The organism is Sinomonas sp. ASV322 (genome assembly GCF_030908245.1).
GTDB lineage: Bacteria > Actinomycetota > Actinomycetes > Actinomycetales > Micrococcaceae > Sinomonas.
Window position 1 is genome coordinate 56,490 of sequence record NZ_JAVFJJ010000007.1, and the last position, 54,870, is coordinate 111,359.

Annotated in this window: 60 protein-coding genes, 1 tRNA gene and 1 other RNA gene (2 of these 62 running past the window's edge); 37 read left to right on the forward strand and 25 right to left on the reverse strand. The window is 69.0% G+C overall.

Annotated elements, in window-relative coordinates; all coding sequences use genetic code 11:
* The 7 genes from RBS12_RS11295 to RBS12_RS11325 form a co-directional block, all read left to right on the forward strand.
* On the forward strand, positions 1 to 122 hold the end of the coding sequence (locus RBS12_RS11295; protein WP_307966206.1) for a sugar ABC transporter permease. Its footprint begins 781 nt before the window's first position; only the last 122 of its 903 coding nucleotides appear in the window; its start codon lies off the left edge, out of view; the stop codon is at positions 120 to 122.
* Positions 122 to 1,024, forward strand: coding sequence for a carbohydrate ABC transporter permease (locus tag RBS12_RS11300; RefSeq protein ID WP_307966207.1), 903 nt, complete (start codon positions 122 to 124; stop codon positions 1,022 to 1,024). Before RBS12_RS11295 ends, RBS12_RS11300 begins: the two co-directional genes overlap by 1 nt.
* A gap of 39 nt (positions 1,025 to 1,063) precedes the next feature.
* Positions 1,064 to 2,263 (forward strand): Gfo/Idh/MocA family oxidoreductase, encoded by a 1,200-nt coding sequence (locus tag RBS12_RS11305; RefSeq protein ID WP_307966360.1) that lies wholly within the window; start codon positions 1,064 to 1,066, stop codon positions 2,261 to 2,263.
* Positions 2,263 to 3,267 carry a sugar phosphate isomerase/epimerase family protein gene (locus RBS12_RS11310; RefSeq protein WP_307966208.1) on the forward strand — a complete coding sequence of 335 codons (1,005 nt, stop codon included), beginning with the start codon at positions 2,263 to 2,265 and terminating at the stop codon, positions 3,265 to 3,267. The genes RBS12_RS11305 and RBS12_RS11310 overlap by 1 nt, the downstream gene beginning before the upstream one ends.
* Before the next feature lie 139 nt (positions 3,268 to 3,406).
* On the forward strand, positions 3,407 to 4,105 hold the full coding sequence (locus RBS12_RS11315; protein ID WP_307966209.1) for a ThuA domain-containing protein: 699 nt from the start codon (positions 3,407 to 3,409) through the stop codon (positions 4,103 to 4,105).
* A complete protein-coding gene (locus tag RBS12_RS11320) occupies positions 4,090 to 5,268 on the forward strand; it encodes a Gfo/Idh/MocA family oxidoreductase (RefSeq protein ID WP_307966210.1) in 1,179 nt (392 codons plus the stop codon). The genes RBS12_RS11315 and RBS12_RS11320 overlap by 16 nt, the downstream gene beginning before the upstream one ends.
* Entirely contained in the window at positions 5,265 to 6,182 is a 918-nt protein-coding gene (locus RBS12_RS11325; protein ID WP_307966211.1) for an aldose 1-epimerase family protein, read from the forward strand. Before RBS12_RS11320 ends, RBS12_RS11325 begins: the two co-directional genes overlap by 4 nt.
* A 174-nt stretch (positions 6,183 to 6,356) precedes the next feature.
* Here RBS12_RS11325 and RBS12_RS11330 read toward each other — a convergent pair whose 3' ends face one another.
* Entirely contained in the window at positions 6,357 to 7,571 is a 1,215-nt protein-coding gene (locus RBS12_RS11330) for an ROK family transcriptional regulator (protein WP_307966212.1), read from the reverse strand.
* Between the two features lie 115 nt (positions 7,572 to 7,686).
* Here RBS12_RS11330 and xylA point away from each other — a divergent pair, with 115 nt between their 5' ends.
* From xylA to RBS12_RS11360, 6 genes are all read left to right on the forward strand, one after another.
* On the forward strand, positions 7,687 to 8,874 hold the full coding sequence (xylA, locus tag RBS12_RS11335; RefSeq protein WP_307966213.1) for a xylose isomerase: 1,188 nt from the start codon (positions 7,687 to 7,689) through the stop codon (positions 8,872 to 8,874).
* 48 nt (positions 8,875 to 8,922) lie between these two features.
* The gene (xylB, locus tag RBS12_RS11340; protein WP_307966214.1) at positions 8,923 to 10,356 is read left to right on the forward strand and encodes a xylulokinase; all 1,434 of its coding nucleotides are present in this window, start codon (positions 8,923 to 8,925) and stop codon (positions 10,354 to 10,356) included.
* Positions 10,353 to 11,606 (forward strand): D-arabinono-1,4-lactone oxidase, encoded by a 1,254-nt coding sequence (locus RBS12_RS11345; protein ID WP_307966215.1) that lies wholly within the window; start codon positions 10,353 to 10,355, stop codon positions 11,604 to 11,606. Before xylB ends, RBS12_RS11345 begins: the two co-directional genes overlap by 4 nt.
* Before the next feature lie 162 nt (positions 11,607 to 11,768).
* Positions 11,769 to 13,055, forward strand: coding sequence for an adenylosuccinate synthase (locus RBS12_RS11350; RefSeq protein WP_307966216.1), 1,287 nt, complete (start codon positions 11,769 to 11,771; stop codon positions 13,053 to 13,055).
* Between the two features lie 210 nt (positions 13,056 to 13,265).
* Positions 13,266 to 13,847 (forward strand): sigma-70 family RNA polymerase sigma factor, encoded by a 582-nt coding sequence (locus RBS12_RS11355; RefSeq protein ID WP_307966217.1) that lies wholly within the window; start codon positions 13,266 to 13,268, stop codon positions 13,845 to 13,847.
* Positions 13,844 to 14,683, forward strand: coding sequence for a hypothetical protein (locus RBS12_RS11360; protein WP_307966218.1), 840 nt, complete (start codon positions 13,844 to 13,846; stop codon positions 14,681 to 14,683). Before RBS12_RS11355 ends, RBS12_RS11360 begins: the two co-directional genes overlap by 4 nt.
* On the opposite strand, the gene RBS12_RS11365 is transcribed toward RBS12_RS11360, so the two are convergent.
* Entirely contained in the window at positions 14,680 to 15,444 is a 765-nt protein-coding gene (locus RBS12_RS11365; protein ID WP_307966219.1) for an FCD domain-containing protein, read from the reverse strand. The genes RBS12_RS11360 and RBS12_RS11365 overlap by 4 nt on opposite strands.
* A gap of 200 nt (positions 15,445 to 15,644) precedes the next feature.
* On the opposite strand from RBS12_RS11365, the gene RBS12_RS11370 reads away from it, so the two are divergent.
* From RBS12_RS11370 to RBS12_RS11380, 3 genes are all read left to right on the forward strand, one after another.
* Positions 15,645 to 17,054, forward strand: coding sequence for an MFS transporter (locus RBS12_RS11370; protein WP_307966220.1), 1,410 nt, complete (start codon positions 15,645 to 15,647; stop codon positions 17,052 to 17,054).
* 127 nt (positions 17,055 to 17,181) lie between these two features.
* Positions 17,182 to 17,613, forward strand: a complete 432-nt coding sequence (locus RBS12_RS11375; RefSeq protein WP_307966221.1) for a CoA-binding protein — start codon at positions 17,182 to 17,184, stop codon at positions 17,611 to 17,613.
* A 75-nt stretch (positions 17,614 to 17,688) separates the two neighbouring features.
* Positions 17,689 to 18,492 (forward strand): polysaccharide deacetylase family protein, encoded by an 804-nt coding sequence (locus tag RBS12_RS11380; protein ID WP_307966222.1) that lies wholly within the window; start codon positions 17,689 to 17,691, stop codon positions 18,490 to 18,492.
* 216 nt (positions 18,493 to 18,708) lie between these two features.
* Here RBS12_RS11380 and RBS12_RS11385 read toward each other — a convergent pair whose 3' ends face one another.
* On the reverse strand, positions 18,709 to 19,545 hold the full coding sequence (locus RBS12_RS11385) for an alpha/beta hydrolase-fold protein (RefSeq protein ID WP_307966223.1): 837 nt from the start codon (positions 19,543 to 19,545) through the stop codon (positions 18,709 to 18,711).
* A 168-nt stretch (positions 19,546 to 19,713) separates the two neighbouring features.
* Between RBS12_RS11385 and RBS12_RS11390 the strand changes: the two genes are divergently transcribed.
* Both RBS12_RS11390 and RBS12_RS11395 read left to right on the forward strand, forming a co-directional pair.
* A complete protein-coding gene (locus RBS12_RS11390; protein ID WP_307966224.1) occupies positions 19,714 to 20,094 on the forward strand; it encodes a metalloregulator ArsR/SmtB family transcription factor in 381 nt (126 codons plus the stop codon).
* 323 nt (positions 20,095 to 20,417) lie between these two features.
* Positions 20,418 to 21,317 (forward strand): cation diffusion facilitator family transporter, encoded by a 900-nt coding sequence (locus RBS12_RS11395; protein ID WP_373886515.1) that lies wholly within the window; start codon positions 20,418 to 20,420, stop codon positions 21,315 to 21,317.
* 3 nt (positions 21,318 to 21,320) lie between these two features.
* On the opposite strand, the gene mgrA is transcribed toward RBS12_RS11395, so the two are convergent.
* Positions 21,321 to 22,352 carry an L-glyceraldehyde 3-phosphate reductase gene (gene mgrA / locus RBS12_RS11400; protein WP_307966226.1) on the reverse strand — a complete coding sequence of 344 codons (1,032 nt, stop codon included), beginning with the start codon at positions 22,350 to 22,352 and terminating at the stop codon, positions 21,321 to 21,323.
* Positions 22,353 to 22,452: 100 nt separating this feature from the next.
* On the opposite strand from mgrA, the gene RBS12_RS11405 reads away from it, so the two are divergent.
* Entirely contained in the window at positions 22,453 to 22,851 is a 399-nt protein-coding gene (locus tag RBS12_RS11405; protein WP_307966227.1) for an MmcQ/YjbR family DNA-binding protein, read from the forward strand.
* Positions 22,848 to 23,471 (forward strand): hypothetical protein, encoded by a 624-nt coding sequence (locus tag RBS12_RS11410; protein WP_307966228.1) that lies wholly within the window; start codon positions 22,848 to 22,850, stop codon positions 23,469 to 23,471. Before RBS12_RS11405 ends, RBS12_RS11410 begins: the two co-directional genes overlap by 4 nt.
* Positions 23,472 to 23,483: 12 nt before the next feature.
* Here the strand turns inward: RBS12_RS11410 and RBS12_RS11415 are convergent, their stop codons facing one another.
* The gene (locus RBS12_RS11415; RefSeq protein WP_307966229.1) at positions 23,484 to 24,473 is read right to left on the reverse strand and encodes a helix-turn-helix domain-containing protein; all 990 of its coding nucleotides are present in this window, start codon (positions 24,471 to 24,473) and stop codon (positions 23,484 to 23,486) included.
* 93 nt (positions 24,474 to 24,566) lie between these two features.
* Here RBS12_RS11415 and RBS12_RS11420 point away from each other — a divergent pair, with 93 nt between their 5' ends.
* From RBS12_RS11420 to RBS12_RS11430, 3 genes are read left to right on the forward strand one after another with little or no spacing between them, the layout of a single operon-like run.
* The gene (locus tag RBS12_RS11420; protein ID WP_307966230.1) at positions 24,567 to 24,824 is read left to right on the forward strand and encodes a hypothetical protein; all 258 of its coding nucleotides are present in this window, start codon (positions 24,567 to 24,569) and stop codon (positions 24,822 to 24,824) included.
* A gap of 59 nt (positions 24,825 to 24,883) precedes the next feature.
* Positions 24,884 to 25,798, forward strand: coding sequence for an oxygenase MpaB family protein (locus tag RBS12_RS11425; protein ID WP_307966231.1), 915 nt, complete (start codon positions 24,884 to 24,886; stop codon positions 25,796 to 25,798).
* Between the two features lie 29 nt (positions 25,799 to 25,827).
* Positions 25,828 to 26,121: a DUF503 domain-containing protein gene (locus RBS12_RS11430; RefSeq protein WP_307966232.1), complete on the forward strand. Its 294-nt coding sequence runs from the start codon at positions 25,828 to 25,830 to the stop codon at positions 26,119 to 26,121.
* Positions 26,122 to 26,429: 308 nt separating this feature from the next.
* On the opposite strand, the gene RBS12_RS11435 is transcribed toward RBS12_RS11430, so the two are convergent.
* Positions 26,430 to 26,624, reverse strand: coding sequence for a hypothetical protein (locus RBS12_RS11435; protein ID WP_307966233.1), 195 nt, complete (start codon positions 26,622 to 26,624; stop codon positions 26,430 to 26,432).
* Positions 26,625 to 26,675: 51 nt separating this feature from the next.
* Between RBS12_RS11435 and RBS12_RS11440 the strand changes: the two genes are divergently transcribed.
* Positions 26,676 to 27,206, forward strand: coding sequence for a hypothetical protein (locus RBS12_RS11440; protein WP_307966234.1), 531 nt, complete (start codon positions 26,676 to 26,678; stop codon positions 27,204 to 27,206).
* A gap of 63 nt (positions 27,207 to 27,269) precedes the next feature.
* On the opposite strand, the gene purL is transcribed toward RBS12_RS11440, so the two are convergent.
* From purL to purS, 3 genes are read right to left on the reverse strand one after another with little or no spacing between them, the layout of a single operon-like run.
* Positions 27,270 to 29,579, reverse strand: coding sequence for a phosphoribosylformylglycinamidine synthase subunit PurL (gene purL, locus RBS12_RS11445; protein WP_307966235.1), 2,310 nt, complete (start codon positions 29,577 to 29,579; stop codon positions 27,270 to 27,272).
* Between the two features lie 8 nt (positions 29,580 to 29,587).
* Positions 29,588 to 30,361 carry a phosphoribosylformylglycinamidine synthase subunit PurQ gene (purQ, locus tag RBS12_RS11450; RefSeq protein WP_307966236.1) on the reverse strand — a complete coding sequence of 258 codons (774 nt, stop codon included), beginning with the start codon at positions 30,359 to 30,361 and terminating at the stop codon, positions 29,588 to 29,590.
* 2 nt (positions 30,362 to 30,363) lie between these two features.
* Positions 30,364 to 30,630: a phosphoribosylformylglycinamidine synthase subunit PurS gene (gene purS, locus RBS12_RS11455; protein ID WP_307966237.1), complete on the reverse strand. Its 267-nt coding sequence runs from the start codon at positions 30,628 to 30,630 to the stop codon at positions 30,364 to 30,366.
* Between the two features lie 137 nt (positions 30,631 to 30,767).
* Here purS and RBS12_RS11460 point away from each other — a divergent pair, with 137 nt between their 5' ends.
* Positions 30,768 to 31,151, forward strand: a complete 384-nt coding sequence (locus RBS12_RS11460) for a YchJ family protein (RefSeq protein ID WP_307966238.1) — start codon at positions 30,768 to 30,770, stop codon at positions 31,149 to 31,151.
* 19 nt (positions 31,152 to 31,170) lie between these two features.
* Here the strand turns inward: RBS12_RS11460 and RBS12_RS11465 are convergent, their stop codons facing one another.
* The 3 genes from RBS12_RS11465 to RBS12_RS11475 form a co-directional block, all read right to left on the reverse strand.
* Positions 31,171 to 32,121: a 3-methyladenine DNA glycosylase gene (locus RBS12_RS11465; RefSeq protein ID WP_307966239.1), complete on the reverse strand. Its 951-nt coding sequence runs from the start codon at positions 32,119 to 32,121 to the stop codon at positions 31,171 to 31,173.
* A 17-nt stretch (positions 32,122 to 32,138) separates the two neighbouring features.
* Complete coding sequence (locus RBS12_RS11470) at positions 32,139 to 32,681, reverse strand: serine protease inhibitor (protein ID WP_307966240.1); 543 nt, start codon at positions 32,679 to 32,681, stop codon at positions 32,139 to 32,141.
* Positions 32,682 to 32,887: 206 nt separating this feature from the next.
* Positions 32,888 to 33,388 (reverse strand): MarR family transcriptional regulator, encoded by a 501-nt coding sequence (locus RBS12_RS11475; RefSeq protein WP_307966241.1) that lies wholly within the window; start codon positions 33,386 to 33,388, stop codon positions 32,888 to 32,890.
* A 67-nt stretch (positions 33,389 to 33,455) separates the two neighbouring features.
* On the opposite strand from RBS12_RS11475, the gene RBS12_RS11480 reads away from it, so the two are divergent.
* A complete protein-coding gene (locus RBS12_RS11480) occupies positions 33,456 to 33,680 on the forward strand; it encodes a hypothetical protein (protein WP_307966242.1) in 225 nt (74 codons plus the stop codon).
* Between the two features lie 126 nt (positions 33,681 to 33,806).
* Positions 33,807 to 34,094, forward strand: a complete 288-nt coding sequence (locus RBS12_RS20235) for a hypothetical protein (RefSeq protein WP_373886510.1) — start codon at positions 33,807 to 33,809, stop codon at positions 34,092 to 34,094.
* A gap of 28 nt (positions 34,095 to 34,122) precedes the next feature.
* Here the strand turns inward: RBS12_RS20235 and RBS12_RS11490 are convergent, their stop codons facing one another.
* Positions 34,123 to 35,436 (reverse strand): aspartate kinase, encoded by a 1,314-nt coding sequence (locus RBS12_RS11490; protein WP_307966243.1) that lies wholly within the window; start codon positions 35,434 to 35,436, stop codon positions 34,123 to 34,125.
* A gap of 151 nt (positions 35,437 to 35,587) precedes the next feature.
* Here RBS12_RS11490 and RBS12_RS11495 point away from each other — a divergent pair, with 151 nt between their 5' ends.
* Positions 35,588 to 36,511, forward strand: coding sequence for an ABC transporter ATP-binding protein (locus RBS12_RS11495; RefSeq protein ID WP_307966244.1), 924 nt, complete (start codon positions 35,588 to 35,590; stop codon positions 36,509 to 36,511).
* A gap of 5 nt (positions 36,512 to 36,516) precedes the next feature.
* The gene (locus tag RBS12_RS11500) at positions 36,517 to 37,773 is read left to right on the forward strand and encodes an ABC transporter permease (RefSeq protein ID WP_307966245.1); all 1,257 of its coding nucleotides are present in this window, start codon (positions 36,517 to 36,519) and stop codon (positions 37,771 to 37,773) included.
* Positions 37,774 to 37,815: 42 nt separating this feature from the next.
* Here RBS12_RS11500 and RBS12_RS11505 read toward each other — a convergent pair whose 3' ends face one another.
* The 8 genes from RBS12_RS11505 to RBS12_RS11540 all read right to left on the reverse strand — a co-directional run bounded on the left by RBS12_RS11505 (position 37,816) and on the right by RBS12_RS11540 (position 45,496).
* A complete protein-coding gene (locus RBS12_RS11505) occupies positions 37,816 to 38,841 on the reverse strand; it encodes a 2-oxoglutarate and iron-dependent oxygenase domain-containing protein (RefSeq protein WP_307966246.1) in 1,026 nt (341 codons plus the stop codon).
* A gap of 90 nt (positions 38,842 to 38,931) precedes the next feature.
* Entirely contained in the window at positions 38,932 to 39,084 is a 153-nt protein-coding gene (locus tag RBS12_RS11510) for a hypothetical protein (RefSeq protein ID WP_307966247.1), read from the reverse strand.
* A gap of 48 nt (positions 39,085 to 39,132) precedes the next feature.
* The gene (locus tag RBS12_RS11515; protein WP_307966248.1) at positions 39,133 to 39,549 is read right to left on the reverse strand and encodes a hypothetical protein; all 417 of its coding nucleotides are present in this window, start codon (positions 39,547 to 39,549) and stop codon (positions 39,133 to 39,135) included.
* Positions 39,550 to 39,570: 21 nt separating this feature from the next.
* Positions 39,571 to 40,605 carry a hypothetical protein gene (locus RBS12_RS11520; RefSeq protein ID WP_307966249.1) on the reverse strand — a complete coding sequence of 345 codons (1,035 nt, stop codon included), beginning with the start codon at positions 40,603 to 40,605 and terminating at the stop codon, positions 39,571 to 39,573.
* Positions 40,606 to 40,889: 284 nt separating this feature from the next.
* Positions 40,890 to 41,489 (reverse strand): recombination mediator RecR, encoded by a 600-nt coding sequence (gene recR, locus RBS12_RS11525; protein WP_307966250.1) that lies wholly within the window; start codon positions 41,487 to 41,489, stop codon positions 40,890 to 40,892.
* A gap of 47 nt (positions 41,490 to 41,536) precedes the next feature.
* Complete coding sequence (locus RBS12_RS11530; protein WP_307966251.1) at positions 41,537 to 44,533, reverse strand: DNA polymerase III subunit gamma and tau; 2,997 nt, start codon at positions 44,531 to 44,533, stop codon at positions 41,537 to 41,539.
* 53 nt (positions 44,534 to 44,586) lie between these two features.
* Positions 44,587 to 44,683: signal recognition particle sRNA small type (gene ffs / locus RBS12_RS11535), an RNA gene on the reverse strand.
* A gap of 108 nt (positions 44,684 to 44,791) precedes the next feature.
* Positions 44,792 to 45,496: a hypothetical protein gene (locus RBS12_RS11540; protein WP_307966252.1), complete on the reverse strand. Its 705-nt coding sequence runs from the start codon at positions 45,494 to 45,496 to the stop codon at positions 44,792 to 44,794.
* Positions 45,497 to 45,675: 179 nt separating this feature from the next.
* Here RBS12_RS11540 and RBS12_RS11545 point away from each other — a divergent pair, with 179 nt between their 5' ends.
* From RBS12_RS11545 to RBS12_RS11555, 3 genes are all read left to right on the forward strand, one after another.
* Positions 45,676 to 46,374, forward strand: a complete 699-nt coding sequence (locus tag RBS12_RS11545; protein WP_307966253.1) for a response regulator transcription factor — start codon at positions 45,676 to 45,678, stop codon at positions 46,372 to 46,374.
* A complete protein-coding gene (locus RBS12_RS11550; protein WP_307966254.1) occupies positions 46,371 to 47,813 on the forward strand; it encodes a HAMP domain-containing sensor histidine kinase in 1,443 nt (480 codons plus the stop codon). The genes RBS12_RS11545 and RBS12_RS11550 overlap by 4 nt, the downstream gene beginning before the upstream one ends.
* A 228-nt stretch (positions 47,814 to 48,041) precedes the next feature.
* Positions 48,042 to 48,126 (forward strand) — tRNA-Ser (locus RBS12_RS11555).
* Between the two features lie 134 nt (positions 48,127 to 48,260).
* On the opposite strand, the gene RBS12_RS11560 is transcribed toward RBS12_RS11555, so the two are convergent.
* Both RBS12_RS11560 and RBS12_RS11565 read right to left on the reverse strand, forming a co-directional pair.
* On the reverse strand, positions 48,261 to 48,698 hold the full coding sequence (locus RBS12_RS11560) for a hypothetical protein (RefSeq protein ID WP_307966255.1): 438 nt from the start codon (positions 48,696 to 48,698) through the stop codon (positions 48,261 to 48,263).
* 50 nt (positions 48,699 to 48,748) lie between these two features.
* Positions 48,749 to 49,387 (reverse strand): hypothetical protein, encoded by a 639-nt coding sequence (locus RBS12_RS11565; protein WP_307966256.1) that lies wholly within the window; start codon positions 49,385 to 49,387, stop codon positions 48,749 to 48,751.
* Between the two features lie 823 nt (positions 49,388 to 50,210).
* Between RBS12_RS11565 and RBS12_RS11570 the strand changes: the two genes are divergently transcribed.
* Both RBS12_RS11570 and RBS12_RS11575 read left to right on the forward strand, forming a co-directional pair.
* Positions 50,211 to 51,260, forward strand: a complete 1,050-nt coding sequence (locus RBS12_RS11570) for a M23 family metallopeptidase (protein ID WP_307966257.1) — start codon at positions 50,211 to 50,213, stop codon at positions 51,258 to 51,260.
* Positions 51,261 to 51,282: 22 nt separating this feature from the next.
* Positions 51,283 to 51,792: a glutathione peroxidase gene (locus RBS12_RS11575; RefSeq protein ID WP_307966258.1), complete on the forward strand. Its 510-nt coding sequence runs from the start codon at positions 51,283 to 51,285 to the stop codon at positions 51,790 to 51,792.
* Between the two features lie 15 nt (positions 51,793 to 51,807).
* Here the strand turns inward: RBS12_RS11575 and RBS12_RS11580 are convergent, their stop codons facing one another.
* Positions 51,808 to 52,380 (reverse strand): TetR/AcrR family transcriptional regulator, encoded by a 573-nt coding sequence (locus RBS12_RS11580; RefSeq protein WP_307966259.1) that lies wholly within the window; start codon positions 52,378 to 52,380, stop codon positions 51,808 to 51,810.
* Positions 52,381 to 52,442: 62 nt separating this feature from the next.
* Between RBS12_RS11580 and RBS12_RS11585 the strand changes: the two genes are divergently transcribed.
* On the forward strand, positions 52,443 to 52,937 hold the full coding sequence (locus tag RBS12_RS11585; protein WP_307966260.1) for a DUF4188 domain-containing protein: 495 nt from the start codon (positions 52,443 to 52,445) through the stop codon (positions 52,935 to 52,937).
* Between the two features lie 67 nt (positions 52,938 to 53,004).
* Here the strand turns inward: RBS12_RS11585 and RBS12_RS11590 are convergent, their stop codons facing one another.
* Entirely contained in the window at positions 53,005 to 53,907 is a 903-nt protein-coding gene (locus tag RBS12_RS11590) for a hypothetical protein (RefSeq protein WP_307966261.1), read from the reverse strand.
* Positions 53,908 to 54,011: 104 nt separating this feature from the next.
* On the opposite strand from RBS12_RS11590, the gene RBS12_RS11595 reads away from it, so the two are divergent.
* Together RBS12_RS11595 and RBS12_RS11600 are read left to right on the forward strand one after the other, a co-directional pair.
* Positions 54,012 to 54,311, forward strand: a complete 300-nt coding sequence (locus RBS12_RS11595) for a type II toxin-antitoxin system VapB family antitoxin (RefSeq protein WP_307966262.1) — start codon at positions 54,012 to 54,014, stop codon at positions 54,309 to 54,311.
* A gap of 14 nt (positions 54,312 to 54,325) precedes the next feature.
* A protein-coding gene (locus tag RBS12_RS11600; RefSeq protein ID WP_307966263.1) for a LytR C-terminal domain-containing protein crosses the window boundary here: on the forward strand, positions 54,326 to 54,870 show its 5' portion. 97 nt of this gene lie beyond the right edge of the window; the window shows 545 of its 642 coding nt (coding positions 1-545); it begins with the start codon at positions 54,326 to 54,328; its stop codon lies beyond the right edge, outside the window.

Genomic DNA, 54,870 nt, shown 5'->3' on the forward strand with positions numbered 1-54,870 from the left:
ACGACATGGGTGCCGCGAGCGCGCTCGGCGTGATCCTCGTCGTCATCGGCCTCGCCCTGGCCCTGCTCCTGCAGCGCCTCGGCGGCAAGAACCGCTCGGCAAGCCAACTGGAAGGTGCCTGATGGCTTCCACGACGCAAGCCCCCGCGACCCCGGCAGCGACCACGCGCCGTCGTCCGCAGGCCAGCCCCCGGTCGGTGACGCGCGGCAGGGCACGGCCGAACTTCCTCGGCGGGCTCGGCGGCTGGATCTGGCTCGCCGTGATCATCCTGCCGATCTACTACGTGGTGATCACGAGCCTCAAGAATCAAGCGGGTTTCTTCACGTCGAACCCGCTTGCCCCGCCCACCGAGCCGACGTTCGCGAACTACCAGCTCGTGCTCGAGAGCGACTTCGTGCGGTACTTCGCGAACAGTCTCATCGTCACGGTCGGGAGCGTCCTGCCGACGCTGCTCGTCTCCTTCATGGCGGCGTACGCGATCGTGCGCGGCAAGGGCTGGTTCCTCAACTCGACCAACAAGCTCTTCCTCCTCGGCCTCGCGATCCCGCTGCACGCGACGATCATCCCGATCTACTGGATGATCACACGGGCCCACATGTACGACACCCTGCTCGCCCTCATCCTCCCCTCGATCGCGTTCGCGATCCCCATCTCCGTTCTCATCCTGAGCAACTTCCTCCGCGACGTGCCAAACGAGCTGTTCGAGTCGATGCGCCTGGACGGGGCGAGCGACTGGGCCATGATGTGGCGCCTCGCGCTGCCTTTGGTCCGCCCGGCCGTCGTGACCGTGGGCATCTACAACGCGCTCAATGTCTGGAACGGCTTCCTCTTCCCGCTCATCCTCACGCAGAGCCCGGACACGCGCGTCCTGCCGCTCTCCCTGTGGACGTTCCAGGGCGAGTTCAGCGTCAACGTGCCCGCGATCCTCGCCTCAGTGGTCCTCGCGACCTTCCCGTTGCTCGTCGTGTACGTCGTGGCCCGGCGCCAGCTCGTGAGTGGCCTGACCGCGGGCTTCAGCAAGTGATTCTCCGGAAAGGACAGACCGATGACTGAGAGGAATTCCATCACCGACACGAAGCCCCTGCGCGTCGGCATGGTGGGGTACGCGTTCATGGGCGCCGCCCACTCGCACGCGTGGCGCACCGCGCCGCGCTTCTTCGACCTCCCGCTCGCACCGCGCCTCACAGCAGTTGCCGGCCGGGACCCCGAGCGCGTCGCCGCGGCCGCGGCGAAGCTGGGCTGGGAGTCCGCCGAGACGGACTGGCGGCGCCTGATCGAGCGGGACGACATCGATCTCATCGACATCTGCACGCCGGGCAACACGCACGCGGAGATCGCGATCGCCGCGCTCGAGGCGGGCAAGCACGTGCTGTGCGAGAAGCCCCTCGCCAATTCTGTCGAGGAGGCCGAGCGGATGACGGCGGTCGCGGACTCCGCGGCGGCCCGGGGCGTCTTTTCGATGTGCGGATTCTCCTATCGGCGCACCCCGGCGCTCTCGCTCGCGAAGCGGCTCGTGGAGGCGGGCGAGCTCGGGGAGATCCGGCACGTCCGCGCGCAGTACCTCCAGGACTGGCTCACGGACGAGAACGCGCCGCTGACGTGGCGGCTCGACAAGTCCAAGTCCGGCTCGGGCTCGCTCGGGGACATCGGCGCGCACATCATCGACGCCGCCCAGTGGGTCACCGGGCAGGACATTGCGGGGGTCTCGGCGCTGCTCGAGACGTTCGTGAAGGAGCGGCCGATTGCCGGGGACTTCGTGGGGCTCGGCGGGCGTGGTGGCGCCGATGCGCCGAAGGGGCCGGTGACGGTCGACGACGCCGCGATCTTCTCCGCGCGGTTCGACGGCGGCGCTGGATCAGCGGGCGCCATCGGCGTGTTCGAGGCGACGAGGTTCGCCCTCGGACGGAAGAACGCGATGCGGCTCGAGGTCAACGGCACGAAGGGTTCGCTCGCGTTCGACTTCGAGGACATGAACTCGCTATGGGTGTACGACGCCGCGCAGGAGCCCAACGCGGGCTTCCGCCGGATCCAGGTCACCGAGCCCTCGCACCCCTACACCGGGCATTGGTGGCCGGTGGGCCACGGCCTCGGGTACGAGCACGCGTTCACACACCAGGTCGTGGACCTCGTCGAGGCGATCGCCGCGGGGAAGCAGCCCGCGCCGTCGTTCGCTGACGCGCTCCAGGTGCAGCGCGTCCTCGAAGCCGTCGAGGCGAGCGCCGCGGACGAGAGCCGTTGGACCAAAGTCGGAGGGAGACTCTGATGGGCCGGCCGATCACGCTGTTCACCGGCCAGTGGGCCGACCTGCCGTTCGAGGAAGTCGCGCGGCTCGCGGGGGAGTGGGGCTTCGACGGGCTTGAGATCGCGTGCTGGGGCGACCACCTCGACCCCGTCCGGGCCGCCGACGACGACGCGTATGTCCGCGACCGGCTCGACGTCCTCGAGCGGAACGGGCTGCAGGTGTTCGCGATCGCGAACCACCTCACCGGCCAGGCCGTGTGCGACGACCCGATCGACGTCCGGCACCGTGGGATCCTCTCGGCGGAGGTATGGGGCGACGGCGACCCCGAGGGCGTGCGTCAGCGGGCCGCCGAGGCCATGAAGGCGACCGCTCGGGCAGCCGCCCGGCTGGGCGTCCGGACCGTCACGGGGTTCACGGGGTCCTCGATCTGGAAGGCGGTCGCGATGTTCCCGCCCGTGCCGGAGGGCATGATCGAGGCCGGGTACCAGGACTTCGCGGACCGGTGGAACCCGATCCTGGACGCCTTCGACGAGGTCGGGGTGCGGTTCGCTTTGGAAGTCCACCCGTCCGAGATCGCGTACGACTACTGGACCGCGAAGCGCGCGCTCGAGGCGATCGGGCACCGGGAGTCGTTCGGGCTCAACTTCGACCCCTCGCACTTCATCTGGCAGGACCTCGACCCCGTCATGTTCCTGCAGGACTTCGCCGAGAAGATCTTCCACGTCCACGTCAAGGAGTCCGTGCGCCAGCTCGACGGTCGTAACGGCCGCCTCGGCTCGCACCTCGCGTGGGCGGATCCGAGGCGTGGCTGGGACTTCGTGACCGCCGGGCACGGGCACGTGCGGTGGGAGCCGATCTTCCGCACGCTCAACGCGATCGGCTACGACGGGCCCACGAGCGTCGAGTGGGAGGACGCCGGCATGGACCGGCTCGTCGGGGCCCCGCAGGCGCTGGCCCTTGTCAGGCAGCTCGCCAAGATCTCGCCCCCGGCCGCCGCGTTCGACGCCGCCTTCAGCAGCAGGTGACGGGACGCCGCCGCGGCGAGCGCCGCCGTCGTACGCGCCTCCCACGCCCGCCCCAGGGTGCGCCGTCACTTCCGCGGGGGTGAGCACCCCGCCGAAGTGACGGCGCAACCGGAGTTTCGCAACCAACCAAAGGACACCAGTGACAACCACCAAGAACGCGCTCGTGGTGCGCGGGGGCTGGGACGGGCATCAGCCCATCCAGGCCACGGACCTGTTCATCCCTTACCTCAAGGCGAACGGCTATGAGGTGCGGGTCGAGGAATCGCCCAAGATCTACGCGGACGCCGAATACATGGCCGGGGTGGACCTCGTGATGCAGTGCATGACGATGTCCACGATCGAGAGGGACGAGTTCGAGGGGCTCCGCGCCGCCGTCGAGAACGGGACCGGGCTCGCGGGCTGGCACGGCGGGATCGCCGACTCGTACCGCAACACCTCGGACTACCTTCACCTCATCGGCGGGCAGTTCGCGTGCCACCCGGGCAAGCATCCCGACGAGCGCACGGGCGAGCAGTCGGACAACTACGTTCCCTACACCGTCACCATGCTCCCCGCTGCGGCCGAGCACCCGATTACCGAGGGTCTCGGGGACTTCGACCTCGTGACCGAGCAGTACTGGGTCCTCGCCGACGACTACATCGACGTCCTCGCGACCACGACCCAGAAGGTCCGCGAGTGGGACCCGTGGCACCGCGAGGTCACGTCGCCCGCGATTTGGACCCGAGAGTGGGGCGCCGGGCGGATCTTTGTCTGCACCCCGGGCCACCGGGTCGAGGTCCTTGAGGACCCCAACGTTCGCACGATCATTGAGAGGGGCCTGCTGTGGGCAAGCCGGTAGGTGCAGGGAATTCGATAGCTGTCGGCATTGTGGGCTGCGGGAAGATCGTGGGCCAATACCTCGAGAGCTTCCGCCGCCTCGAGGACGTGCGGCTCGTCGCCGTCGCGGACCTCGACGCGGCGCGCGCGCAGGCGGTCGCGGACGAGTGGAACGCTTCCGTTTCGGTCGGGGCGGACGACGGCGGCGTGCGTGCCGTGAGCGTCGACGAACTACTTGCGGCGCCCGACGTCGATCTTGTCCTCAACCTGACCATCCCGGCCGCGCACGCAGAGATCGCGCTCGCGGCGATCGCCGCCGGCAAGGCGGTCTACGGCGAAAAGCCGCTCGCGGCCACGACCGCCGAAGCCAGGCAGGTGCTCGATGCGGCGCGGGAGGCGGGCGTCGTCGTCGGCTGCGCGCCGGACACCGTGCTCGGCACCGGGATCCAGACCGCGCGCAAAGCGATCGACGACGGCCTCATCGGCGCGCCCGTCGCGGCGACGGCCACGATGGTCACGCCGGGGCACGAGCGCTGGCACCCGAACCCGGACTTCTACTACGTCCCCGGCGGCGGGCCTTTGCTGGACATGGGGCCGTACTACGTCACGGCGTTGGTGACGCTCCTCGGGCCTGTTGTGTCGGTGATCGGGGCGGCGAGCCACACGCGCTCGGAGCGCGTGATCGGCTCCGGGCCGCGGGCCGGCGAGCACATTCCTGTGACGACGGACACGCACGTCACGGGGGTGCTCGTGCACGAGTCGGGGGCGCTCTCGACGCTCGTGATGAGCTTCGATTCCGTCGCGACGCACTCGGCGAACATCGAGGTGCACGGCTCGCTCGGCACGCTCGCCGTGCCGGACCCCAACGTTTTCGACGGCGACACTCGCCTGTTCCGTCTCGGAGGCGAGGAGTGGGAGACGCTGCCGGTTTCGGCCGGGTACGTCGGTTCGGGCCGCGGCTACGGCATCGCGGATCTCGCCCGCACTGCGCAGGGGGAGGAGCTACGGGCCAGCGGTGCGCTCGCGTTCCATGTGCTCGAGGTCATGGAGTCGCTGCTCGACTCGGCGCACAGCGGCGTGTCAGTGGCCGTCGCGAGCCGTGCCGAGCGGCCGGGCGCAGTCCCGCTCACCGATCTCGCGCGGGCCGATCTCGCCGCGGCGGGCCCGGGACAGCTTGGCGCGTGAGCGTCACGATCCGGGCGGGCGCGTACACCGCAGTCGTGGCCCACAGGGGCGGCGCGCTCGCCTCGCTCCAGTACGAGGGGCGCGATCTGGTCCTCCCGTTCGACCCCGGCAGTCCGGTTCCTGACTACCGGGGGATCGTCGCGGCCCCGTGGCCGAACCGGCTCGCCAACGGGCGCTACACGGCCGGCGGCCAGAAGCTGGCCGTGCCGGTCAACGAGCCCGAGCGCGGCTGTGCGCTCCACGGACTCGTATTCGGCGAGGACTGGAGGCTCACGGCGCACGACGGCGCATCCGCCACTTTCGCGCTTGAGCTCGCCGCGAGTGAGGGCTACCCGTTCGAGCTGCGGCTCGAGGTCCAGTACAGGCTGCGTGCGGGGGCGCCCGGCGATCCTGGGGGCCTCGACTGGTCCGTGAGGGCCGTCAACGCGGGCGACGGGCGAGCGCCGTACGGGGTGTGCCCGCACCCGTATCTCGTCGCCGGGCCCTCGCCGCTCGACACGTGGACCCTCGAGGTGCCCGCCGAACGGTTCCTCGAGGTAACGTCCGACCGCCTCCTGCCGCGGCGCACCCGGAGCGTCGCGGGGCACGAGTTCGACTTCACGAGCCCGCGACCGATCGGCGCCACCGCGATCGACCACGCGTTCACGGGCATCGGGTTCGACGATCTCGGCACCGCGCGCGTGGCGATTCGCGACCCGTCCGGAACCGGCGTTGCGATGTCCTGGGACACCGGCTGCCCGTGGGTCCAGATCCACACGGCGGACCGGGAGCCGCCCGGCCCCACGCGCGAGGGTCTCGCCGTCGAGCCCATGACGTGCCCGCCCAACGCGTTCGCGAGCGGGACGGATCTCGTGTGGCTCGAGCCCGGTAGAACGCACGCCGCTCGCTGGACGATTGCCGCGCTGGGAGCGTGACTCTTCGGGCTCGTCCTCGCCTCCCTGGCGATCTGCTTCCCACCACGGGTCGCGGCGGCGCCCAGAGACGGGTTCGTTCCGCCACAACTGAGAGCCGTTTAGCGCGAAAATGAGGGGTTCATCGCCTTGAGTTGTGGCGTAACGACCCGTGCCGCCTCTTACTCGGCCCGCGGGTCAGGGGAGGAGTTCGTACGGGGCCGCGAGGGCGCGGAGCAGCGCCCCGCCGGCCGCCCCGCGGAGGGCCGCCGTCGTGCCGAGCTCCGAGAACGCGACTCTGTCCGCGGGAACGAGTCCGGGAGCGAAGCCGTCGAGACTGCTGAGCAGGGCGGGCCTGATCCACGTGCCGAGGGCCGCGAAATGCCCTCCGAGGACGACCGCCGAGAGATCCACGAGGCGCCCGGCGGAGACGACGGCGATCCCGAGATAGTGGCCCGCGCGTTCAACGGCGCTCATCGCCTGGGCATCACCGGCGCCAAGGGCCGCCTGAAGCGCGGACATGCGCGCTGCCGTCGTGCTTCCGCCGTCGGTGATGCCCGCGGCGGCGAGGATCGCCTCCTGTCCGGCGACGGTCTCGAGGCACCCTCGGCCGCCGCACGAGCATCGCCTGCCGCCCGGTTCGACGACGACGTGCCCCACCTCGCCCGCGTAACCCTGCGGTCCGGCGAACAGCTCCGATCCGATCACGAGCCCGCCACCCACGCCGACCTCGCCCGAGATGAAGAGGTAGTCCCTCAAGGAGGCCCCATGCCCGTACCAGAGTTCCGCGAGGGCGGCGCTGTTGGCTTCGTTCGAGAGGACGACGCCGAACGGCGCGTCGGGTATGAGCCCTCCGAGCGCGGTAGACAGGTCCGCGTCACGCCAGCCGAGGTTCGGCGCCGTGAGGACGGTTCCCCGTGCGGGGTTCACGAGGCCCGGGACGGCGAGGCCGCCGCCGAGGAGCGTCACGCCGGCGGTCTGGGCCGCCTCGACGCAGCGACGCGCGAGCGCGGAGAGCTCGCCGAGGACGTCTTCGGCGTCGCGGCCGCGGTTCTCTGCGTCGGCGACTTCGTGGAAGCGGAGGGTCCCGTGCAAGTCCACGACTCCGACGGCGAGATAGTCCACGTTGATCTCCGCGCCGAGCGCTCCCCGCCGGGCATCGAGGGCCAGCCCGACCCCTGGTCGGCCGCGCTCGCCGTCGCGCGTGACGCCGAGCTCTTCGACGAGACCGGTTTCGAGGAGCTCGGCCACGAGGCTCGACACCGAGGCTTTCGTGAGGCCGGTCGCGGCGGCGATGTCGGCGCGCGTCGCGCGCGTGTCCGGCCCGATGTTCCCCAGGACGAGCGCGAGATTCTGTCGTCGGACATCGCCGACTCGACCGGGGGTCGTGCTAGCCGCTCCGTGCTCGCGCACGCTGGCACCTCCTGCTCTGTGGCTGGCCATTGACCAAGTTCACCACGACCCATATAGTTCAGAACACATACTAATTCCCGTTCCCCTCGGAACCTAGCCCAAAGAGGTGCTGACCATGGCTCTTACGCCGACTCCTGACCACAAGTTCACTTTCGGCCTCTGGACCGTCGGCTGGACCGGCAACGACCCGTTCGGCGTCCCGACCCGCGCGGCGCTCGACCCCATCGAGGCCGTGCACAAGCTCGCGGAGCTCGGCGCGTACGGCATCACGTTCCACGACAACGATCTCGTCCCGTTCGGCGTGTCCGCCGACGAGCGCGAGCTCATCCTCAAGCGTTTCCGCGCCGCGCTCGAGGAGACCGGCCTCAAGGTCCCCATGGTCACGACCAACCTCTTCAGCCACCCGGTCTTCAAGGACGGTGGCTTCACGTCCAACGACCGCTCCGTGCGCCGCTTCGCGCTCGCGAAGGTGCTCCGCAACATCGACCTCGCTGCGGAGCTCGGCGCCGAGACGTTCGTCATGTGGGGCGGCCGCGAGGGGTCGGAGTACGACGGCTCGAAGGACCTCGCCGCCGCGCTCGACCGCTACCGCGAGGGCGTCGACACCGCCGCCGCCTACATCAAGGAGAAGGGCTACGGGCTGCGCATCGCGCTCGAGCCCAAGCCGAACGAGCCGCGCGGCGACATCCTCCTGCCGACCGTGGGCCACGGCCTCGCGTTCATCGCCCAGCTCGAGCACGGCGACATCGTGGGCCTCAACCCCGAGACGGGCCACGAGCAGATGGCCGGCCTGAACTTCACTCACGGCATCGCGCAGGCGCTCTGGGCGGGCAAGCTCTTCCACATCGACCTCAACGGCCAGCGCGGCATCAAGTATGACCAGGACCTCGTGTTCGGCCACGGCGACCTCACGAGCGCGTTCTTCACGGTCGATCTGCTCGAGAACGGCTTCCCGGGCGGCGGCCCCCGCTACGACGGCCCGCGCCACTTCGACTACAAGCCCTCGCGCACCGACGGGTACGACGGCGTGTGGGCGTCCGCGGCCGCGAACATGTCCATGTACCTGCTCCTCAAGGAGCGCGCGGCATCCTTCCGGGCCGACGCGGAGGTCCAGGAGGCCCTGCGCACCTCGGGCGTGTACGAGCTTTCCGAGTCCACACTCGCGCCCGGGGAGACGACGGCGGACCTGCTCGCCGACGCGTCCGCGTTCGAGGCGTTCGACGCCGACGCGGCCGGAGAGCGCTCCTACGCGTTCATCCGCCTCAACCAGCTGGCCATCGAGCACCTGCTCGGCGCCCGCTGACCCGCCGAACGCACGGGGATCGAAGCACACTGGGATGAGGGAATCCGTATGCCGCTCGTAGCCGGAGTCGACAGCTCCACGCAGTCCTGCAAGGTCGTGATCCGCGACGCCGAGACCGGCGCGTTCGTCCGCTCGGGCTCGGCGCGCCACCCCGAGGGCACCGAGGTGCATCCCGACGCGTGGTGGGACGCGCTCGAGGCCGCCATCGCGGCAGCGGGCGGGATTGACGACGTCGCCGCGATCTCGGTGGGCGGCCAGCAGCACGGCATGGTGTGCCTCGACGAGGACGGCGCCGTGGTGCGGCCCGCGCTCCTGTGGAACGACACACGCTCGGCGGGCGCCGCCGTCGCCCTCATCAAAGAAGCGGGCGACGGCGACGCTGCCGCCGGCGCGCGCTGGTGGGCCGAGGCGACCGGGACGGTCCCGGTCGCCTCGATCACCGCGACCAAGCTGCGCTGGCTTGCCGAGAACGAGCCAGAGAACGCCGCGCGGACCGCGGCCGTGTGCCTCCCGCACGACTGGCTCTCATGGCGGCTCGCGGGCCACGGCCACAGCGGACTCGGGGCAGCATTTGATTCCTTGGGGACGGACCGCTCGGACGCATCGGGCACGGGGTACTGGTCGCCGTCGTCGGGCGAATACCTCCCCTCGGTCCTCGAGCGCACGCTCGGGCATGTGCCGGTTCTGCCTCGGGTGCTCGGTCCGCTGGAAGCTGCGGGCCGGACTCCCGCGGGCGCCCTCATCGGCCCCGGCGCTGGCGACAACGCCGGCGCCGCCCTGGGTGTCGGCGCCTCGGTGGGCGACGTCGTCGTCTCGATCGGCACCTCGGGGACGGTGTTCGCGGTAGCCGGCCGGCCGACGTCGGACGCCTCGGGACTCGTGGCGGGCTTCGCCGACGCGACCGGACACTATCTCCCGCTCGCGTGCACGCTCAACGCATCGCGCGTGCTCGACGCGACGGCCGCCCTCCTCGGGGTGTCGCTGCCCGGGCTCACGGAGCTCGCGCTCTCGGCGCCGGTCGGGGCCGAGGGGCTCACGCTCGTGCCGTATTTCGAGGGCGAGCGGACACCGAACCTCCCGGACGCGACCGGCTCCCTGCACGGCCTCACGCTGCGTAATTACACGCGCGCGAACCTCGCGCGCGCAGCGGTCGAGGGCATCGTGTGCTCGCTCGCGGACGGCCTCGCAGCGATGACCGCGCAGGGCGTCGCGGCCGAGCGGATCATCCTCGTGGGCGGCGGGGCGCGCTCCGCCGCGGTCCAGCAGGCCGCGGCCGCGATCTTCGGGCTGCCCGTGCTCGTCCCCGAGCCGGGGGAGTACGTGGCCGACGGCGCCGCGCGCCAGGCGGCGGGAGTCCTCCTCGGGCAGTTCCCCGAGTGGAAGAATGCGGGGGCAGCCACCGTCAGCGCCCCCCCGGCGCCGGGCGTGCTTGAGCGCTACCGAGTGGCCGCGTCCATCTCTTTTTCGAAGGAACGTGCATGAAGAACTGGGCAGGGAATCTCGAGTACGCCGCGTCGTCGGTGGCGAGCCCGGAGTCCGTCGAGCAGCTTGCGGAGCTCGTGGCTGGTGCCGGGCGGGTGAAAGCACTGGGCTCGCGGCACTGCTTCAACGACGTTGCGGATACGGACGGCGTGCAGGTCGTGCTGGACGGGCTGCCGCGGAGTGTCGAGGTGGACTCAGCCCGGCGGGTGGCGCGTGTGGCCGGCGGGCTCACCTACGGCGAACTCGGCCGCGCGCTCGAGGACCAGGGCTGGGCGCTGCACAATCTGGCCTCGCTTCCGCACATCTCCGTTGCCGGGGCGGTGCAGACGGGGACCCATGGCTCGGGGATTTCGAGCCCCGCACTGGCCTCGGCCGTGAAGGCCGTCGAGCTGGTGCGCGCGTCCGGCGAGGTCGAACGGCTCGAGGAGGGCGACGGCGACGAGTTCCTCGGGAGCGTCGTGGGCCTCGGCGCGCTCGGGATCGTGACGGCGTTCGAGCTCGCGATCGAGCCGACGTATCAGGTGCGGCAGCAGGTGTTCGAGGGGCTTCCGTGGGAGACGGTGCTCGCGGACTACGACGCCGTCGCCGGGGATGGGTACAGCGTCTCGCTCTTCACTGACTACGCCGGGGACGCCGTTCCTCAGGCGTGGCGGAAGGTGCGCGTCGACGCGGAGGCCGGCCCCGCGCCGTCGTCGTTCTTCGGTGCCGTGCCCGCGACGCAACCCCGGCACCCGCTGCCGGACATGGACGCCCTGAACTGCACCCAGCAGCTCGACGTACCGGGGCCATGGCTCGACAGGCTGCCGCATTTCCGGCGCGAGTTCACGCCCAGTGCGGGGGACGAGCTTCAGACCGAGTATCTGCTCCCGCGGGCTCAGGCGCCTGGGGCTCTGCAAGCCGTGCGCGGGCTCGCCGCGAGGCTCACGCGGCTCCTGTTCGTGTCGGAGATCCGGACGGTCGCTGCCGACGAGTTCTGGCTCAGCCCGTCGTACCGGCAAGACAGCGTCGCGCTGCACTTCACGTGGCGGCCGCTGCAGGCCGAGGTGGAAGCGTTCCTGCCGGAGCTCGAGGCCGCGCTGGCACCGTTTGGCGCGCGGCCGCACTGGGGGAAGCTGTTCGCGGTTCCGACTGCCGAGCTCGCCCGGCTGTACCCGCGCTTCGAGGACTTCCGCGAGCTCGTCACGAAGCGCGACCCGGAGGGCAAGTTCGGCAACGCGTACCTTGAGCGCGTGCTGGGCCCCATTCGGTAGACTTGGGTCGCAAGAGCCCCGGCACTCTTGCCGTGCAGCTGTCCGATTCCCGGAGAATCCGTCTGGGATCCGATACACGGAGGCGGCCGCGCGAGAGAGGCGGGGCTTTCCCATGTAAGCCGTCGGCCAGCCGGGCCGAAGGCGGTATCCCGGGGAGGAACCATGCCCGCAATCGTGATCGTCGGAGCCCAGTGGGGCGATGAGGGCAAAGGCAAGGCGACGGATCTGCTCGGCGGCCGCGTGGACTACGTGGTCAAGCCGAACGGCGGCAACAACGCCGGGCACACCGTCGTCGTCGGTGGTCAGAAGTACGAGCTCAAGCTCCTTCCCGCAGGCATTCTGAGCCCCAACGCGATCCCGATCATCGGCAATGGCTGCGTCGTGAATCTCGAGGCGCTCTTCGACGAGATCGACGGGCTTGAGGCCCGCGGCGGCGATACGTCGCGCCTCCGCGTCTCCGCGAACGCCCATCTCGTGGCCCCGTACCACCAGACGCTCGACAAGGTCACGGAGCGCTTCCTCGGCAAGCGCGCGATCGGCACGACGGGCCGCGGCATCGGGCCCGCCTACATGGACAAGGTCGCGCGCCTCGGCATCCGCGTCCAGGACGTCTTCGACGAGTCGATCCTGCGGCAGAAGGTCGAGGGCTCGCTGCGCCAGAAGAACGAGCTCCTCATCAAGGTCTACAACCGCCGCGCCGTGAGCGTCGACGAGACCGTGAACTACTTCCTGAGCTTCGCGGACCGCCTGCGGCCTCTCGTCATCGACTCGACGTACGAGCTGAACAGGGCGCTCGACGACGGCAAGGTCGTCCTCATGGAGGGCGGCCAGGCGACGTTCCTCGACGTCGACCACGGCACGTACCCGTTTGTGACGTCGTCGAACCCGACGGCGGGCGGCGCCTCCGTGGGCTCCGGCATCGGCCCGACGCGCATCGCGCGGTCGATCGGCATCATCAAGGCCTACACGACCCGCGTCGGCGCGGGCCCGTTCCCGACCGAGCTCTTCGACGAGATGGGCGAGTACCTCCAGAAGACCGGCGGCGAGTTCGGCGTCAACACGGGCCGCCCGCGCCGCTGCGGCTGGTACGACTCGGTCCTCGCGCGCCACGCCTCGCGCGTCAACGGCTTCACGGACTACTTCCTGACGAAGCTCGACGTCCTCACCGGGATCGAGAAGATCCCCGTCTGCGTCGCGTACGACGTCGACGGCGTACGGCACGACGAGATGCCCATGACGCAGACCGAGTTCCACCACGCGAAGCCGATCCTCGAGTACTTCGACGGCTGGACCGAGGACATCACGGGCGCCAAGACACTCGACGAGCTGCCCGCCAACGCCCGGGACTACGTCCTCGCCCTCGAGAAGCTCTCGGGGACCCGATTCTCGGCGATCGGCGTGGGCCCGGACCGCGATCAGACCATCGTGGTCCGCGACCTCATCGACTGATCAGAGGACCGCGAAAACGCGCGGACCATAAAGAGTTCAAAAAACTTACGCCACCGCGTAACCTTCCGAGGCCCTCACGCGATGACATGAGTGGAAGCCGGGCTGGAATCTGTCCCCCATCATGTTCCAGCCCGGCTTCGTCTATGTCCTACGAAAAGTGAGCCCACCTGACGCGACGCGCGCGGGAAGTGCCCTTAGACTGGGACAGCTATGGGGAGGACTCGACGGAGCGGGGGAGACGTGCGCGAAGCGCTCACGGATGAAGACCTCGTGGCGGGAGCGCATCCGGAGTCCGAGCTGTTCGCCCGCATCTACAGCACCCTCGCGCCGGCCGTCCTCGGATACTTCAACGCTCGCGGGGTCGAGGATCCGGAGGCCCTCATGCAGGATGTCTTCTTGAGCGTCCTCCCGCGCGTCGGCGGGATCACCGGCGGTGTTGCCGGGCTCCGCACCTTCGTCTTCTCCGTCGCCCACGCGCGAGCCGTCGACTACTACCGACGGATCGAACGGCGCCCGCGCAGCGTGGACTACGACCCGCTTCTCGATACGCGCGCGGTTCCGTCCGCCGAGTCCGAGGCTCTCGTACGCAACGGTCAGACGGACGCGCACCTTCTGATCGAGGCGCTCAAGCCCGAGCAGCGCGACGTCCTCATGCTCCGCATCGTGGGCGAGCTGAGCGTCGACGACGTCGCAACCGTCCTCGGCAAGACGCCCGGCGCAGTCAAACAGCTTCAGCGGCGGGGCCTCAAGGCCTTGCGCGAATTGGTCTCGGAAGGGGTGATGGCACCATGAGCAGTGAATCGACGCGGGATGCGGTCGCAGGCCTTCTGGCTGAGGCCGGGATGGCGCACGACGTCGCATTGGGCCGTGCGCTGGAATCCCTCCGTGGGCTGTGCCCGCCCGAGGCGCCCGCGCCGACCGGCCTCCTCGCCGAGCTCCTTGCCGCGGGTCAAGGCGACGCGCCCCGGGCTGTCGCCCCCACCCGTGCCGCGAACCGCGCGGCGGACGAAGCGTTCGTCAAGCTCACCGGCTCAGCGGACGCCGTCGTCGTGCGCTTCGCCCCTCGCAAGCGGCACCGCGGTGCGATGATCAGCGCCGTCGTCGTAGCCGGCGTCGGGCTGAGCGCGTCGGGCGTCGCTGCGGGAGGCGGCGTCGACTACCTGCCGGGGGTTCCACGGGCTGAGTCCCATTCGACCAGCGCGCCCGAGGCGCCCGCGGCCGAGCCGCAGCCGGCAGGCGACGGGACCCAAGCGGCGGGCGGGAACCCAGCTGGCGGGCCAGCAGTCGTGGAGCCTGTAGCCGTGGTCGCTCCCGCGACCCAGCCGCCGGCGGCCGCGCTGAGCCGCGACGCCCAGTCTCCGGCGCGAGGCCGCGGCGCTCACCGGGCCGGGCGCGAGGAGCCGCGCGCGTCCGAGCACCGGGAGAGTGGGCCTGATTCGGTCGTCTTGGCGCCCGCGGAGGTGCAGGCACAGGAGCCGGCAGCGCTCGCGGCAAGCGTCGAGGACGTCGTCGACCAGGCGCTCCCGCAGCTGAGGCTTGCGAGCATCACGGCCGCCGTCGTACGCCCCGCTGGCGGGCGGCACGCGGAGACGATGACGCTCGCCAAAGCCGGCGGCAAGCACCGTTAGGCCGGACGCCCCTCCGCGGGAACCTCGAAGGACGCGAAGACCTCGCTGACCTCGGACATCGTCCGCGTCATGATGGCGCGCATCGCAGTGTGGGCCTCGTCGGGGCTCGACCGCTGGATCGCCGACGCGACGTCCATGTGCAGCTGGAGGGCGTCCGGGTGGGGCCGTGAGGGCATGAGTCCGAGATGCGTGCGCCCTGAGAGGACTTCGGCGACGAGCGGATGCAGCGCCGCGAACATCTCGTTGCCGGACGCCGCGAGGATGAAGCGGTGGAACTCGATGTCCACCCGGAGAAATCGTTCGGCGTCCGTGTCCTGGCCCGCGGCCCAGAGCTCGCCGGCGAGCACGAGCAGCTCCGCGGTCTGATCGGCCGCGGCGCGGATGGCTGCGAGGCGTGCCGCCTCGGGCTCGACGGCGTTGCGCAGCTCGGTGAGGGCTCGGAGCTGGCCGAACCGCTCGGACGAGGCGAGCCGCCATCGGATCACCTGGGGGTCGTAGACGTTCCATTCGCTCGCGGGGAGGATTTGGATGCCGAGCCGCCGGCGCGGTGCGACGAGCCCCATCGAAGCGAGCACCCGCACGGCCTCGCGCACAACCGAGCGGGAGACGGCGTAGCGCTCCTCGAGCTCCTCGATCTGGACAACGCTGCCGGCGCGCAGTGTCCCCTCGGCGATGGCCGATCCGACTCCCTCGAGCAGCTTGCCGTGGAGGCCCGTCGGGTGGGGGGTGCCCGTCGCTGTGTGCGGGCCTGCGTGCGCCATGACGGCTCCTTGGGATCGGCGGCGATCGGGGTCTTTACATCATAGCTGTTGCACTCGTTGCCATTTTAGGTATGATCTAAACCGCATCTTGGGGAATCAGAACAGATGTAAACCACCCATCCAGGAGTGACTATGGCGTCAACTCACACCGCCTCGCTGGCAGGTGCCGCGTACGCCGGCTCTCAGCGAGAAAGGCCATGATGGATCAGGCGACTATCCGCCGGTTGTCCGACGAAGCGACCGACGTCCTGCTGAACAAGAACGGAACAGCGTCCAGCCGCCGCGGCGGCTGGATGATGATCGCGACCATCCTCATCGAGGCGTGGGACCTGTATGCCCTCTCCTTCGTGCTCGTGTTCATCAAGGCCGAGTACAAGCCGACCGATTTCGAGCTCGGGTTCCTGACCGCCGGCGTTCAGGGCGGCGCCCTGCTCGGGGCGATCCTGGGCGGCTACATCGCCGACCGGCTGGGACGCAAGCGGGTCTTCGTCCTGACGATGGTCCTGTTCATCGTGCTCGCGATCGCCCAGGGCTTCTCGCACAGCGTGTGGGACCTGATCATCATGCGCGTCCTCATCGGCATCCCGCTCGGCTCGGACATCTCCAACGGCTACGCGTACATCATGGAGTCGATGTCCAAGGGCGCCCGGGAGAGGATGGGCTCGCGCTGGCAGGGCATGTTCGGCATCGGCGAGGTCATCTCGATCGTCGTCATCACGATCATGTACGTCACCGGCATGGATCACGCGATCCTGTGGCGCGTGGCGCTGGTGATCGGGGCGCTTCCGGCCGTGTTCCTGCTCCTGGCCCGCCTCGACCTGCCCGAGACCCCGCTCTACCTCATCCAGCGCGGGAGGTTCGTCAAGGCCAAGGAAGTCTCGCTCAAGCTCTTCAACGAGCCTCTGGACATGCTCCCGAACCAGGACGTGCACATCGACAAGCCCAAGGTCGGAGACTTCCTCAAGGTCATCTGGGCCGACCCGACCAAGCGCAGGGCCTCGATCTTCGCCTGGATCTCCAACGCGTGCCAGGGTGCCGAGTTCACCGCGTTCGGCTTCTACCTCCCGGTCATCCTGATCACCGCCGGGGTCGGCGTCGCGTCGAACGCGAACCTCACCGGAACCAACATCGTCACCGCGGCGATCTACGTCCTGGCGACCATCTCGGGCTTCCTGGCCCCGGCCATGATCGCCAAGACCGGGCACCGGGGTGTCGCGATGTGGGGCTACGGCCTCGCGTTCCTCGGGCTCATCGCGGGCGCGTTCGCGCTCGGGAACAACATCCAGTGGCTCATCGTCCTGGCCGCGGCCGTGCTCATGTGGGGCCACTACTGGGACGCCTCAAACGGCATGACGATCGCCTCGATGGTCGCCCCGGCCCGGTTCAAGGCCACCGCCTCCGGCTTCGGCTACATCTTCGTCAAGGGAGCCTCGTTCTTCGGCGCGTTCGTCTTCCCGATCATGACCAAGTCGTGGGGCCCGGTCGGCGCGACCCTCGCGGTCTCCGTCCTGTCCCTCATCGGCTTCCTCTCGGCCAAGTTCATCCTCCCCGAGGTGTACGGCTACGTCGAGCAGGAAGCGGCTCCCGAGCCCTCCAAGCTCAGCGCCTGACCCAGCGCTCGCGGCGCCGGTTCCTTCCACGCGGGATGGTCCCTGTCAGGGGCCGTTTCCTCAGGGCGGAACCGGCGCCGCGGCGTTTCCCGCGGCTCCGAGCGCCGCGCGGCGTAGAGTGGGGGATATGGGACACGTCAACGATCCCGAGGTCATCGAACGGCTCATGGAGACGCCGGGCCGGTGGGCCGTCGTCGGGCTGAGCCAGAATCAGTGGAGGTCTGCGTACTCGGTCGCGGAGTTCATCCGAGACGAGCTCGGGCAGCAGATCATCCCCGTCAATCCGAGAGGCGAGGACGTCCATGGCGAGAGGGGCTACGCGCGCCTCGCCGACATCCCCGCGGAGCTTCACCCGATCGACGTCGTCGACTGCTTCGTCAACTCGCAGCGGGTCGGCGACGTCATCGATCAGGCGATCGCCGTGGGCGCGAAAGCCGTGTGGCTCCAGCTCGGGGTGATCGACGAGGAGGCGGCCGAACGCGCCAAAGCGGCCGGCCTCGACGTCGTCATGAATGCGTGCCCAGCGCAGGAAAACTGGCGGCGCGCCCGCAGCCGCTGAACGTGACTTGTTCTCCGCGCGTTAATGTGCTGGGCCTACGATTGATCTGATCCCCCCGCCGTCGCAAGGTGCTCCATGTCAGAACCCGTTCGCCCGCTTCCCACGCGCCGCGCCGCGTTGGGACTGATTGGCGCCGCAGCCGTCACCGGAGGCCTCGCGTCGTGCGCCGCGCCCGACTCGCGAGCGCCGAAGACAGAGGCGCCGACGACGGCGGAGTCCAGCGCCCACGTGCCCACCACCCCGGCCCCGGTTGCGCCGACCTTCGAACGGGACTACACGCTTCCGCCGATCGATGGCGGGCTCGTGCCGGTCATCACGCGCGTCACGACCAAGAATCCGATCGTCTTCCTCACGATCGACGACGGCGTCACGAAGAAGCCCGAGGCAATCGAACTCCTGAGGAAGTACAACTACCCGGTGTCCATGTTCCTCACGAAGAACTTCGTTCAGGAGGACCCCGAGTACTTCAGGCAGCTCATGCGGACTGGCGACTTCGTGGAGAACCACACCGTGAGCCACGACGTGCGCATGTCGACGAAGCCCTACGCGTACCAGTTCGCCGAGATCAAGGGCATGCAGGACTTCGCCCAGACGACCTTCGGCCGGCGTCCCACGCTCTTTCGCCCGCCCGGCGGCGCCTACTCCCCAACCATGCGGAAGGCCTGTGCCGATGCCGGTATCCGGGCGATCATCCATTGGGAGACCAAGTCGAATGCCGGCCACATGGACTACCAATACGGGAACTCGCTGCGGGCTGGGGACATTGTGCTCATGCATTTCCGCCCCGAGTTCGCCGCGGACCTGGAGGCGTTCCGCGCCGCGCAACTGGCGGCGGGGCTCACGGTTGTGAACCTCGAGCGCTTTCTCGGGGTCGAGTAGCGGACTACCCCCGCCCCGAACTCGGCACCCCGAACCCGGCCCCGGCGCCCGCGCACCTGACCGACCCCCGGGCTCCGCACCCGCGTTCCTATCCAGTTGATCTTTCCCAATCAGTCCTGGCCGCGGCGAGTCGCGGCCCGGCGCGCACTCGGGCCTCGAAGAAGTGGGCTGGAGCGCGGGACGGTCTCGTCCTGGCTCCCCGTCCCGGCAGAGCCGTTAGCTCCAGAGCCACCGCAGCGCGTCGGGGAGCAGCGTCCCGGCGTGGTTGGGGCTGTGGCCACCGTCGCCGAGGACGAGCCGAAAGTCGTAACCGGCCTCGGCGAGCGCGGCGGCGACGCGGAGGTTGTTGGCGAGCCAGTTTCCCTCGGGCTCGTTCCAGCGGAGGTCCCGATGGCCGGCCTGCAGAAAGACACGAAGGGGCTTGGCAGGGGTACTCGGGATCAGCTCGGGGTAAGGGTTGCCTCCCGGCATCTGCGAGAAGCTCGAGAGGAATCCGAGGACGCGGCGGAATTTGTCGGGCCGCAGCCATGCGGCCGTGAACGCGCAGTTGCCACCGCTGCTCCCACCGCAGATTCCCCACCCGTCGGCGTCGTCGGAGATCGCGTACCGAGCGGTGACCTGCGGGACGATTTCGGTCAGCAGGAATGTCACGTAGCGGTCGTCGAACGCGTCGTACTCCATGTTTCGGTTCTTCGGTTCCGATGCCCCGGCGTAGACCCCGGGGTCTACGAAGAGCCCAATCGTCATGGGGACCTCGCCCCGATGGACGAGGTTGTCCGTAACGATCCCCGCCCGTACCTCGCCCTCGGGGTCGAGATACCACCACCCGTCCTGGTACACCATGAGGGAAGCCGGCTCGGACGGGTGGTAGCCTGCGGGCACGTGGATCCAGAACTTCCTTGACGTGCCAGGGTAGACCGTGCTCTGCGTCCACTCGAACTCGACCGTTTCGCCGGCCGGAACGCCGGGGAGCGGGGCGGAATCTGGCCCGCGAAGGTAGTGGACGTCCGATTGATCGATCGGGAGCGGCTGGTAGGGCACCTCGAAGGTCACGAGAGGCACTCTAGTCCGAGGGCCGTCCTCTCTTCGCCGCGAGTTCGCTTGAGGGGGACTTCTCAGCGAGAAGCGAACTGTGATCGTCCAGGAAGGGACTTCACGGCCAGAAGGTGACTTCACGGCCCGAAGGTGACTGCGAAGGCCGCGATGTGAGATCATCTGCGTATGGATGCAGATATGCGGATATGCGGGCGTGACCCCGATTCGCAGTACGTTGACCTCGCGGTCGAGGTGTTCTCAATGCTCGCGGATGCGACCCGCGTGCGCATCATCCTCGCGCTGCGGGCGAACGAGGAGCTCTCGGTGAACCACCTTGCGGACATCGTCGACAAGGCGCCCGCGGCCGTCTCGCAGCATCTCGCGAAGCTGCGGCTCGCGAGAATCGTCACGGCACGGCAGGACGGCAAGCACGCGTTCTACCGGCTCGCGAACGAGCACGCGTCCCAGATGGTCTCGGACGCGATCTTCCAGGCCGAGCACTCGCTCGGAGGCGTTCCGCGCCACCACCACCCCCACGCTGATTCGATGAGGGAGGCCAGCGCATGAGCGCCGAGCACACGGCCCACACGCACGCGGACGGGGTCAGCGAGCATCCGCATGACCACGAGCACCCGCATGACCACGAGCACCCGCACGATCACGATCACAGCCACGACCACGGCCACGATCACGGGGATGAGCACGGCCACGCGCACACCCACGATCACGGGGATGAGCACGGCCACGCGCACACCCACGATCACGGGGATGAGCACGGCCACGCGCACACCCACGATGACGCGCACGGCCATTCGCACCGCCACGGTCACGGCCACGCCCACGGGCACAGCCACGGCACCGGCTGGAAGGCCGCCCTCTACGAGTTCTTCGTGCCGCACACGCACGACGCCGCCGACTCGATCGACGACGCCCTCGAAGCCAGCAAGGAGGGCGTCCGGGCGCTGAAAATCAGCCTCTTCGCGCTGCTCGCGACGACGGTGCTGCAGTTCGCCGTCGTCCTGTTCAGCGGTTCGGTCGCGCTGCTCGCCGACACGGTCCACAACTTCTCGGACGCCTTGACCGCCCTCCCGCTGTGGATCGCGTTCATGCTCGCGCGCCGCCCCGCGACGCAGCGCTACACGTACGGCTACGGCCGCGCCGAGGACCTCGCGGGCCTGTTCATCATCGCCGTCGTCGCCCTCTCGGCGATCGTCGCGGGGTGGCAGTCGATCGAGCGGCTCCTCAACCCCCATCCGCTCGGCAATCTGTGGTGGGTTGCGGCGGCCGGCATCGTCGGCTTCGCGGGGAACGAGGCCGTCGCGGTCTACCGCATCAGCGTCGGGCGCCGGATCGGATCGGCCGCGCTCGTCGCGGACGGGATCCACGCCCGGACGGACGGCTTCACCTCGCTCGCCGTCGTCGTCGGCGCGGTCGGCGTCATGCTCGGCTTCCCGCTCGCGGACCCGATCGTGGGCCTCGCCATCAGCGTCGCGATCGTGGTCCTCCTGTGGGGCACGGTCCGAAGCCTCGGGCGGCGGCTGCTCGACGGCGTCGACCCCGACCTCGTGCACCGCGCCGAGCACGCGCTCGACGGCGCCCCCGGAGTTCTCGACGTGCGTCGCCTTCAGCTCCGCTGGATCGGGCACCGCCTGCACGGCGCCGCCGTCGTCGCCGTCGCCCGCGACGCCACGGTCGGCGAGGCCGACGCGGTCCGCTGGGAGATCCGAGACCGCCTCGGCCACGCCCTCCCCAACGTCGAGGACATCACGATCCAGGTCGAAGCGGGCTGATACTCAGTCCGCCGTCACCTTCGCCCACAGATTGATGCCCGGATCGACGTCGTCTGAGTCGATCACGGCGAGCTCCTCGTCGGTCAGGGCAGGGCCGTTGAGGGCGTCGAGGTTCGTGTCGAGCTGCTCGACCGAGGACGCCCCGATGACCGCCGACGTGATCCGCGGATCCCGCAGCACCCACTGGAGCGCGAGCTGAGCCAGCTTCTGCCCGCGCGCGGCCGCGACCTCGTTGAGCCGCCGAACGCGGGCGAGGACCCGCTCGTCGAGGTGCTCGCTCGGGAGCGTCGAGCCCGAGCGGGCCGCCCGCGAATCGGCCGGAACGCCGCTGAGGTACCTGTCGGTGAGCAGGCCCTGTGCGAGTGCCGTGAAGACGATGCACCCCATGCCCTGGGCGTCGAGCTCCTCGAGGAGGCCGCCCTCGATCCAGCGGTTGAGCATCGAGTACGAGGGCTGGTGGATGAGCAGGGGCGTGCCGAGCTCGCGCGCAATCGTGGCGGCCTCGCGCGTCTTCGCCGCCGAGTAGGACGAGATGCCGACGTACAGCGCGCGGCCCGAGCGCACCGCGGTGTCGAGGGCCATCATCGTCTCCTCGACGGGCGTGTCCGCGTCGAAGCGGTGGCTGTAGAAGATGTCGACGTAGTCGAGGCCGAGCCGCTTGAGCGACTGGTCGAGGCTCGCGAGCACGTACTTCCGCGACCCGCCACCCTGGCCGTACGGTCCGGGCCACATATCCCAGCCGGCCTTCGTCGAGATGATGAGCTCGTCGCGGTACGGGGCGAAGTCGTCGCTGAGGTAGCGGCCGAAGTTCTCCTCGGCGCGGCCATACGGCGGGCCGTAGTTGTTGGCGAGATCGAAGTGCGTCACACCGCGGTCGAAGGCGCGCCGCAGGATCGCCCGCTGGGTCTCCTCGGGTCGGTCGTTGCCGAAGTTGTGCCACAGCCCGAGGGAGAGGGCAGGCAGCTTGAGCCCGCTCTTTCCCGTGAAGCGGTACTCCATGTGGTCGTAGCGGTCGTCTGAGGCGGTGTAGGCCATCGTCGATTCCTTCGTTCGCTCGCGTGTGCGGACCCCCTCGCCCACATTAGTCACCCGCTCCTTGCCCGGTGGAAACCCGGGCACGGCTAGGCTGAGGTCCATGGATGCCGATGCGGTGAGAGAGCTCTGCCTGTCCTTTCCCGGAACCTACGAGGACTACCCCTTCGGGCCTGAAGTAGCCGTCTACAAGGTGCGGCCCCCGGCCTCGGCGGGCTCCGCCGTCGAAGGCAAGATGTTCGCCGCGATGCGGCCCGAGGTGAGCCCACTCTCGCTGTCCCTCAAATGCGATCCCGCGCTCGCGGTCCAGCTCCGCGCCGCGCACCCCGAGATCACCGGGGCCTATCACATGAACAAGAAGCACTGGAACGGCGTGCGCCTCGACGGGGACCTCACGCACGGGGCGATCCACGACCTGGTCGAGGACTCCTACGACCTCGTCGTCGCGTCGCTGCCCAAGGGCCAGCGCGAGGCGCTTGGATGGTCGAGGCTCGCGCAATGACGCTGGACCAGTCCACGCTCGACCAGCTGTGGGACTTCCACGATCCCGCGGCGTCAGAGGCCGCCTTCCGCCATGCGATCGCCGAAGCGGCGTACGACGACGTCGAACGCGCCGAGCTCACGACCCAGCTCGGGCGGGCCATCGCGCTGCAGGGCCGGTACGAGGAGGCCGACGCGGTGCTCGACGACGTCGACGTCGGGCAGGACCCGACGATCGCCGTGCGAGTCCTCCTCGAGCGCGGCCGCGTGCTCAACTCCTCGGGCCACGCGGCCATGTCCGTTCCCCTCTTCGAGCAGGCCGCCGAGCTCGGCGAGCACCTCGGCGAGGAGTTCCTCGCAGCCGACGCGTTCCACATGCTCGCCCTCGCCGACGGCGGCCACGCCGAGTCATGGTCCCGGGCCGGCATCGAGTACGCGTCGACAGCGCACACCCCGCGGGTCCAACGCTGGTGCGTCTCGCTCCACGGCAATCTCGGCTGGCACTTGCTCGACGCCGGCGTGGCCCACCGCGCCCTCGTCGAGTTCCAGCTTGCCGAGCAGTGGGCGGTGCGGGCGGGCACGCCGGCGCAGGTCGCGTGGGCACGCGAGGGCATCGAGGCGAGCCGCACGGCGGGGGCTTAGCCTAAGGCGCCCTCAGGCCCGTGCGAGCAGCTCCTCGCCGACCTTGCCCCGCTGGTAGAACACCTCTCTCCCGGAGCGCAGCGGCTCCGTGAGGCCCGACTCGGCCAGAATCTTCAAGTGACTGCTGACCGTCCCGGCGGCGAGGTCGAGCGCGCACGCGAGCTGCGTCGTCGTCATCGGGACGTCGAGCTGGGCGAGGATCTGGGCGCGCGTGCGCCCGAGGAGCCGCGAGATGGGGCTCTCGTTCGTCTCGCGGACCTTCTCCCACAAGCGCCCGACGCCCCGCGGCGCGTACGTGATCGTCGGCACGAACGGCGCCGTGTTGAGGACGAGCGTGTTCGGCCACACGAACGCGTTCGGCACGAGGATGAGTCCACGCCCGGGTTCGGGCAGGGTCGTCACCTCGCAGCCGCGCGTGATTTCGAGACCGTCCGGCGTGGGCCGGACGCTCGGATGGAGCGTCTTGAAGACCTCCTGGATCCCGTGGCGCGCGAGCTCTTCGAGCCGCGAGTCGATGTCCGCGAGCAGCACCGAGCGCAGGCGCGGCCAATAGGGTTCGACGGCGGTGCTCCAGTACCACTCGAGCGCGTCGGCCACGCGGGCCACGCCGCGCGCGACATCCTCGCGGAACTCGGCGACGATCGGGCCGGCGTAGTCGGGGAGCTTCCGGTGGCCGAGGTACTCCAGGTCGCGGTGCCACAGCTCGGCCGGGATGTCGGCGAACGCCGCGAGTGAGTCCGAGAGCGTGTCTTGCCTATCGGGGGTGGGGGTAAGCGCGTCGGGGATGGGACCGTTCGCCGGCACGAGAGTGGTGAGGAGGCGGAGGTGCTCTCGCGACTTCGGATCGGGGGAGGCCGCGAGCCGCTTCTTGGCCTCGTCGATCCATGGCTTGTGCAGGGCCGTGCCCTGCTGGAGTGCGCGGAGGCTCGTGACGGTTTCCCAGATGGGCGAGGCCTCGAAGCGGACCCTCGTGAGGTCTTCGCTTGTGAGTCGGATGAGCATGGAAACAGCCTAGGAACGCCGGGGCACAAGGTCGAGGATTCGGGCAGGATCGAATCGTTTCCTCCGCGATCCGGTCTCGGCAGACTGCTTGCCATGACCACGAACACCTGCACCGCAGAGCCCACCGTCCGCTCGTACCGCCCCGCTCCTCGCCGCGTGGTCCGCCGCGCCCACGGCGACTCCTCTCGCGTGGCGGGAGCGTCGCCGTCGTCCGTTCTTCGCCGCGCCGCGGCCCTCGCGTGGTCCTGGCTCGCCAAGCACGTGCGCGAAGCCCGCGACCTCGACGCGCGGCTCGCAGCGCGCCGCGAGGAGGACGCCCGCTCGCTCGGCACGCTCACGCGCCTCCTGTGAGGGACGCGATTTACGAAGCAGGCGTTGCCGCTGGCACCTCCCTGCGCGACGCTTGGAACGTGAGCAACGGTGTCCTCGAGCCCCTGCGCCGGCGGCTGAGCCTGACCTTCGCGGGCCAGTCGGAAGGGATCCCCGCGTGGGAGCTAGCGCTCGAGGACGGCGACGACGCGGGCTACTTCGCCCCCGATTCGGTCACGTGGCGTGTGCACGGCGGGATGACGACGATCGTCGGCGGGATCCGCGCGCTCCTCACGCAGGCTCTGCATCCGGGCGTTCTCGCTGGCGTCCTCGACCATTCGTATTACCAGGATGACCCGCTCGCGCGCCTCGCCCGCACGATCCGCTGGGTCTTCACCGTGACGTTCGGCGACACCAGGGCCGCCCGCACCGCGTGCGAGCACGTGCGGCGGCGGCACGCCCCGGTTGTCGGGCGGTATGTCGACGGGCGCGGCGTCGAGCGCGACTATTCCGCGAACGATCCCGAGCTGCTCGAATGGGTCCACATCGCGTTCACCGACGCGTTCCTCGGCGCGTACGAATACGTCCGGTGCCCTCTCCCGCCGGCCCGCGCGGACCAGTACGTGCGCGAGTGGGCCGTCGCCGGGGAGCTCATGGGCGTCGAGTCGCCGCCGCGCTCGGTCGCCGCCCTCCGGGAACGGCTCGAGGCGTACGACGACGGCGCGCGCCTCGCACATTCGCCGCGCCTCGACGAGGTGGTCGGCTTCCTGCGGAAGCTCCCGCTTGACCCCATGCTCGTGCCGGGGTATCGGACGCTCTTCGCGGCCGCGGTCGATTCGATGCCGCACCGGTACACTGACCTGCTCGGTCTCGACCGGTCCTCGCTCGGGCGGGGCCTGCTCCCGCCGAAGCCCGCCGCGTCGGTCACTCTCGCCGTCGTCGGCCTCGCGCTCGGGAATCCGGGCCCGAGCGAGCAGGCGGCGCGGCGGCGCCTCGCGCGGCTCGGAGTCCTCTGACCCCGGCCTGGGCAGGGGAGAATAGCCCCATGTGGATCGCGTGGATCGAGGTGGACCTTCTGCTCGGGGACGTGCACTCGCTCAAGGAGAAGCGTGCGATTGTCCGTCCGCTCGTCGGCGAGCTGCGGCGGCGGTTCGACGTCTCGGCGGCCGAGGTCGGAGCCCAGGACCTGCACCGCCGCGCAGAGCTCGGTGCCGTGCTCGTCTCGGCCGACCGGGCGCACGCTGTCGAGGTGCTTGACGCCGTCGAGCGGTTCCTCGCCGGACGCCCCGAGCTCGAGCTCCTGAGCGCGCGTCGCCGCGAGCTCCGCAGCGACGACTAGCTCCCGTTTCATCGACTGCTCCGTAACTGTCGTTTTGAAACCTCATAACGACAGTTACGGAGCAGTCGCTTGGTGGCTGTGGATAACTCCCTGCAGCCCCTCCGGGAATCTGCTCGGATGGAGTCATGAAGACTCCTCGACGCCTCCCAGGACATCTGCGGGACCGACCGTTCACCGTTGTCGAGGCTGTGGCCTCTGGAGTGTCGAAGCGACGTCTCCGCCACCGGTCCTTGCAGACCCTTGGGCGCGGGATTCGGCTTCAGAGCACGACGGCGCGGCTCCCGTTGATCGTGAGGATCCGACCGTTCCTAGAGGTCAACGAACGGTGTGCTGCGTCGCATGCGACGGCGGCCGAGATCCACGGATTGCCGACGCGCCGGAAGCGGCAGGGCGAGCCCGAGGCATATCACGTAATTCGCCCCGAAGGCGCCGCTCAGCTCAAGCGGGCCCACGTCGTCGTCCACCGGGCGAAGCTGTTTGACGACGAGGTGACGTTCAGGCATGAGGTCCCTGTCACCACCCCCGCCCGGACGTGGCTGGACCTAGCGGAGAGATTGACCATCGACGAGCTCGTGGCCGTGGGGGATGCGTGCGTGCGGTTTCCATATCCCGAGCTCGAGGGCCGGGGCGAGCCATATTGCTCCATCGATGATCTCCGCCGGATCGTGGACCGGCACAACGGCAAGCGCGGGATCCGGAAGGCGCGGCTCGCTCTTGGGCTCATCCGCGTTGGCTCGGACTCGCCCCAAGAGACGCAATTGCGTCTTGAGCTTGTGCGGGCAGGCCTCCCCGCGCCGCAGCTCAACGTTCAGATCCTTGGTCGGGACGGCCGTCCCGGCCCGAAGCCGGACATCGCTTTTGTCGCGTACCGCGTGGGCGTCGAGTATGAGGGCGCGCACCATAGCGAACAGGATCAGGTGATGCGAGATATCTCGAGGTCCGAGCGTTATGCCGACGTCCGATGGTCCGAGGTGCGGATCTCGAAGCGGCACATGATCAACGACGCGAAGGCGGCCGTCGCGAAGGTGCGCACGGCCCTCATTCAAGCGGGCTGGCGCCCTGGTCGCAAAACGACTGCTCCGTAACTGTCGTTCTGAGCGCTCAAAACGACATTTACGGAGCAGTCGATGCTGTGGGCGGGGAATCTGTCAGCCGAAGTACTTCGGCAGCGTCCCCTCGTGCGCCTCGCGGAGTTCGGCGATCGGGAGGTCGAACAGGCCCTGGACCTCAAGCGAGGTCGCGAGGACGTCGACGACGCCGAGGCGCACCACCGGGAACTGGCGGGCGGCGGCCATGTCGTTGAACCGCACCTCCTCGGAGCGCGGGACGGCGACGACGGCGCGCGCCTGCGACTCCGAGAACAGCGCCGTGAACGCGTCCACGCCGTCGCGCGCGCACAGGTCATCGAGCGCCACGCGCGCGCCGACGCCGAAGCGCAGCACCATCTCGGACAGTGCCGCGGCGAGGCCACCCTCGGAGAGGTCGTGCGCGGAGTCGATCATCCCGTCGCGCGAGGCGTTGATGAGGATTGCGCCGAGCGTCTTCTCCGCCTCGAGGTCGAGCTTCGGCGGGAGGCCGCCGAGGTGCCCGCGCAGGTTCGCGAACTCCGAGCCGTCGAGCTCATCGCGCGTGGTGCCGAGGAGGTAGATTGCCTGGCCGTCCGCGTTCTGCTGCCAGCCCGACGGCGTGCGGCGAGCGACGTCGTCGAACTTGCCCAGGACGCCGACCACCGGGGTGGGGTGGATCGCCGTCGTGCCCGTCTGGTTGTAGAGCGAGACGTTGCCGCCGGTCACCGGGATGCCGAGTGTCTGGCACGCGTCCGCCAGGCCGCGCACGGCCTCGGCGAACTGCCACATGACCTCGGGGTCCTCGGGGGAGCCGAAGTTGAGGCAGTCGGTCACGGCCATCGGCACGGCGCCAGAGGTCGCGACGTTGCGGTACGACTCCGCAAGGGCGAGCTGCGCACCCGTGTACGGGTCGAGGTAGGCGTAGCGGCCGTTCGCGTCGGTCGAGATCGCGACGCCGAGGCCGGTCTCCTCGTCGACGCGGATCACGCCCGCGTCGTCGGGGGAGGCGAGGGCCGTGTTGCCGCCCACGTAGTGGTCATACTGCTTCGTGACCCACGACTTGTCGCACATGTTGGGGGAGGCCATGAGCTCGAGGACGGCGGCCTTGAGTTCGTCGCCGCTCTCCGGAAGCGCCTTGCCCGCGGCGGAGGTCCGGAACGTATCGGCCTGGACGCCGTCGAGCCACTCAGGCCGCTTGAACGGACGGTTGTAGACCGGGCCCTCGTGGGCCACCGTGCGGGGGTCCACGTCGACGATCGTCTCGCCGTCCCACGTGATCACGAGCCGGCCCGAGTCCGTGACCTCGCCGAGCCACGAGAACTCGACGTTCCACTTCTCCATGACCTTCTCGAACTCGGCCACGTGCTCCGGCGTGACGACCGCCATCATGCGTTCCTGCGACTCGGACATGAGGATCTCGCCCGGCGTCAGGGTGGGGTCGCGCAGCAGGACGTTCGTGAGCTCGACACGCATGCCGCCCTCGCCGTTAGAGGCGAGCTCCGACGTCGCGCAGGATATGCCGGCGGCGCCGAGGTCTTGGATGCCCTCGACGAGCGAGTGCTTGAAGAGCTCGAGGCAGCACTCGATGAGCACCTTCTCGGCGAACGGGTCGCCGACCTGGACGGCGGGGCGCTTTGACGGCTTCGTGTCGTCGAAGGACTCCGACGCCAGAACCGAGGCCCCGCCGATCCCGTCGCCGCCCGTGCGGGCGCCGAACAGCACGACGCGGTTGCCCACGCCCGAGGCGTTGGCGAGGCGCAGGTCCTCGTGGCGCAGGACGCCGACGGCGAGCGCGTTCACGAGCGGGTTCGCCTGGTAGATCGGGTCGAACACGACCTCGCCGCCGATGTTCGGCAGGCCGAGCGAGTTCCCGTAGCCGCCGATCCCGGAGACGATGCCGTGCACGAGGCGGGCCGTGTCCGGGTGGTCGATCGCGCCGAAGCGCAGCGGGTCCATGACCGCCACGGGGCGGGCGCCCATCGAGATGATGTCGCGCACGATGCCGCCGATGCCCGTCGCCGCGCCCTGGTACGGCTCGACGAACGAGGGGTGGTTGTGGGACTCGACCTTGAACGTGACGGCCCAGCCGTCCCCGAGGTCGGTGACACCGGCGTTCTCGCCGATGCCCACCATCATGTCCTTCTTCATCTCGTCGGTGAGCTTTTCGCCGAACTGGCGGAGGTGCACCTTCGAGGACTTGTAGGAGCAGTGCTCGCTCCACATGACCGAGTACATCGCGAGCTCGGCCGCGGTGGGGCGGCGGTTCAGGAGCTTGAGGATCTCCTCGAACTCGTTCTGCTTGAGGCCGAGCTCGGCCCAGGGCAGCTCGACGTCCGGGGTCCCCGCGGCGTGCTCGACCGTGTCGATGTTGAACTTCTGCGCAGTTGTCATGTCGCGGCTCACTTTGACTCTCCCACGAGCGTGCTCAGGACGGACGCGAAGAAGCCGAGGCCGTCGGTGCTGTAGGTTCCGTTGGCGTCGAGCGGGCCGAAGCCCGGCTCGACGGCGTGCTCGGGGTGCGGCATGAGCCCCACGACGTTGCCCGCCGTGTTGGTGATGCCTGCGATCCCGCGGCGCGAGCCGTTCGGGTTCCAGCCGACGTAGCGGAAGGCGACCCGTCCCTCGGCCTCAAGGGCGTCGAGCGTCTTCTCGTCCGCCACGTACTGGCCGTCCTGGTTCTTGAGGACGATGGTGATCTCCTGGCCCTCGCGGTACTCGTTGGTCCAGGCCGTGTGGTTGTTCTCGACGCGCAGGGTCTGGTCGCGGCAGATGAACTTGAGGTGGTCGTTCTTGACCATCGAACCCGGCAGGAGGTGCGCTTCCGTGAGGATCTGGAAGCCATTGCAGATGCCGAGCACGGGCAGCTTGTCGATCGAGTTCGCGGCGTCGACGATCTTCGCCATGAGCGGGGCGAAGCGGGCGATCGCTCCCGCCCGGAGGTAGTCGCCGTAGGAGAACCCGCCGGGGATGACGACGGCGTCCACGCCACGGAGCGCGGCGGGATCAGTGTCGGCGTGCCACAGCGGGACGGGCGTCGCGCCGGCGAGGCGCACCGCGCGGGCGGCGTCGCGGTCGTCGAGCGTGCCCGGGAAGGTGACGACGCCGATCTTGGCGTCGGAGAGCGGCGCGTTCTCGGGAGCCCCGAGGTCCGCGATGAGGGGTGTCTCGCTCATGCTCACTCGGCCTCGGCGTCCTCGGCGAGGACTTCCACGTTCACGACATCCTCGATGACGGGGTTCGAGAGCATGGTCGAGGCGGCGTTGCGGGCCTGCTCGAGGATCTCCTCCGTGACTTCGCCGTCGACCGTGAGCTCGAAGCGCTTGCCCTGGCGCACGCTGCTGAAGGCGGTGAAACCGAGCCGCGGCAGCGCCCCGACGATCGCCTTCCCCTGAGGGTCGAGAATCTCGGGCTTCGGCATGACATCGACAACGATCCGGGGCATCGAGCAGGCTCCTGTGCTTGGGGGTGAGTGGGCAAGCCACAGAAGTGCCCGTCTTACGCCGTGAGCGCTCCGCGAGCTTGCAACCCGATTCTACCGGAGCGCCCCGAGGCCGCAGGAATCGCAGCTAATCTGGCCATATGACTCTCGATCCTGGCGCGCGCTGCCCGTGCGGCACGGGGGAGACCTATGGCGCGTGCTGCGGCCGCTACCACGCGGGCCAGACGGCTCCGACGGCCGAAGCGCTCATGCGCTCGCGGTACAGCGCCTTCGCCGTGGGGGACCGGGACTACCTCGTCGCGACGTGGCATCCGTCCACGCGCCCCGCAGTGCTCGAACTCGACGGTCGAACGCAGTGGCGACGCCTCGACGTCGTCCGCACCGAGGCGGGAGGCCCCTTCGATGACCGCGGCGTCGTCGAATTCGAGGCGAGATATGCGGACGACGACGGGCGCGGAGTCCTGCGTGAGACGTCCCGTTTTGTGCGTGAGGGCGGGCGCTGGTTCTATCTCGACGCGGTCTGAAACCGACGCTGACCCCACGCTAGCCGAGGGCTGCCGCCAGCGGCGCGATCGCCGTCGTCAGCCGTTCCCGCAGCGCCGCCGCCTCAGCCGCGAAGCCGCGCTGTCGCTCGACATACTCGGCCTTCCCCGCCGCAGTCTCGATGCGGATGGGCGAGTAGCCCCAGTCGGAGAGGTCGTACGGCGAGGCCTGCATGTCCATCTCGCGGATCCGCTGCGCGAGTTCGAAGCAGTCCATGAGCAGCTCGCCCGGCACGGCGGGCCCGAGCTTGTACGCCCATTTGTAGAGGTCCATGTTCGCGTGCAGGCACCCGGGCTGCTCGAGGTGCCGCTGCATCTCGCGCGTTAGCTGGAGCTCGTTGAGAGGCACGGCGTCCGGCGTGTAGAAGCGGAACGCGTCGAAGTGCGTGCAGCGGATCCTGTGCTCCTCGATGACCCGGTCCGTGCCCTCGGGGCCGAGCCGCAGCGGGAGATACTCGTGCCGGATCCCGAACTTCTCCGAGCGGTACGCCATGGCCCATTCGTGCAGGCCGAAGCACCCGAATTGCGCGGGCCGCCGGGCCGTTCCGCGCAGGATCACCGCGCAGAAGCGGACGGTCTCCTCGCGCTCGGCGAGGTAGCGCTCGGCGTCAAGGACGACGGCGGGACTCCCCTCGCGCGTGCCCGCGGCCTCACGTTCGCCATCGGTGAGGGCCCGGTAGTACTTCCAGCCGAGCCGCTCGGCGGCCGCGTCCCCGACGAGCACAACCCCCGCGCCGGGATGCCAGCGGCCGAGCTGGCCGGGCTTGAGCGTGTAATACGTGAACAGGAAATCTTCGACGGGGTGCTTCTTCCGCGCGTTCCGCCGCGCGACAAACGGCTCCGCGAATCGGGCCGCCCGCTCGGCGTGGGCGCGGGCGCGCGCGAGCCACTCGTGCTCGAGGAGCACGGTGCGAGGGGCTGCGGCGGGAGCGGCCGGAACGGGCGAGGGCATCAGTCCATTATCCCCGGTTACCACTTGTTGCCGGGTGGGCCAATGAGCGGGACGGCAGCCTTCCAGTCGTCAACCTCGCAGCCGTTCGTGCGGCTGAAGCGGCGGGCGACGGGCGCGCCGTCGTCCGTTCCCGTGACGGTCGCGACGTCCGGGCCGCCGTAGAGCATCGAGCACGCCCGATCAGGCGGCGGGCTCGGCGGGAAGAGGACCTCGCGGTGGGCGGCGATGAGCGCGCACGCCGCCGCGGGCGTGGGATGAGTCGTCTCGGGGAGGGACGTGGCCCCTGCGCAGCGCAGATTCCACCGTTGCTCGGCCTGCCCCGGCGAGTGGACGACGACGATGGCGAGTTCCGCCGTCGGCGTCCCGGGAGAGGCGGGTGTTGCCGGCGGGGCGGAAGCTGTTGCGGGCGGCGTGGTCGGCGACTCGGGCACCGAACCGCCCCCGCCCGCGCATCCCGCGAGCAACATTGCGGCCGCGAGTGCTGCGGACGCGAGTGCTGCGGTCGCGAGTGCTGCGGCCGCGAGTGCTGCGGCCGGGAGCCGAGGGGAGGCGATGCTCATCCGCACGCATCCATCCTGACGCCCCACCCGGTGCGCCGTCCCTCACGCACATGACCGTCCCTCACGCACATGACCGTCCCTCACGCACATGACCGTCCCTCACGCACATGACCGTCCCTCACGCACATGACCGTCCCTTACGCACATGACCGTCCCTCAATCCCGTGCGCAAGGGACGGTTATGCCGCCGAGGGACGGTCATGCGTTTAGCCGACGCTTGTGCGCGCGGTCTCGGCGGCGTCCGCCTCCCGGCTCGCCTGCGCCGCGTCGACGAGTTTCATCATCGATCGGTGCAGTTCCTCGGCGTCGCCGCGCGATATGCCGAGCCTTGCCATCATCGTCACGGGCACGGCGAGCGCCTTCTCGCGCAGTGCGCGCCCGGCCTGGGTCAGCGTGACGTCGAGGGCGCGCTCGTTTCCAGGCTGGCGAGTCCGCGTCACGAGGCCGGCCTCTTCGAGGCGCTTGAGCAGCGGCGTCATCGTAGCCGGCTCAAGCAGAAGCGCGTCGCTCACGTCGCGGACGGTGCGCGGACTCCGCTCCCACAGCGCGAGCATCACGAGGTACTGCGGATGCGTGAGGCCCAGGGGTTCGAGCACAGGCCGGTAGGAGGCGATGACGCTTCGGCTAGCCACGGCCAGTGCGAAGCAGAGCTGGTGCTCGAGCAGCAGGTCGTCGGCGCCTCGCATCAGGTCCGCCCTGCCGCTCATCGCAACCTCCATTAGTTAGTACCCTAATAATCAGGGTACTATGGATTAACCGAAGGAAGGCAGGGACATGGCCCAGGAGAACTTCACGCAGCGCTTCATGCGGGCCACCGGAAAGCTGCGAGCCGTGTTCGGCCCCGCGCACCGCGGAACGACCGAGGGCGAGATGACGGACGCCAACAAGGCGCTGCTCGCGCAGCGCGAGGCCGAGGCCCAGCAATGGGAGACCGTCACGCGCCCCGACGGCAGCACCTACGTCGTTCCGAAGGACCCCGGCGACCAATCCCTGCGCTGACAGGCAGCGGACGACGACGGACGGCGACCGACGACGGCGCGCGGTCGCCACGAGATACGGGTGCTTCACCCCTAGAGCGGGCTCACCCCGGGCGTAAAATGGCCCAAGCGGGAAGGGGGTGATGACATGCCCGATTCGCAGAAGAAGTCCGAGGCCCCGAAGGAGAACGAGGACCAGAACGGCCATTCGGAGCAGAACGGCCACCGAGACGGAAGCTCCGTCCTGGACCGCTTCATGCACGTGACCGAACGCGCCGCGCAGATCTTCGTGAGCCCAGACCGCGGGGACATCGAGGCCCCGGTCGTGCACAAGCACGATGCCTACGAACAGGCTTCAGAAGACGAGTTGCGCACCTTCGAGGTCGAAACCGACTCGGAGGGCCACCACTACGCGGTGCGGAAGGACAAGCCCTAGACCCCTCGACCCAGCACGCGGGGCGAGGTCAGCGGCCCGTTCCGCCGTAGACCGTCGCCTCGATCTCGGCATCGAGGCCGAACGCCGTATGGATCGCACGGACGGCGGCGTCGAGCAGGTCGGCGCGCGTCACGACCGAGATGCGGATCTCCGACGTCGAGATCATGTCGATGTTGATGCCCGCGTCGGACAAAGCCTTGAAGAAGGTCGCCGAGACGCCGGGGTGTGAGCGCATGCCCGCCCCGATGAGCGAGAGCTTGCCAATCTCGGCGTTGTACTCGATGTCCTCGAAGCCGATCTCCTCCTGTGCGGCCTTGAGCGAGTGCAGGGCCGTCGCGCCCTCGACGATCGGGAGCGTGAAGGAGATGTCCGTCTTGCCACGGCCGAACGTCGAGACGTTCTGGACGATCATGTCGATGTTCGAGTTGGCCTTCGCGATGACCTGGAAGATCGCGGCAGCCTTGCCCGGGATGTCGGGGACGCCAACCACGGTGACCTTGGCCTCGGAGCGGTCATGCGCGACGCCGGAGATGATGGGCTGTTCCAAGGCGACTCCCTCGTTGATCGTGATCTTGTCTTCCGGGGCCGGGAGCACCCACGTCCCCTCGTGGTGGCTGAACGAGGACCGCACGTGCAGCGGAACCCCGAAGCGGCGCGCGTATTCGACGCAGCGCAGGTGGAGGATCTTCGCGCCGGACGCGGCGAGTTCGAGCATTTCCTCGCTTGAGATCGTCTCGATCTTCTTCGCGGAGGGCACGACGCGCGGATCGGCCGTGTACACGCCGTCGACGTCGGTGTAGATCTCGCACACGTCCGCGTCGAGCGCGGCGGCGAGCGCCACCGCCGTCGTGTCCGAGCCGCCGCGGCCGAGCGTCGTCACGTCCTGGCTCTCGCGGCTCATGCCCTGGAAGCCCGCGACGATCGCGATGTTGCCCTTGTCGAGCGAGGTGCGGATGCGGTGCGGGTCGACGTCGATGATGCGCGCCTTGCCGTGCGTCCCGTCCGTGATCATGCCGGCCTGCGAGCCGGTGAAGGACTGCGCCTTGTGACCGAGTTCGTGGATCGCCATCGCGAGGAGTGCCATCGACATGCGCTCGCCGGCTGAGAGGAGCATGTCCATCTCGCGAGCGGGGGCGTCCTCGGTGATCTGCGCGGCGAGGTCGAGGAGCTCGTCGGTCGTGTCGCCCATGGCCGAGACGACGACGACGACCTCGTGGCCCGCCTTCCGGTAGTCCACGATGCGCTGCGCGACTCGCTTGATGCCCGCGGCGTCCGCGACGGAGGAACCGCCGAACTTCTGGACGACGAGTTGCTTGGCGGGCAGCACAGGCGGAAGCGACATGCGGGGCACACTCACTCAAGAGGTAGGGAACGCGACAGATTCGCCCAACATTCTATCGGCACGCCCTCGACGTGACGCACTGTGTCACGGTTAGGCTGTCCTGACAGGGCAGCCGGCGGGGGTCGGCTCCGCACGAGTAGGGGTGACTGTCATGGGGGACGTCCGAGGCATCGCATCGCGCGGGCTTGCGCGCAGCTTCGGCGCGGTGCACGCCGTCGTCGGCATGGATTTCGATGCACAGGCGGGGCAGGTCACGGCGCTCGTTGGACCGAATGGCGCGGGCAAGACGACCCTCCTCCTCATGCTGGCGTCCCTCTTGGCTCCCGACGCCGGAACGATCCGGATCGACGGGTTCGACCCCGCCGTCGACCGGGACGACGTGCGACGGCGGGTGGGCTGGATGCCAGACACGCTCGGGGTGTGGGAGTCGCTCACGGCCCGCGAGATCCTCGTCCAGGTGGGGCGCTTCTATCGGCTCGGCGGGCAGGAGGCCGCCAAGCGCGCCGGTGAACTGCTCGACCTCGTTCACCTCGGAGATTTCGCGCATCAGCCCGCGCGCGTGCTTTCGCGCGGCCAGCAGCAGCGGCTCAGCCTCGCACGGGCGCTCATCCACCGGCCCACGACCCTCCTTCTCGACGAACCCGCGTCCGGCCTCGACCCGGCGTCCCGCGTCGAGCTGAGAGGAACGCTGCGTCGGGTCGCGGCGGACGGCTGCACGGTCGTCGTCTCCTCCCACATTCTGAGCGAGCTCGATGAGATTGCCGACGCCGTCGTGTTCGTGAGCGGCGGGCGCACCGTTCGCTCCCAAGTCGTTGACGCTCCACCGGGAGGGCGACGCTACGCGCTCGAGGCCCTCGACCTCGGCAGCGCCCGCGCCCTGCTGGGGGAGCTCGGCGTCGAGTTTGGCGACGAGGATGGGCGGCGGCCTCGGCTGAGCTTCGTGGTCGCCACGGACGACGACGCCGCGCGCCTCCTGCGCGAGCTCGTCACCGGGGGCGTCGCGGTCACGGCGTTCGCGCCCGCCGGAGGCGTCATCGAGGAGACCTATCTCGGACTGGGGGCTGACGAACGATGAGCGGTGTGCACGAAGTCCTCGAGCCGGGAGCGGCGCCGTCGCCTCGGCGGCCGCGGTCGGTCGGAGAGCGGGCGACGGCGGTGCGTGCCTGGGTGCGCGGTGCCTGGGACGTCGTGGTCCTCGAGGCGAAGCAGCGGCTTCGGTCGCGCGGCTGGTACATCATGCTCGCGATCTGGTTCGCCCTCATCGCCATCGTCACGTGGCTGACCTGGGCCGCGTGGGAGGCGCAGCACGCGGTGAGCCGTCGCTACGCCGACTACACGCCCGCGGGACCGCTTCCCAGCGCCGGCCCCGGGAGCATGATCTTCGAGGCCGTGCTCGCGTTCGTCATGTTCTTCGCGCTCGTCGTCTCGCCGGCGCTCTCGGCCAACGCCGTCAACGGCGACCGGGCCCAGGGGACCCTCGCGATCCTGCAGGCGTCGCTTCTGCGCCCCGGGCAGATCCTCGCCGGGAAGCTTGTGGCCGCGTGGTTCGCCGCCCTCGCGTTCCTCGTCGCAGCATCGCCCTTCCTGATCATCGGCGTCGCCGCGGGCGGCCTCTCGCCCGGCTACATCGCCGTCTCGCTGCTCATGCTCGCCGTCGAGCTCGGGGTCGTGAGCGCGATCGGGACGGCGCTCTCAGCTCTCGCGGGGCGGCCGCTCTTCTCGATCGTCGTGACGTATCTCGTCGTCGCCATGCTGTGCATCGGGACCCTCATCGCCTTCGGCTTCGGCGTTGCCCTGTCCCGCGGGACCGTCGAGGCGAATTCGCCGTCGTACGCGACGCTGTCGCACCCTGCCGTGCCGGGGCCCTCCTTTGCGCCGTCGACGGGCCCTTCCCTCGCGCCGTCGCCCGGGTACTCGAGCAATCTCAAGGTGACGCCCGCGCCCATGCAGGGGCCGCCGTCGTACACGTGCGTCGGGAGTCTGATCGACCAGCCCGCCGTGCACACCGAACGTGTCGCGTGGATCCTGTCGATGAACCCGTTCCTCGTTGTCGCGGACGCGATCCCGTACCCCGACCGCTCCGAGTCGAGCGTGCCGTATCCCCAAGGCGCGATCGAGACGATGAGCCAAGGGGCACGGGCTGCCATCGCCGGGCCGGAGGCGACGACACCGTGCGCGAACGGGAAGCCCAAGCCCGCGTATCTCGTCCAGCGGACTCCGCTCTGGCCGCTAGGGCTCGGGCTCCAGCTGCTCCTCGCGGGCGGTCTGCTCTGGGGAGCGCGGCAGGCGCTCGTCACGCCCGCCCGCCGCCTCGCCCGGGGAACCCGAGTCGCCTGAGCCGGCGGTGACGCCGTCAGCCGTGCCGGCCGCCCGCCGTCGTCAGCGGACGAGCTCCGGGTAGTGCCGCCGCGCGGTCTCGGGGTGGGCGCGCAGCCAGCCCTTGAGGACGTTCTGGCCGTAGGAGGCGAGCATCGGATTGGTCGGGTCGTCGGAGACGCCGCGCGCTTCAGCGGCGAGCTCGGCGGGGAGCTCGACCTTGTCGATGACGGCGTCGAGGCGCGGCGACCAGAAGAAGGGCACCGAGTAGCGGTCGACGCCGGCGGGCGGCGCCGTGACGCGATGGATGGTCGCCATGAGGTACCCATCGGTCGCGACCTCGAGCATCTCGCCGAGGTTCACGACGAGCGCACCGGGCGTCGGAGGAACGTCGATCCACTCGTCCTGCCCGTACGGCTTCACCTCGAGGCCGCCCACGGAGTCCTGGAGGAGGAGCGTCACGAAGCCGTAGTCCGCATGAGAACCGACGCCCTGGGTTCCGGCCTCGGGCACGACTCCGCCCCCGACGTAATGCACGAGCTTGCCCATCCACGCGGGCGTGCTCGCGAACGCCTCGTCGAAATGGTTCTCGGGGAGGCCGATCGCCACGGAGATCGCGGAGAGGAGTTCGGCCCCAATACGGGACATGAGCTCGGCCCAGTCCATGGCGGCCTTCTCGAGCTCCGGGAATCCTGCCGGCCATTGGTTGTGGCCCTGGAGGCCGAGGTAGGGCTGATCTGTGGGCACCTCCTCGAGCGGCGCGCGATCCGGTCCGTAGTCGATCTGCTCGCGTGAATCAGCTCGGCCCTGTGTGACTTCCTTGCCGAGGCGCGTGTAGCCGCGGAACTGGGCGGACGTGCGGTTGTCGAGGGCGAGGCGATCATCGAGGGGGAGGCGGAAGAACTCGGCGACCGTGTCGAGAAGCTCGCGGTCCTGTCCGGGCCGCCCACCGTAGCCGGTGACCTGGAAGAAGCCGACGTTGTGCGCGGCGTCGCGGAGGGCATCGAGGAAGTCGGAGGTGAAATGGCCGTTCGCGTCCCTCGCGGTGGCGAGGTCGAGAACAGGGACCGATGTGCGTGGTGTGCTCATGCCTCCAAGCATGCTCCTGCCCGCGGTGGGCGCGTAACGGTCCGTCACGTTCTCAACGGTGCTCTGGGGAGCCTGCCCGAGGTGGTGGCCTCAGTCTTCTGATCGCCGTCCGGTTTGGTCGAGACTGTCGCGGACGATCCGGCGGTAGAAGTCGTCGAGCGGTGATTGAGAGAAATCGGCGACGATCCAATCGGATTGATAGGCCTCGTCCCCCAGGGCAGTCGCGTAATCTGGACGTTTCACGAGACTCCTATTCACTGCGATCGATGGAAACGCCGTTCGTCGCGGTATTCAGTCGGACTCGGATCCCCACGTTTCATCCAAGACCCGCTTGACCCTGAGCCGGTCGGTCGCCCCCAGCGGGGCGTGGGAGAAATCGGCGACGAGCCAATGCGATTGATAGCCGTTGCTGCCCAATGACGCCGCATAGTCTTGCGCCTTGTCCTTCGAGTCGAACCGGAGCAGTGTGAGCCGGTCGCCCCGGTAGCCTTCCTTGCAATCGATCTTGTCGGGACCGCAGAGATTCTTGGTCTCGTCGTGGAGTCCTTCGACAGAGTAGGCCCAGTCAGCTGTTGCACCTGGGCCTACCACAAACTTGCTAGGACTAAGATTCCGCCTGGAGCCGTCGAGAAACGCGGTGATTATGGCGTTGGGCGCGACAACGACGATCGCAGAACCGGTGACGATGAGCGTAGTGACTGCAGCCACTTTGAAGGGGCGTCTCATTGGTCAGCGAGCTCTAGAAGTTCCAATTGCACCAGTCGCCGCCAGGGTGGCCAGCCATCCAGGATAATTCGACCGCCAGCGCTCCAGATCCCAATGGAAGCCTGCCCACCACCATGCGCGCCCGAAGGTCGCGTGGCAGTCGTACTGATGCTTGAGCGAAGGTTTGGAAGTGACAAGGGGCCGCTTTGTGGCGATTTCCGACCACCCTGCAGTTAGCATCACGATGTCGCCTCCGGAGGCTGAATACACCGTCCAGCCCCAACCACTGAACAGCATCGAGACTGTCCAATCTTCGTGTTCCCAGCCTCTGCGGTTGTACCAAGTCTCGCCCCACAGATCGATGCCGAACCATGGATCCGCTACGACCGGATAGGCCGTGGACGCTGCAAGATGGTCGACAACCTGAGTCAATGTATTCCCGCTGATCTCGTAGCGGGTTGGGACGTCGTTTCCGTTGGCGTCCTTTGCCCAAGCCGGAGCGATGCCGCCTACGAACCCACCCGCGGCGTCCAAGACAACCACCACGCCCCCGTCGATCTGGGAGACCTTTCCACCGTCGGGGACGGCAAGCTCGTACGTGTACCGAGCTGGCGCTGTGGCTCCGCTGATCACGGTTGTCACTTGAACGGAACCGTCATCCTTGACCACCGGCACGGTCTTCGAAGCGTTCTGGTTGTCGAAGGACACGATGCCCTGCTCGATGACCTTTGCCTTCTTGGCGTTGCTTGCGTAGGGCAGTTTGACCCGGACCGACTTCCCGGTGCTCGACTCAAGGGAGATGGCGTCGATCGCGCTGGTCGGAACCTTGACTCTCACTCCGTTGGCGGTGCCGTCTATGGCCTGGGCTCCGCCGTCGGTCGTCGGAATCGGCGCGACGTTTGACAGTACTTTCGTCGTGGCGCCTTGGGCGTGTTTCGTGACTCGCTCGAGCGTTGCTCGCGTAGAGCGATTGTCATCAGTTGCCTGTGCCTGCACCGCAATTGACAGCAGCATGCCAATGGCAATTGAGGTTGACGCTAGAATTCGCAGTTTCATCATGGTCCCCCAACCATTGTGCGGGGTGTTCTCGATTGATCGAGCCCCGCTGGTGCGAAGGTCCCCGTCAACCCATGGTCGCGTATCCTATTGAATTCGTCAATGCGCAAGCTCCATTTAAACCGGAGCCCCGGTGAGAGGTGTGACAAAAGTGCAATGAGCGCGTGCGAATTGTGACGAATATTCGTGATCGACGGAAATGCCTCGGCATTCGGGCTTCGCCCCGCCCTTCAGCGGCAGGCGAAGTCCGAATCGTGCGGCTCTTCTCGGCTCGCGCCGAATCAGCCCTAGCCGATCGCGCTGCGGCGCCCCTCGAACGCGCGCCCCAGGGTGATCTCGTCCGCGTATTCGAGGTCCCCGCCAACGGGCAGCCCCGACGCTAGGCGCGTGACCTTGATGCCGATGCTCTGGAGCATGCGCGCGAGATACGTCGACGTCGCCTCGCCCTCGAGATTCGGGTTCGTCGCGATGATGATTTCCGTGACGGCGTCGTCGTTGAGCCGCGAGAGCAGCTCGCGGATGCGCAGCTGATCCGGCCCGATTCCCGCGATCGGATTGATGGCCCCGCCGAGCACGTGGTACCGACCCCGGAACGCGCGCGTGCGCTCCACCGCGATCACGTCCTTGGACTCCTCGACGACGCAGATGACACTCGGATCGCGGCGAGCGTCGCGGCAGATCGAGCACGTCTCCTGCTCCGAGACGTTGCCGCAGATCTGGCAGAACTTGACGCGTTCCTTGACGGTAGTGATGGCGGCGACGAGCCGCTTCATGTCGTCCGCGTCTGCCTCGAGGATGTGGAAGGCGAGCCGTTGCGCGGATTTTGGTCCGATGCCGGGGAGCCTTCCGAGCTCGTCGATCAGATCCTGGACTGCGCCTTCATACACCCCACTACGCTACCGCTTGCCGCGCCCGATGGCGTGCCGGACGGGCATCAGCGCGGCGGAATCACCGTGCCATCGTGGGCGCGCTCCTCAATGAGCTTCCCTCCGAGGATCCGTTCGACGGCCGCCCGACCGAAGACGCCCGACGCCTCGACCGTCTCATCGTCGGCACTCGGGATGTCCTCAACGACCGGTTGGCTCGGCGCGGGCCTCTGCGGCCTTGGTGCCGCGACGTCGTTCCCACGTTCCTGCGCTGCCTTCTGCGAGAGGCGCTGGTACATGCTGAGCGGTCTGCCGCCGTGGTCCGGCGCCTGAGGGGACGGCCGCTCCTCGGCCGGCCCCTCCAGCGCGGACTCCGAAGGCTGCTGGGCGGCGGCCGGGGCGTACGACGGCGATGCGACCTCGCGCGCGGACGGCGCCTCAGCGTACGGCGCCTCAGCGGGCGACGCCCCTGGCCGCCCTGCCGCCGTCGTCCCCGACCCGACGTTCGACTCCGTTCCGACTGTCCAGACGCCCGGCGCCGACTCGCGCGCGTACGACCACGGGTCCTCGGCGGTTTTGCCCTGTCCAGGACTGCGCGAACCGCGTGATTCGTCGGACGACGGAGACTGACCCGTTCGCGGCGACGTTGCATCGCGGGGCGGAGACCCTGCTCCAGCGGGGGCACCAGCAGGCCCGGGGTGTGGCGTGCGACCACTTGAGGACGGTCGACGCCAGCCCTCATCCTCGGGGAGTGGCTCGTCCCACTCGGCCGGCGGCTCGTCGTCGGCGTAGGGGATGTCCGCGTAGGGGTCATCGGTGCCGGTGCCCGATGCGGACGTGGTTGGGGCGACGCGCGGTTCCTGAGCCTGCGACGCGGGAGCCGGAGCCAGGGCAGCCAGCTCGGAGCTGGCGGGCGGTGCGATGACCGGCTGCTCGGCGCGAGCCGGCGTAGCGGCCGCTTGTGCGGACGCGGCCTCTGCCTGGGCAGCCGCGCGGCTGTGCTGGGTCGAGGGGGGATTGGACTGGTCGAACGCGGGACGGGCTTGCTCAGATGCGTCTTGGGCCGGGGCGGGAGCAGGCGCGGGGGCCAAACCCCATGCAACATCCGCGGCGGACGGGGCCACCAGCTGGCCGATCGGCTCGGGGGCAGGGGCGCCGGCGGAGTTTTCGGGCGTACGGGGGCTCTGAGGCGGCTCAGCCGGCGCTTTTGGGCCCGGCTCAGCCCCTCTCGCGGCGGCCGGAGTCGGGCCGTTGCCGCCTGTCGTCGCATCGATCTGGACGTCGACGCCGAGTACTTGCTGGACTGCACGACGCACGTTGTCCGAGTGGTCGCCCCGCGTGAACGAACCGGCCGAGCCCGAGTTCGCGAAAGCGAGCGTGAGCGTGCGGCCGTCAAAGCCCGCGATGGTGGCGTTCTGGCTCACGAGGATCCACGTGAGGCGCTTGATGGACGTGAGCTTCTCAAGGATCTCGGGCCACGCGCGGCGGAACATCTCGACGCTGCCGGTGCCGCCGCCTGCCGAGCCGCCGCCAGGACTATTCGGAGCCTGAGACGCCGCGGGCGATCCCATCGGAGCAGGTTGTGGAGCCTCCGGGGCCGCCTCTCGCGGTGCGGCCGCCGGCTGCGCCTGGCCTGCTCCCGCGGCCTGGACCGGTGAGCCCGTGCTAGGCGAGGGAGTCGCGGGAGCCGGCGTCCTCGCCGCTGAGGATGCCGGCGCCGCAACTCGCGCCGCCGGAGTTGCCGCGGTCAAGGGCGCAGGAGCCGCGGAGGCCGACGCGGCTGGCTCGGCTGCCGGCGCCGCGGGTCCGGGGGTCGCCGGGGCCGAGGCAGCAGGGCCGTCGGCAGGCATGGTCGCCGGAGTCGAGGTCGCCGCTGTGCCAGATTCCGGCCCCGCGTGCTCGAATGCGAGCCGCCGTTCGAGGCGGTCGAGTCGGGCCGCGATGCCGTGGTCGCCGTCGGCTGCGGGAAGCATGAGCCGCGCGCACAGGAGCTCGAGGTGGAGCCGCGGCGACGTCGCGCCGGTCATCTCGTTGAAGGCAGCGCTCGTGACGTCCGCCGCGCGAGAAAGCTCCGCGGCCCCAATCGACTGCGCCTGGGTCCGCATCCGCGCGAGCTGGTCCGCGGGCACCCCGCGCAGGATCGACTCGGCCGCGTCCGGCAGCGCGCGCACGATGATGAGGTCGCGGAACCGCTCGAGGAGGTCCTCGACGAATCTCCGCGGATCGTGCCCGGTCTGGACAACGCGGTCCACCGCACGGAATACCGTGCCGGAATCGCCTGCCGCGACCGCGTCGACGACGTCGTCCAGCAGCGCGGCGTGCGTGTAGCCGAGGAGCGCGACGGCGAGCTCGTAGTCGATCCCACCGGTCCCCGCGCCGGCCATGAGCTGGTCGAGCACCGAGAGCGAGTCGCGCACGGAGCCGCCGCCCGCGCGCACGACAAGAGACAGCACGCCCGGCTCAACCGGCACGTGCTCTGCGGAGCACAGCTGCTCGAGGTACGCCATGAGCGGCTCGGGCGGGACGAGGCGGAACGGGTAATGGTGGGTGCGCGAGCGGATCGTGCCGATGACCTTGTCCGGCTCGGTCGTCGCGAAGATGAACTTGATGTGCTCCGGCGGCTCCTCGACGATCTTGAGGAGCGCGTTGAAGCCCGCTGACGTGACCATATGGGCCTCGTCGATGATGAAGATCTTGTAGCGGTCGCGCACGGGCGCGAACGTCGCCCGCTCGCGGAGGTCCCGCGCGTCGTCCACGCCGCCGTGGCTCGCGGCGTCGATCTCGATGACGTCGAGCGAACCGGACCCGCCGCGCGCAAGTTCGACGCAGCTCGGGCACACGCCGCACGGCTCGGGCGTGGGGCCCTTCTCGCAGTTGAGGCAGCGCGCAAGGATGCGAGCCGACGTCGTCTTGCCGCACCCGCGCGGGCCCGAGAAGAGGTAGGCGTGGTTGACGCGGTCCTTGCGGAGGGCCGTCATGAGCGGCTCCGTGACGTGCTCCTGCCCGATCACGTCCTGGAACGTGTCCGGCCGATACCGGCGGTAGAGGGCAGTCGGAGAACTCACAGAGAAACCCTATCAATCGGCGCCGACACGACGGGCCCAGTTATCCACAGGTACGGAAAGGCCCCTCATGCACCCGCCAGAGCCCACCTACCCTTGCTACCTTCCGGTCCTGGGGGAGTTCAGCAGGATGACGCCACATGAGGGGCTGGATTCCATCTTAGCTGAGTTCGGCGGCAGCCTCGAATTCGGCAGAATCAGCTTTCGGCGGCAGCCTCGAACCGGCGGGTCTGCGTTCCGCCGATGGCTCGAACCGGCGGGTCAGCTCCCAGACGTCGCGCCCGGCGCCGGGGTGTTCGCCTTCGGCTTTGCGGGCATGTCCTTGATCGCCTCCGCGAGTTTCTTGATCGCGGTGCCGTAGCTCCCGTCGAGGGCCCGGTCCTTGATCGTGTGGGCGTCGGCGACCTCGTGGTCCTCGGTCGCCCCGGCGAGCGTCCAGAGGTCCTGCCGCAGCTTCTCGGGGAGGTGCCGGAAAGCCGCCGAGTGGCGGAGGATGAACTCCCGCGCGGCAGTCTGCGAGTGGTCGCCGTACTTCTCGTCGTCCCCATCTCCGCGGATGATGACGGCGAGCAGGTGCCTCAGGGACGCGCGCGCCGGATGCTTGGCCGCAGCCTTCCCCGTGGCGGACGGCGAGGGCGACGGCGTCGACGCCACCGGCGCGATGAACGCGGCGGGTGCCACAACGGCGGAGCCCGTCGTGACGGCGGTCGAGCCGCCCGCGCCGACATCGGTCCCCAGATCGTCGAGGGACGTCAGCGTGTCGAGCGAATCCTCGGAGCCCGCCGTGTCGGAGGCGCCGGCGACCGTCGTCTGCGGCTGAGCGTCGCGAGTTTCGAGGGCAAGGGCGGTCCCGCCCCCCGCAAGGAGGACGGCGGCGAGCGTCGACGCCGCTCCCACCGTCCAACGGCGAGCGATGCGCCTCCGGGCGGAGGTGTCCAACTCTGCCTTCGTGATGTTCGGTTCCATGGCCAGTCCTTTCGTCCGTGGTGTGCCTGTGGTCGGTCCGGTCTTCGCGCCGGTCCATGTCCTGATGCTCGCAACGCTGGGCAAGGGCTGTGTTCGGCCAATGTTCGGGGAATGTAAAGTGTCACGATCAACCTCCACGCACCCGGCCGGGCGCCGCCGTCGTGCGCTTGAATGGTTCCGTGGAGAACTCGGGCGAGGGGCGCGGACTGGTGCTCGTGGTCGAGGACGAGCAGGCGATCGCGGATCTCGAAAGGCTGTACCTCGCACGCGCGGGGTTCGGCGTGCACGTCGAACGGGACGGGGCCGCGGCGCTCTCGCGGGTCCGCCAGCTTCGGCCCGTCGCGATAGTCCTCGACGTCGGGCTCCCGGGCCTCGACGGCGTCGAGCTCTGCCGCCGACTCCGCGAGGAGGACGACTGGACGCCCGTGATCTTCGTGACCGCCCGCGACGACGAGGTGGACCGCGTCCTCGGCCTCGAACTCGGCGCGGACGACTATCTGACCAAGCCGTTCTCGCCGCGCGAGCTCGTGGCGCGGGTCCGCAGCGTGCTGCGCCGCGCGGCAGGGCCGCAGGCCGCCCGCGTGCTGAGCGTGGGCCGCGTGCGCCTCGACCTCGGGCGGCGCACCGCGGAGGCCGACGGCAGGCCCGTGCAGCTCACGGCCATGGAGTTCGACCTGCTCGCGTATCTCATGTCCCAGCCGGGTCGGGTGTTCAGCCGCGAGCAGCTCCTCTCCGCGGTGTGGGGCCAGGCGGACTACGCGGGCGGCCGGACGGTCGACGTCCACGTCGCCCAGCTCCGCGCGAAGCTCGGCGACGCGAGTCCCCTGCGGACGACGCGCGGCGTCGGCTACAGCGTTTCGCCGGCGGGGTCGTCGTGAAGGCCTGGCTGCGATCGCTGTACGCCCGCGTCACGCTCGTGATCGCCGCCGTCGCCGCGATTGCAACCCTTGTGGCGGGGCTGGTCGGGGCACAGCTCATCCGGGCCGTCGCGATCGACGAGGCGCGCACCGGCCTCGCGCGACAGGCGCAGACGCTCAGCGCGTCCGGCTCGGTGACCGACCTCGTGTCGCTGCGCGAGCTTGCGGTCGGCGATGCCGGGCGGATCGCCCTCGTCGCGCCCGACGGCAACGTCACGGGCGCCGGGCGGCACTTCGTGAGCGCAGCGGCGGCCAAGAAGGTCCTCGCGGGGCAGCCCGTCTCGCAGACCGAGACGGTCAACGGCACGCCCGTCGTCGTCGAGGGGCGGCCCCTCCCGGCAGGCGGCGGGCTCGTGCTCGCCGAGCCCGTCTCGGCCGTCAATCAGGCCTCGTGGCCGCTCGTCACGCGGCTCCTGTGGGCGCTCGCGCTCGGGTTCGCGTGCGCCGTCGTCGGCGGGGCGCTCGTGGCTCGCTGGGTCACGAAGCCGCTCGTCCGGGTCTCGCGGGCCGCGCAGCGGCTCGCCGGTGGTGAGCGAGGCGTGGCGGTCGACGGCGGGGGGCCCACCGAGGTGCGCGAGGTCTCCGCCGCGCTCAAGGCCCTCGACGCCTCCCTCGCGACGAGCGAAGGGCGCCAACGCGAGTTCCTCCTCTCGATCTCGCACGAGCTCCGCACACCGCTCACGGCCCTGCGGGGCTACGCCGAGGCGCTCGCCGACGGCGTGATCCCGGGGGAGGACGTGCCGCGCGTCGGGCGGACCCTGAGCAGTGAGACCGAGCGGCTCGACCATTTCGTCAGGGACCTGCTCGAGCTCGCACGACTCGAAGCGGACGATTTCCGCGTGGACCTCCAGCCCCTCGACGCCGCCGAGATCCTCCCCGTCGTCGTGGACGCCTGGCGGGGCGTGTGGGAGCCCGCGGGCGTCGCAGTCCGTGCCGATGCCGTGGGGCCGCTGCCCGTCGTGAGCGACGCGCGCCGGCTTCGCCAGCTCGTCGACGGGCTCGTCGAGAACGCGCTGCGGATGGTGCCCGAGGGCTCGCCCGTGGTGCTCGTCGGACGCGCGGAGGACGGCGCCGTCGTCCTCGAAGTGCGCGACGGCGGCCCCGGGCTGAGCGACGACGACCTCGCCCGCGCGTTCGACCGCGGCGTCCTGCACGCCCGCTACCAGGGGGAGCGCCCGGTGGGGACGGGCCTCGGGCTTTCGATCGCCCATCGGCTCGCGGGTCGGCTCGGCGGCGAACTCGTCGCAGGGCGCGCGCCGGAGGGAGGCGCGTGCTTCGCGCTCCGGCTCCCGGCCGCGCCTGCTGCTTCTCTCGCCCCGGCTGCTCCCGTCGCTCCCACTGCTCCTGCTGCGGGTACCGCTCCGGGGCCGGGAGGCTCACATCGACCGGGAACGTCATGAACGCGGACCGCCATAGGGGTGCGCCGCGAGGAATGCGCGGACGACGGCGTCCCGTCCCCTTCGCGGGTAGATCGCCTCGATGTGGCTCTCGGGCCCTTCCTCGAGGAGGCGCCGATTCGGAGCTTCCTCGAACCTCGGGTATCCTAGAGTCTGCTCTGCACGAGTCTGGCCCCGTGGTTCTTCAACCCTGTGGTTCTTCAACCCGTGGTTCGGCTCCGAGCGGGCAATGGAGGATTCGCCTAGCGGCCTATGGCGCACGCCTGGAACGCGTGTTGGGTTAACGCCCTCGGGGGTTCAAATCCCCCATCCTCCGCGTTGTGTGAACGCCCCCGGTTTTCGGACCGGGGGCGTTCTCGTGTCCGTGGACATTCTGCTTCTGCTGCCGAAACCCGCTTTTCCGTGGGGTATATGGCACGGAGAAGCGGGTTTCGGCAGCAGTTGCTGGCGCTATGGTTGGTGCCGCTGTTTCCAGAGGCGAAAGCCCAAGTCAATGGCGAGCAGGAATGTGGCGACGAGAAGGGCGAGACCTCCGCTCACGATCAGGACCATCAAAAGATCGGAATGTCTCGAATTGTCTTTGATGTGCTCGACGGCGGCTCCGACCACGGCATCGGGATAGAATACTGCCACCGAAGGGGCCGCGAAAGCGAACAGAAGGGAATACGTGGCCTTGAGCCGTCTGTAGTGCCGCTTCAGGTGACGGATCAGGACCGAGCAGGCTCCCGCCGTTATTCCGGTCAGGAAGAGGAGGGCTGTCGCGTTTCCGATGTTCGACCCATCTTGGAACGAGAGGTAAGACTCGACAAGCCCCAGCCCGCTATATTGCGCAGTGACGACGAAGGCTCCATAGACACCCAGCATCCACGGGACAATGCCGGAGATCAAGATTGCTGCAGTGGCAATTCGCCCCTCCCTCACCAACTGTCTATTTAGTTCTACCAATTGCATGTGTCCTGCGGCGGCCAGACTCTACCAATCCGGCTTCGCCAATCAGGGACGGATCGACGCTCGTACTCGAGATCAAATGTCCCTGGCTCAGCAATTCCCCCCAGCACGTGACATTCCCACTGCTGCCGCATCGAGTCCGTGAACATCCACCAGGAATGCTTCTCCTTAAGAAGGTTCCAGCCCGACGTTAGGAATTGACCTGCATTGAAGACCAGGTCATGACGCCCCCAGATTGAAAGTTCAATGGATAGCTGGTTCATGCCGTAGGCCGAGTTCCAGTGCCACTCGGACCAGTTGAACAGCTGCCACCACGCGTAGTAGACCCGTGGGTCCGCGATAACGGGATAGGCGACGTGTTGCCCCGTGTGCTCCACAATCTGCGCGATGACGTTACCGTTGACTTCGTAATGGGTCTTGACCGGCGCGCCATTGGCATCGACCGCCCATGCAGGCGCGATCCAACCCTTTGAGGTTCCATTCCTGTCCCTCAGTGAGATCGATCCATCGCCGGTCTGTATAGGAGTCGTGTCAGCGGTCAGCTCCAGCCGGTAGTCGTACCTGACTGGAGCATGCCGATTGTTCAAGACGGTCAGGGCGCGGATGGAGCCGTCTGTGAGGGTCTGCACTCCGAGGTCCACTTGCCCGTTTGGATCGGTTAGTACGGTGGTTCCGTCGGCTGCGATCTGAGGGTCTGGCGCTACTGCAGGGCTTGGCAACTCGAGCGAAAGTTTGAGCCCGCCGTCGCCGCCGTCCAGGTTTGCTTTGGCCCTACCTCGGTCCTTGGTGATTTTGACTCGCCCGGACCGGACGCTGGCCTCGACCGATCCTGTATCGGATTTGGCCGGTCTTACGAGAGTTGTCTCGCCCTGTCCTGAACGTGCGAGACCCTTATTAATCGCGGTAGCCGTGGATTCGAGCTTGTGGTTCCCTGTGTCACCCTGCGGGACTGCTTGGGCGACGGATGCGGGTGCGATAAGGCAGAGGGCGATAACAGAAGCTGCAACTCGAAGTGTTTTCAATCCTTTATCTGGCAAAATCACTTGGTCCCCCAATCGATGCCGTGGGTTGCGAGCAGGTGCCCGCGTGAAAGTGACGGTACAGGTCAACGCCGGCTTTGGGGGCGGATTGACAAAAAACTGTCGCGAATTGCCTGTTGATATGGCGCGATTGTGCCTTTTCGCGGGGACCGGGCGTGGTGTTCGGCGGGTTGAGGGCGCGAAAATCCCGCATTTCGTCACAATTGCGGCAGGCTATGCGATTCCTGTGTGGTCGCTGGGAGTTTTCCACAGCGAGCCTCTCGCCATCGACAGCCGGCGGCCCACGATGGTACGGTGCGTAACGTCGCACACGAACCATGTTGGGGGACTACCCGTGGGCAGCACATTGGATGCTGTGCTCCAGGCCGCTAGGCCGAGAGGGCATCGATTCTTGATTGCCGCTGTTGCGGCCGTGAGTTCGCTGGTTATCAGCGTTGCCCCTGCGTTCGCCGACGCTGGCGGCGACTCGGTGAGGGCGGATCCGAACGCCGTGATCGTCTTCGAACACGCCGACGTGAGCTCGATTCCGGCCGGCAAGCACTCCGGCGTCGTACTTCTCGCGTCGTCGGACCTTTCCCGCCCGCCCCAAGGCAAGCTGTACGCCCCGCTCGAAAGCCTCGTCCCGACGTCGCCCTTCGGGTATCGCATCAACCCCCTCAATGACGAGCCCGGCGAATTCCACTGGGGCCAGGATTTCGGCGCCCCGTGCGGGACGCGCGTCTACGCGGCCGACGCCGGGATCGTCCGGGCCGCGGGCTGGCACCCGTGGGGCGGTGGGAACCGGGTCGAGATCGACCACGGCAATGGTCTCGTCACGACCTACAACCACATGCTCGACGCGGCCGTCAAGGTCGGAGACACCGTTGCCGTCGGGCAGGTGATCGGACTCGTGGGCTCCACGGGGAGCGCAACGGGATGCCATCTGCATTTTGAGACCATCCTCAAAGGAACCTACAAGGACCCGATGGAGTGGGGCTTCATTCCGATCGCGCAGCGCAATACGGTGACGGATCTGACCCTTACCGACTACACGCCGTCGGACGGCAAGACCCAGTCGGACCAGAACTGGGACATTCCCGGTCCGGTCAGCCAGCCCGCTCCCGGCGAGACGATTCGGAAAGCCCCTGCCCCCGCGCCCGTGCCGCCAGTGCCGCCGTCGGCTGCTCCGCACCCCTCTGCGCCGAGCACACCGACGCCGACGCCCTCGCCATCCAGCTCGCCCACACCGAGCCCGACGCATACGGCTCCGACCCCCTCGCCGAGCCCGTCGCCCTCGCCGAGCCCCTCGCCGTCGCCGAGCCCCTCGCCGACCCCGTCGCCCAGCGCGTGCCCGTCCCCGACGCCGACTGCCTCGCCGTCGCCGTCGGGAGGGCTGGTTTCGTCGATCGTGTCGCCTTCGCCTTCGCCGAAGGCGAGCCCCACGTGCTCATCGACGCCAAGCCCCTCGCCCTCGGGCCACTGAGCGGCGCGACTAAGCTGTCTGGGTGAGCCTGCACGATATCGCCCTGACCCTCAACGACGGAACCGAGACGACGTTCGGCGAGTTCGCCGGCTCGGCGGTGCTCGTGGTCAACGTCGCGTCGAAATGCGGCTACACGGGTCAATATGACGGCCTCGAAAACGTCTATCGCGAATATCGGGACCGCGGATTCGTGGTCCTCGGATTCCCGTGCAATCAATTCGCGGGCCAGGAACCCGGCACCGACGCGGAAATCGAGGAATTCTGCCGCCTCACGTACGGCGTTTCGTTCCCTCTCGCGGCGAAGGCGAATGTCCTCGGTCCCCGGCAGCACCCGCTCTACGCCGAGCTCGCGCGTTTCCCCGCCGACGACGACCTCGGCGACAAGGTCCGCTGGAATTTCGAGAAGTTCCTCGTTGATGCGGAGGGCCACGTCGTGCGCCGCTTCCGCTCCGCCGTCGCCCCCGAGGCGCCTGAGCTGCGCGCCGCGCTCGAGGCCGTCCTTCCGCTGGCCGCGGCCGTTCGGGCTGAATAGACCCGTGCCGAGCGGCTACGCCGCCCAGGCGCGCGCGACGGCTTCGAGCGCCTCCGCGTAGATTCCCGCCCAGTCCGCCTCTGGCTCGACGCAGGCGAACTCGAGGCTCACGAGCCCATGGACTTGGCCCCAGATGGCGATGACGGCGGCCTCCACAGATGCGGCGCGCAGCTCGCCGCTCCGCTGGCCCGTCGCCACGGCATCGCGGAGCGGGGCCATCGCGGCCTCCCCGACGGCGGACGACGGCGCCACCCCGCCGTCCGGACGTGCGGAAGAGCCGAACATGAGCCGATACAGCGCGGGGTGTCCGAGCGCCCATTCCCGGTATGCCAAGCCCAAGGTGCGGAGGCCGCCGTCGGCCGCTTCCCTCTGCGACTGGGCGAACGACGCGAAGCCGCCGTCGACGACGGCCTGGAGCAGCTCGGTCTTGCCGCCGAAGAGCGAGTAGATCGCCGTCGTCGATGTTCCCGCGCTCGCCGCCACCTCGCGGAGCGTCACGCGTGCCGGGCCTTCGCGGTCGACGAGTTCGAGGGTGACTTCGAGGAGCCGCGAGCGGACGGCGTCGTCGTGCACAACAGGTCTTGCCATGGGGTCAAGTGTATCGTAACGTCGTTACGTAACGTTGTTTTGAAACCCGGAGGGGGAATCCCATGGCGCTCGAAGTCTTTCCCGGCCGCTTCACCGCCCAACCTGAGGGCGGCGTGACGGTGTTCCTCATCGGGATGCGGGCCAACCGCTGGTGGAAGCTCGGCTCGGTCATGCGAGTCGCCGCTGCGATGCCTCGCATGCTCCGCTACCTCGCCGCCAATCCCGAGTCGGGGATGCTCGGCTTCCACCAGTGGCTTGGCCGCACCACCATCCTCGTGAGCTATTGGCGCAGCCCCGAGGACCTCATGCGCTTCGCGGCCGACCGCGACGCGCCGCATCTTGCCCCGTGGCGAGACTTCATGAAGACGGTCTCGGGGACCGGCGACATCGGCGTGTGGCACGAGACGTATTCCGTCCCGGCTTCCGGCATGGAGGCGGTCTACAACGGCATGCCCGCTTTTGGGCTCGCAAAGGCCACGGCCCACGTTCCCGTGAAGGGCGGTCTCAACACTGCGCGGCAGCGCTGGGCCCACGCGAGCGCAGACGGCCGCGAATAAACGCAGCCGCCGCGCATAACGCAGCCGGCCGCGCATGGCGCAGCCCGCCGCGCATCAGCCGGGAGAATCAGCGCTCGGCGAGCGCCGCGTCCCGCCACTCGTCCCGCCACTCGCGCAGGAAGGCGAGGCCGGCGTCGTCGTGAATCACTTCGGGGCCAAGGCCGAGGTACCCGGCGGTGAGGATCTCGTACGGCTTCTCAGGCACCCCGTCCTCGGGCCGCACGTCGACGTGGGAGACCTCGTGGTCGTTGTGGTGCAGCCAGTCCGCCATCGCGTAGTCGGTCCGCGAGTCGCCCATCGTGAACCACGCCTGGGGCACGATCCCGTCGCGGTGCAGCAGCTCGCACGCCCGGCTCGCGCCGAGGTCCTTGCCCAGGCGCACCGACTCGATGTCCGTCGAGATGATGGTCGGGTCGATCCGGTAGTCCACGGTGTCGTCCTCGCCGGGCACATGATGGTCGAGCCGGACGGCACCGAGCCCGAGGCGGCCCATGACGGACATGGCTTCTGCGTCGAAATGCTCCTGGATCGCGCGGTACACGTCGTTCGAGACCTCAATGTGCTGCTCGACCGAGACCATCGCGCGCTTTGTCTCGTCGAAGAACATGTGGTCGGAGTAGTAGCTCGAGACGAGGTCCCGGATCGCGTCAGAGAACTCGCTCGGAACCGCAAGCTCCCGGTCCACATGCACCGGCCCCGCGCCGGCGCCGGTGAACGAGAACCACGTCGCGCCCTTCTCGCAGATCGCGTGGACCCGCAGCCCGTCCGGCATCCCTGCGGCGATCATCGGCTCCATGACCTGCTGCGCGATGAACGCATCCGAACGCCCCGTGTTGAAGACGACCGGGATTCCGGACGCACCCAGCTCGAGCAGGAGCGAGATGATCTCAGGCCTTACCGCGCGCGTGACGGGGCTTGCGATGGGGCCGTCGACGTCGAGGAGGAGGGCAAACGGGGGTCGGGTCTCCATGCGCCTATTCTGTCAGCACGAGGCCGGGTAACCGTTCGGCCACAATCCGAGGGACTCCCCGGGGCGGCATGACGGCTCGGCGCGCAGTTGTCTACGCTGGTCGCGTGATCTTCAAAGCAGTGGGGGAAGGACGCCCCTATCCGGACCATGGGTACCACACGCCCAAGGACTGGGCCGCGCTTCCGCCACGCCCGGTGCGGCTCGACGAGCTCGTCACGACGAAGCGCACGCTCGACCTCGAGGCCCTTCTCGCCGAGGACTCGACATTCTTCGGCGATCTTTTCCCCCACGTCGTGCAGTACAAGGGCGTCCTCTACCTCGAGGACGGCCTCCACCGCGCACTTCGCACTGCCCTGCACCAGCGCACGGCGATCCACGCGCGGGTCCTGGACCTCGATTCCTGAGCCGGGCAGCGACCATGAGCCGCCGGCCCAAGGACCTCTCCGAGTATCACGGGCACCACGTCATCGACGGTGAGGAACTGCGCGCACAATTCGAGCGCGATACTGCGGCGCGCCGCAGATGGTGGACCTTCCGGCGCGTCAGGCACGGGATCATGCTCATCCTGCTCGTCGCGCTCGTCGTTGTCGGCGTGGGTGGCGCGTTTGCAGTGCTGGGCGGCTATCTCAAGATCCCGCAGCCGGGTGCCGCGCCGTCGCCCTCTCCGACGTGCCCCGCAGGGCCCTTCGACTACGCCGCGCCGGATTCGGTGCGAGTCCGTGTCCTCAACGCGACCGGCAAGGAAGGCCTGGCCAAGGGCGTCGCGGACCAGCTCGCCCAGCGCAAATTCGTCGTCGGCAGCGTGGACAATTCGAAGGCCGCCGGATCTGCCGCGGCCGTCGTCGTCGCCGGTCCGGCGGGGGAGAGTGGCGCCTTCACGCTTCAGCGCAACGTCCCGGGGAGCGTGTTCATGCCGGACGGCCGGGGAGACGCGACCGTCGATCTTGTCCTGCTTCCGACCTT

Coding starts and splice junctions, on each gene's coding strand:
- RBS12_RS11360 (WP_307966218.1), top strand. CDS start 13,844: ATGAGCAGTGAATCGACGCGGGATGCGGTCGCAGGCCTTCTGGCTGAG.
- mgrA (WP_307966226.1), bottom strand. CDS start 22,352: ATGGCCTACACCGCCTCAGACGACCGCTACGACCACATGGAGTACCGC.
- RBS12_RS11300 (WP_307966207.1), top strand. CDS start 122: ATGGCTTCCACGACGCAAGCCCCCGCGACCCCGGCAGCGACCACGCGC.
- RBS12_RS11465 (WP_307966239.1), bottom strand. CDS start 32,121: ATGCCCTCGCCCGTTCCGGCCGCTCCCGCCGCAGCCCCTCGCACCGTG.
- RBS12_RS11580 (WP_307966259.1), bottom strand. CDS start 52,380: ATGGCAAGACCTGTTGTGCACGACGACGCCGTCCGCTCGCGGCTCCTC.
- RBS12_RS11480 (WP_307966242.1), top strand. CDS start 33,456: ATGGCCCAGGAGAACTTCACGCAGCGCTTCATGCGGGCCACCGGAAAG.
- xylB (WP_307966214.1), top strand. CDS start 8,923: ATGCCGCTCGTAGCCGGAGTCGACAGCTCCACGCAGTCCTGCAAGGTC.
- RBS12_RS11435 (WP_307966233.1), bottom strand. CDS start 26,624: ATGCCTGAACGTCACCTCGTCGTCAAACAGCTTCGCCCGGTGGACGAC.
- RBS12_RS11590 (WP_307966261.1), bottom strand. CDS start 53,907: ATGGAGACCCGACCCCCGTTTGCCCTCCTCCTCGACGTCGACGGCCCC.
- RBS12_RS20235 (WP_373886510.1), top strand. CDS start 33,807: ATGCCCGATTCGCAGAAGAAGTCCGAGGCCCCGAAGGAGAACGAGGAC.
- RBS12_RS11310 (WP_307966208.1), top strand. CDS start 2,263: ATGGGCCGGCCGATCACGCTGTTCACCGGCCAGTGGGCCGACCTGCCG.
- RBS12_RS11505 (WP_307966246.1), bottom strand. CDS start 38,841: ATGAGCACACCACGCACATCGGTCCCTGTTCTCGACCTCGCCACCGCG.
- RBS12_RS11350 (WP_307966216.1), top strand. CDS start 11,769: ATGCCCGCAATCGTGATCGTCGGAGCCCAGTGGGGCGATGAGGGCAAA.
- RBS12_RS11370 (WP_307966220.1), top strand. CDS start 15,645: ATGGATCAGGCGACTATCCGCCGGTTGTCCGACGAAGCGACCGACGTC.
- RBS12_RS11375 (WP_307966221.1), top strand. CDS start 17,182: ATGGGACACGTCAACGATCCCGAGGTCATCGAACGGCTCATGGAGACG.
- RBS12_RS11475 (WP_307966241.1), bottom strand. CDS start 33,388: ATGAGCGGCAGGGCGGACCTGATGCGAGGCGCCGACGACCTGCTGCTC.
- RBS12_RS11390 (WP_307966224.1), top strand. CDS start 19,714: ATGGATGCAGATATGCGGATATGCGGGCGTGACCCCGATTCGCAGTAC.
- RBS12_RS11490 (WP_307966243.1), bottom strand. CDS start 35,436: ATGTCGCTTCCGCCTGTGCTGCCCGCCAAGCAACTCGTCGTCCAGAAG.
- purS (WP_307966237.1), bottom strand. CDS start 30,630: ATGCCCCGGATCGTTGTCGATGTCATGCCGAAGCCCGAGATTCTCGAC.
- RBS12_RS11405 (WP_307966227.1), top strand. CDS start 22,453: ATGGATGCCGATGCGGTGAGAGAGCTCTGCCTGTCCTTTCCCGGAACC.
- RBS12_RS11415 (WP_307966229.1), bottom strand. CDS start 24,473: ATGCTCATCCGACTCACAAGCGAAGACCTCACGAGGGTCCGCTTCGAG.
- RBS12_RS11365 (WP_307966219.1), bottom strand. CDS start 15,444: ATGGCGCACGCAGGCCCGCACACAGCGACGGGCACCCCCCACCCGACG.
- RBS12_RS11520 (WP_307966249.1), bottom strand. CDS start 40,605: ATGATGAAACTGCGAATTCTAGCGTCAACCTCAATTGCCATTGGCATG.
- RBS12_RS11470 (WP_307966240.1), bottom strand. CDS start 32,681: ATGAGCATCGCCTCCCCTCGGCTCCCGGCCGCAGCACTCGCGGCCGCA.
- RBS12_RS11345 (WP_307966215.1), top strand. CDS start 10,353: ATGAAGAACTGGGCAGGGAATCTCGAGTACGCCGCGTCGTCGGTGGCG.
- RBS12_RS11355 (WP_307966217.1), top strand. CDS start 13,266: ATGGGGAGGACTCGACGGAGCGGGGGAGACGTGCGCGAAGCGCTCACG.
- purQ (WP_307966236.1), bottom strand. CDS start 30,361: ATGAGCGAGACACCCCTCATCGCGGACCTCGGGGCTCCCGAGAACGCG.
- RBS12_RS11410 (WP_307966228.1), top strand. CDS start 22,848: ATGACGCTGGACCAGTCCACGCTCGACCAGCTGTGGGACTTCCACGAT.
- RBS12_RS11420 (WP_307966230.1), top strand. CDS start 24,567: ATGACCACGAACACCTGCACCGCAGAGCCCACCGTCCGCTCGTACCGC.
- RBS12_RS11380 (WP_307966222.1), top strand. CDS start 17,689: ATGTCAGAACCCGTTCGCCCGCTTCCCACGCGCCGCGCCGCGTTGGGA.
- RBS12_RS11460 (WP_307966238.1), top strand. CDS start 30,768: ATGACTCTCGATCCTGGCGCGCGCTGCCCGTGCGGCACGGGGGAGACC.
- RBS12_RS11430 (WP_307966232.1), top strand. CDS start 25,828: ATGTGGATCGCGTGGATCGAGGTGGACCTTCTGCTCGGGGACGTGCAC.
- RBS12_RS11495 (WP_307966244.1), top strand. CDS start 35,588: ATGGGGGACGTCCGAGGCATCGCATCGCGCGGGCTTGCGCGCAGCTTC.
- xylA (WP_307966213.1), top strand. CDS start 7,687: ATGGCTCTTACGCCGACTCCTGACCACAAGTTCACTTTCGGCCTCTGG.
- purL (WP_307966235.1), bottom strand. CDS start 29,579: ATGACAACTGCGCAGAAGTTCAACATCGACACGGTCGAGCACGCCGCG.
- RBS12_RS11540 (WP_307966252.1), bottom strand. CDS start 45,496: ATGGAACCGAACATCACGAAGGCAGAGTTGGACACCTCCGCCCGGAGG.
- RBS12_RS11585 (WP_307966260.1), top strand. CDS start 52,443: ATGGCGCTCGAAGTCTTTCCCGGCCGCTTCACCGCCCAACCTGAGGGC.